Raw genomic sequence first — 57,671 nt, 5'->3', positions numbered from 1 at the left:
GAAAGCGCTAAATGCGCTCTCTCTGGACATGGTGCGTTTGCTGACCGAACAGTTAACAAAATGGAAAAGCGATACTCATATCGCTTTTGTTGTTTTAGATGGTTGTGGAGAAAAAGCATTTTGTGCCGGCGGTGATGTTCGTGCTCTTTATGACGCATCAATTGCCAACAAAGGTCAAGTTGCTGAAGCTGCTAAGACGTTTTTTACTGAAGAGTATCAACTGGATCATTTAATTCACACCTTTGATAAACCTGTTATGGTTTGGGGTAATGGATTTGTAATGGGCGGTGGTGTTGGTCTCATGGCGGGAGCGAGTCATCGAGTGGTTACTGAGACTTCTCGAATTGCCATGCCTGAAGTGACAATTGGTTTATTCCCAGATGTGGGTGGCAGTTATTTCTTGAACCGAACACCGGGTAAGTCTGGTTTGTTTTTAGGTTTTACCGCCTATCAAATGAACGCTGCAGATGCTTGTTATGTTGGCATGGCGAATCATTACCTTAATAATGATGATAAAGAGCCTATGTTTGATGTCTTAGCCACAGTTGACTGGGGCGATGATATTGGAATGAATCATCAATACCTTGATGAGGCATTACATGAAGTTGCATTAAAAAGTGCTCTCCCGAAAGGTGAAAGTGTTATTGCTAATAATCAAGGCTTAATCGACACCCTGATGAGCGGCAGCTTAAACGACATTGTTACACGCATGACCGATCTTGAAACGGATGAAAAATGGCTAAGTCGTGCAAAAGCGGCAATGCTCTCTGGTAGCCCAATCAGTTGTCAGCTGATTTTTGAACAAGCTCAATTAGGCACAGATTTATCGCTTGCAGATGTTTTCCGTTGGGAGTTAGCGGTGAGTGTGAATTGTTTGGCTATTGGCGATTTCAATGAAGGCGTTCGTGCATTATTAATTGATAAAGATCGTAACCCGAAATGGCATCAAAATTCTGTCTCTGAAGTACCAAGTGACTTAATTCAAAAGATCATAACGTCACCTTGGAAAGAGCACCCTTTAGCTGCGCTTTAAAGTAAGGATAACAAACAAAATGAAAAAAATTGCATTTATTGGTTTAGGTAATATGGGCGGCCCAATGGCGGCCAACTTATTGAAAGCTGGGTTTGATGTTAACGTTTTTGATCTTGTTCCAGCAGCCATTGATTCGCTTGTTTCTCAAGGTGCCGTCGCTGCTGCGACAGCATTAGACGCTGCAACAGATGTTGATGCCGTTGTTACTATGTTACCTGCGGGCAAGCATGTGAAGAGCTTGTACATTGGCAGTGCTGGTCAACAAGGTTTACTGGACGTTATTGGCAGAGATACTCTATTGATAGACAGTTCAACGATTGATGCTGAAAGTGCAAAATTTGTTGCAGAAGCGGCAGCGATTAAAGGCGTTGAATTCATGGATGCACCAGTGTCTGGTGGTACAGCAGGCGCAGCGGCAGGAACACTCACCTTTATTTGTGGTGGTTCTGATCACGCCTTTGATAAATCTCAAGCTGTTTTAAATGCAATGGGAGCTAATATTTTCCATGCGGGTTCTGCTGGTGCAGGTCAAGTCGCTAAAATTTGTAATAACATGCTACTAGCAGTGTTAATGGTTGGGACTTCAGAAGCATTACAACTGGGTCGTGACCATGGCTTAGACGCAAAAGTGCTGTCTGACATCATGAAAGTAAGCAGCGGCGGCAACTGGACACTTGAAAAGTACAATCCTTGTCCAAACGTAATGGAATCAGTACCTTCATCTAACGACTACCAAGGTGGTTTTATGGTAGATTTGATGGTTAAAGATTTAGGTTTATCACAAGAAGCGGCACTGTTGACTAATTCAAGTACTCCGCTAGGCGCATTAGCAAGAAGCATGTATGTTAATCATGCTCGTAAAGGTAATGGCCGTCGTGACTTCTCAAGTATTTTTGACGCTTTTGCTAAAGCAAATAACGAATAAGGAACAACCAATGGATTTAAAAGATAAGGTCGTAGTCATTACTGGCGGTGCAGGTGGTTTAGGTTTTGCAATGGCGCAGAACTTTGCTGTACTGGGCGCTAAATTGGCACTTATCGATGTTGACCAAGATAAGCTTGAAAAAGCTTGTGCAGACCTTGGTACTGCAACAGTTCAAGGTTACGCTTTAGACATTACAGATGAAGAAGATGTTGTTGCGGGTTTCCAATATATTCTTGAAGATCTAGGCCAAGTTAATGTGCTGGTGAACTGCGCTGGTATTCTACGTGATGGCATGCTTTTAAAAGCGAAAGAAGGCAAAGTAACCGACAGAATGTCTTTGGCTCAATTCCAATCAGTGATTAACGTTAACCTTACTGGCTCATTCCTTTGTGGCCGTGAAGCTGCAGCAGCAATGATTGAATCACAACAGCAAGGTGTGATCATCAATATTTCAAGTATTGCTAAAGCAGGTAACATTGGTCAAACCAACTACGCTGCTTCAAAAGCTGCTGTTGTTGCAATGAGCACTGGTTGGGCGAAAGAGTTAGCTCGTCATGGTATACGCAGTGCTGCTGTTGCTCCTGGTGTAATTGAAACTGAAATGACTGCAGCAATGAAACCAGAAGCGTTAGAACGTTTAGAGCAAATGGTGCCTGTACGTCGTTTAGGTCAAGCAGATGAGATTTCTTCTACTGTTCAATTTATCATTGAAAATGATTATGTGAATGGTCGTGTGTTTGAGATTGATGGTGGATTGAGATTGTAGTTTTGATGCTGTTGCATCAATTATCTGAAGTTAAACTTCTTCGAAGTTTTTAAAGTCGTGGAGTTGCACTCCACACCGCCAAAAGGGGAAGCCTTCAGCTACTTCCCCTTTTGAGTTTCCAGAACAGCCTAATATTGTCATATCAGCATGTAGTTAGTATCTAGTGACTTTTTGATGCAAAGCGTAATGCTTTGAATCAAAGCTAAAACTTCTGCGAAGTTTAAACACCTTGGGCATTCAGCCCAAACCCGACCAAGAAAGGGTTCTACAGCAAACCCTCTCTTGGATCTCTCCATGCCGCCCAAACGAAGCTAGGCGTTTCAAACATTCTTGAATAAATGCCTAACGCCTCAGATGGTACATCCATGTACCACTGAGACTAGACCGACGTCCATGTCGGTCTTACGCCATTTTATATTCAATAATATTTTCAACAGCTTCGATGGGAAGTATCAGCCCTTAAACGATATCTAACTTTTCTTTAAATTAATCTGATAACTTTGCAGGCTACGAAGGTTCCCATGACAAAGTTGTTATGAGTTATCAGTGAAAATATCGTGAGCGCAGCATGGACGCTGCGCTAGCTTCCGAGGTACATGGATGTACCATCGGAAGCGTTAGAATATTTTTGCTGTAAGACGAATAATGTTTAACTTTGTGGGGCGGCACGGGATGATGCAAGAAGGGATTTGCTGGTGAATCCCTTTTTGCTCCGGTGTGGTTGGAAAGACCACGACCTTATAAAGTGCGTAGCACTTTCAATAAATGCCCCATTCCTTGCTGGCAATGACTATTCACTGCAATACGATTTCTAATGTTACAAGCTAAAAGTCAGTAGGATTTTGTTCTTGGAAAAAGAGGTTGATAGCTTTAAGTAATAGACTTTCAACAACATCAGTAAGGGGCAATTGCTCAAAGTCTTTTCCTAAGCTTATGATACTGTGTTAAACAACTACAATTTGTAGTTAAAATGTGTAGTAAATTGGAACCCAACTAACTGCTCGAGTCGTCCGTTTAAACACTTTAGCACTATGATTCGTATGGTTTTTTCCAGTATTCAGAAACACCACTCATTCCAACACGCTGAAGTCCAATTGTGTGATCACGCCTAATCATCTGATAGAAGTGTGTTTTCTTATTATGGTACCTCAGCAGGTGAGATATTGCAGTTTTAGTTTCAATCGACGTTCGAAGACCAAAAGTAACGCTAGTTATCGCATCAATTTCTAGGTTGTAAACACGCCCACCAATATCGGGACACAAGAAACGCCATTCTTTTTCATAAGCCCAGTCTAATGACTTAACAGATAGCATTTTAAAATAAAGTTCCATAAGGGATTCATGGGTATTTGCCATACCAGATTTTGCGTAGAGCAAGTATGCGTTTCTGATAATCTCACTTTCTTCCATATAGGTAACTTTGCGTAGCCAATCTATAGCTCCATTTGGTGATTGTGGAGATAATTTCTCAGGGTCGTATCCAATGCAAATACCAGTATGATTATCTGCATAGTGAGACCACATGGTAGTGCTTTTGGCATCTTCAGAAAGGGATAAAATACCTACTTTTTCTGATTCTTTTTCCCAAAATTCACAGAATACTTCGACTTTTTTCTTTAAAAAATCATTTGGCTTATTATCTTGGAATAATTTTTCTAAGAAAATTGGAGCATCATCATCTTTCAGATACATTTCTTTAAATTGTGAAAATGCGTCTTCAAATTGCTTTAAGGTTACATCTGTAATGCTAAGTTTTAATTGCGCATCGAAAGGATCATTAAGTTGAGATGGCTTCGGTATCCATAAACCTTTGCTTAATAAACTTAAAATTGAATATTTTTCAAAATCACGATACTTATATAATTCTTTTGGAATATTCAATAGACAACCTTATTGTGCTAGCAAAAGTATTAAGTGGAGAACAAAATTATTCATTACAGTCACTTACTTTTAATTAAAAAAACATAAAATATCATATTGTTACCAACAAATAACTAGTTTCCTTACAATTTTGAGGGAGATAAAATTATGTTTATTATAGCTGCCGTTGTGCGCACTTCTGTCGCAAGCCATAAGTTGTATTTTTAGGACTTATCGTGGTTTTAAGTAATTTGACCTTAGAGGTACTTTTTTACTGTAATCGGAGGATTATGAATTGAAACTGAAACTCGGAATTGTCCAAAAACTCGCTTTACCCAGAATAGACAAATCACTTGATATGGCTATTCTGAAAAGCAAGAATCAAACAAATTGTATTTCAAAAGCCTAAGCTTTTATAATGCCTTATCAGAACAAACAAATATCAATATGAAAGCCTTAGAAAAAGTTTATAGATTATTACTGCTCCTGATTGGTATTACAGGCATTGTGGTCTTGTATGCGGGTAATCTATTTCTGCTGATTGATGGGGCGCATATTGATCCTGCTATGCTATTTTTCTTGCCTTGTCCGATAATCTGTCTTTACTTTGGTCTATCGCCTAAAAAGAGATTAGCTTTGCTAAAGTATTTCAACCGAAAACATACGATAAAAGCCTAAGAAACTTTCTTAGTTTCATTATCTAACTTCTTACTATAAAAACCTTTCTTTCCATCTGGCCTTGTTTTAAAGATTCTTAAAAACCACATGTACTGCTCTGGCGATACTTTAATAACTTCTTCCACTGTCTTATTCAAGACTGTAGCTTCTTCTTCCTTAGACGTTAAAGATTCAAGATGAAGTGGTGTTTGTAGGTTGACGTTAAATCTATGAGTCGAATCACAATAGGTTAAGTTTACTGGGATGACTGTGGCGTTTGTAGCTTTAGCTAAGCGGGCAACAACGGGAAGTGTTGCTTTTGGCGTTGAAAAAAACGGTGCGAATACTGAGTGCTTAATGCCAAGATCTTCATCGGGTAAGTATAAAAAGCATTTTTTATTTCTGAGTTCAGTAATCACACAGCGTAAACCTGCTTCACGCTTATAAATCTTACCACCGTTTCCTGTTCTAATCTTGGCTGCAATCCAGTTATAAATCGGATTCTTATGAGGTTTAGCCATCGAAACCATGGGAATTTCAGCGTTTAGTCTTAAACCTGCAAAGTCTATTCCCCATACATGCGGAAGAATGAAGATTACTGGTTTGTCATTATCTAGACTTTGCTGAATAAACTCTGAGCCTTTGATAGCAACTTTATTTGCAAGTTTTTCATTGTCACAAAGTAGCAATTGAGTTTGCGAAAATATTTCAGTTAAAAAGTTAACCGTATTTTTGTGAAGTAGTTTATCTACCTGCTGTTTGGGAAGATCAGGAAAACAGGTAGTAATGTTTACTCTTGCAATATGAATCGGTTTTTTGGCAAAGAGAATTACTAGACTCGCCAATTTATGAGAGAGTTTTCTTCTTGTAGAGCAGGGTAATAAACCTACTAGAAATACAACAAGTACACCTATCCAAGTACCAATGTATCTTGGGTGTAAAAAAGAAAGCTTAAATGTAGGCTTAAAAAATAAATTTCTCTTAGACAATTTCTTCACCGAATCCATGGTTTTAGGGAATAGCCGGTTATCCTAACCGGCTTGAGTTGCATTATATCTTACTGAGTAAATAATCTAAACCGCCAGTAATGGCCGCAACTTGTGCCAAGTTACATTCTTTGACCGTTACTTTGGGGCTGTCTGGATAAACTTCAGTGGTTGTGCAATATTGACGACTTGTAAAGCCAGCGCATAAACCTAAAGCTTTAGTTGGGTAGTTGATAACCCCATCCTGCTCAACAGGTTTACTTAAAATTTGTCCGTCAGCTTCTGGTGGTGCGATGTGAGTTACTTTTTTAACGGAATCAATGATTGCTTTTTGGAACTCATATTGTGGTAATTCACTGTCGCCGACGAGATAAAACCCATCGGGGATTGTTCCCTCTTTACAAGATTTACCATCACGGGAAGCTAAAGCAGGTCTAAATTCATTTTCATCAGAATCAGTGGTTTCATGAAGGTCAATGTGAACAAAAATAGGTGTAGATAATCCATTCACAAAAGCCATAACCTGAGCAGCTTCTTCTGATGGCGAGCTTTCAACAAATGAACGGTTTGGATCTACGGCGTTCGGGTTCCAACGATTTATGGTTTCATATCCCCAAGGGCTGATACAGGGAGTAATGACTAAATTGAAATGTTCTAAATATTTAGCTGCAAATTCTTTAGCAAAAAGTATAGCACCTTGAACACCACTGGTTTCATAGCCGTGGACGCCACCTGTGATAAGTGCTGTTGGTTTGTTGCTGTTCCAGTTTTTAGACTTTAGAGCGAAAAGAGGGTACTTTTCTGGATTAATTGGAAGAGAACCATATTGAATGATGTCAAAGTTATCACTTACATCTTCAAGCTTCGCTAAAACTTCTTCGTTATAGCTACGCTTTAGCGAGGTAGTGTTATACCACTGTTGTTTTTCACTTGCTCCCCAAGGGGTGTTAGGTGTTCCGACGTGATAAAAATGTGCCATTACTCTGCCTTTTATTTGTTTTTCCGACAGAATAATGGAACTTGAGTTATCAATCAAAGCTTTGCGAGAGCTTTGGCCGCTAAATGTAGTTTTTTGTCATCTGGATTAGATGTGATCGTTTTACCAAGCAGTTTTCCATGTTTATCGATAAAGATGGTTGTTGGTGTGCCTTGTACGCCATACGCTTTAGCTGCTTGCTCTCCATTTAATAGAGTAGGGAAATCAATACCTCTTTGCTTTAGCACTAAAGCGGGTTGTGCACCTTTTTCTTCATCAAACGAAATCCCGATAACTTGAACTTTGTGAACGCCATTTTTGTCAGTAAATTTATGATAGATTTTGTTCAAACCAGGTTGCAGTTTTTTACAGTAAGGGCACCACGTTGCCCAAAACTGAATTATCAATGGCTTACCTGCATAACTCTGTAACGTATGAACTTTACCCGATGCATCTTTTAGAGAAAAATTGGGAGCAGGTTTAAAACTATCGGCTGCATAAACGTTTAGGCTGAAAAGAATCAAAGCCAAGCCAGTAAAACTTTTTATGAGATTTTTCATATTATTACTTCTAGTGCTAAATAGGATGAGTTAACTTAGACCGTTAATAACACAATATTTTTTCATTGATCCAGTAAGGAAAACACATAAGTTATGCTGACAACACATTCAAGGAAGGGAAAATTAGTATTCTTAAGCCAACATGAAAGTGAAAATGGACGCTTAGCCATTCAGCAAGCTCTGGGAAAAAAGTCTAAAAGTATTGGTTATCTAGCATCACAACCTGACTCTGAGCGAATGTATTTCAACGCAACTCAAAGGTTTTATAAAGAGTTAGGTTATAAAATGGGCGTATATCTGGAGCTTGAAAGTGAGTTCAATTCACGTTCGCTTGAAATGCTATTAGCCCAAGATGCAATACATCTTAGTGGCGGAAACACTTTTCGGTTTCTTGAGTTTATCAAAGAACGCAACTTAGATAAGCGATTGATTGAGTTCTATTTAGCTGGTGGAGTACTTATCGGTGTTAGTGCAGGTGCGATGATAATGACATCATCCATTGAGTCAGCTGAGCTTTGTGGAGACGTCAATTCTAACAAATTGCAAAATTTGAGTGGTTTAAGTTTGGTTGATTTTATGATTGTTCCACATGTTAGTGATAAATTTCTTATGATTGAAAAAGGGCGCGTGCCTTCAAACTGTTTTTTAATGGGTGATAATGATGCGCTGATAATTGACGGTAATGGTGAGAGTGTTTTGTTCGGCAATCCGATTCTACAAAACTAAGCTATTTCACCTTCGGTTGTGTCTGTAACAATTAGTTCATCAATAAGTTCAAACTCTTCTAGAGGCTGTATAGCCTCAACTGCGGCTACTTCAATCTCAGTTTTTATTTTCCATAGCACTCTTCTGAAGTCATTTTTATAAGCGAAATCATAAGCATTATCACCGTTACTATCCTTCCAAGACAGTTTCAAGCCTGACTTTATTAATATGTCCATAATATCAAAGTTATTCGATCTAGCTGCAAAATGTGAAAGAGGTTCATTGGAGGAAAAAACATCTAAATTAACGCGTTTTTTGCAAAGCCAATCAACAACACGGCTTCTTTTTGACTCTATTGCAACTAAAATTGGTACATTCGCATCTGAGTTTCCAGAGTCTAAACTCGCACCTTTATCAAAAAGCTTTTGAGCTGTTTTAATGTCTCCAGCTTTTATACAAAGACTCATACAGGTCCAATGCCCTTTTTTTGAAACGGCGTCTATATTTTTAATTGGGCAGTATTGTAATAAGGCATCGATAGCTTTTGTATTTGAACTGATGATCGCTCGCTGAAGTGGAGTATAGCCTTCTTCATCTTCATCAGTATTGGCATCAACTTTTGCTACACCCAATAACTTGATGTTTTTTGTTGCAGAATGAAGCGTAGCATTGTGGAGTGCGGTTGAACCATTTGAATCTTTAAGCTTCAACATTAACGATTCTTTTGATAGTGAAGCTTCGAGTTTATGAGCTGCTTCGTCATTTTTTGCATGTTCTAAAAGCGCAAGCTCTGCTAGCGGTAAGTATGGAAATCTATTCAAGATCAGATATAAAAAGCCAAAAAGTTTTTTTGCTTCACAATACTTAAGTGTTTCATGTAGGTTTTCGCCCATTCCTAGGAGTGAAAAGTTATATTTAAGATGAGGAAAAGGCTTGGCGCCATAACAGAGCAGTAAATTACAGCATTCAATGTGTTTATTTTTATACGCTATTTTAAGAGCAGTCCTGCCTTCAGCATTAACTGATTCTGTATCAACGCCCATTTTGAGGAGAAAAGTCATAACGTCTAATTGTGCATTAGAAGTTGCAATCATCAATGCTGTATTGCGTGAGCCTTTAAATGCAATTTCAAGGTCAACACCTTGATTGTAAAGTAATTTTACTAGCTGTATGCTATTTGTTTGAGTGGCCATACACAACAATGAGTCAGCGCTATTTTCAGTTTGAAAATCAGAATCTTCTAAATGTACTCTTTCTACCAAGAGTTCTACTGCAATTTCGTTTTGGGCAACTATTGCTAATTGAATAGGGGTGAGAGCCTGATTATTTTTTGTCGAATGCACTTTAGCTCCTAGCTCTATAACGCTTTCGATGATTTCAGAATCTCCAATATTTACGGCGCAGTGTAAAATGGTATTTCCATCTCTGTCAGTTAATTCTGTATTAAGTACAGTATCTTCCTTAGGTATAACGTCCTCTATATTTTCTCCTTTTTTTATGCTCTCGAATAACTGTACTTCCAGGATTGGGTAAGTTGGCTTTCTTTTTAGGATAAATTCGACAATAAAATCCAACTTTAGCTGAGTTGCATGTTTAAGTACCTCTAACTCACAACCTCCAATCCCAAGGCTTAATAGTGTATGTTTATGTATCCTAGGGCGAGATGAAGATAGCGCCAATAATGCGTTAAACATAATTGGTGATTGAAGTTTAGAGCAAAGCTCAAATACTGTGCATTGATTATGATCTAAACATTTAAAGTCTGCACCAAATTCAGCGACAAGTTGAATCAGTGGTAGTTTTTCTTGCGACACTGCATATAACAGTAGTGTGGGCTGTTTACCTACGCATGGTGTATTTACATCTGCTCCATTTTCCAGCAAAAATTTCAAGATTGATTTACGGTCATTGGTCATAGCGACTTCTAGGCGACTTGCTTTTTTAGGGGAGGACTCTGAACTGAGGTTGATATCAAAGTGCTTCCTAAAGCTCATCATTATACTAACAGCAGCAGTGTTAGAACTATGAACCGCCAACTCAAGAGCGGTAAAATTATCATTATTTATAACATTATGGATACTTAAACCTCTTAAAATTAACGCCTCCACAGGCTCTGGGTCTAGATGTTCCGCTGCAAGGTGTAGGAATGTATTTTTATTTTCATCTATACAATCAAGACTCAAATTTGGATTGTGATTTAAAATCTGTATAACTTCAGAGGAGTTTTGGTTTTTGATTGCTTTGTACAGTTGGCATTCTGCAATTGGAAATTCAACGACTCTTCTTAGTAAAACGCTTGCGATTGCATCTAATTTCATTTTTTGAATTTGAAAAAGAGTATCAATATGTATTGATTCTTTGTCTTCTGGAAATAACGCTTTAATGATCAGCTCTGCTTGCTCATTTGTCTTATAAGGTTTGAATCTACGTGATGAGAATGTTGCACCCCATTTGATCAAGGTATTACAAGCTAAATAATTCTTTTGCTCTATAGCTATATCTAATACGGTTTTACCTTGTTCATTGATGGAGTCGACATCGATATCATGCTGTATTAACAGCACTGTGCCTTCATGAAAACCTATATTTATTGACAGTAATAAAGCATTGAAGTTAGTGAGGTCATCATTTTTAGATAAACTGTTATTTTGTAACAGGAGCTTAAGTGTTTTTAGGTCTTTTAGTTTCAAAACCATAATGAGTGGAGAGGCGCAACTGGTTGATATTGGAGAGTTGATATCTCCAATATCCGTATATTTTAAGAGCGCCATGACTGCGTGTGCATCACCATTTAGGAATGCAATTTCCAGTGCTGTTTTCCCATTAGAATTCTTTACATTGTTAGAGTGAGTACTGTACTGAGCGATTAATTCAATTAGTTCAATGTTTTTGGTTAATACGGCTAGGTGAAGCAATGTATTTCCATCTTTATCTTGCGAGTCTAAAGTGAAATTGGATGGCGCTAGAATTTTAACTAAATTCAAATTTTCTCTTTTGATTGCACATTCCAATAAAAGTAATTGTTGTTCGGGTGAAAGTAACGAAAGGCTTTCAGGTATGGCTTCAGGCATCTTTTCTGAATTTTTTGAAGCTTTATAATATTTTAAAAGACGTGTGCCAGAGTTAATTGAATTATGCAGATGATTAATAAAAGTTGTTTGGGATACTGTAAAAGAATGAGATAAATCTTTGCCTTTTGGGGTGTGAAAAACAAATTGAGTTGATTGATCTATGTCGCTCAAAGAGCTCTCTTGCTCACAATGACCATGTTCAAATGGAATATGGCTACTATTTGATTCAGAGTGAGGGGAGTCAGTTAATTCAATCCATTTGTATGCGTATTCATCAACCTCTTGGTTGGCTTGTTGTTCAAATGAAGGCTCTCCTAATGAATCTGATTCTTCATCATTGGAACTCTCAGAAATTTGTTTACTATTTCCACCATCTTCATGAAATAGATCCATCTCCATTGCATTATTAGGAGATTCAAAGGTGAGTGTTCTACTTTTTTCAGAAATAGAGCTTTCGTCTTCAGATTGAGGAGCAGTAAATTGTTTAATTTTCTTTTCTACGCTTTCAGACGATGAGAGGAGCATCACTCTGTCTTTAGAAAAGCTGACTTCATATATTTTTTCATGAATATAGTCATCGCTGATAAAGCGAAAAGTGATATATGAAGTCTTCGTTGATAATATCTCTTTAGCCAGTGCAGAGTATGACTCGACGCAAGCGTGATTACGGAGATCAACGATATAAATTGGATGCAAAACTTTCTTCAAAAATTAGGTTGTTTTGATGATTTTACCAAGTTATAAATTTATCAATGGATTTATAAATTAAGATTAATTTTCAATTTAAAACAGGTTAAACCTAAATGAGTTTTTTAGTAACTAATCTAATTAATTCATCTTTAGATACTTTTTTATTTAAGAGTAACTGTAAATTTTCTTGGAAACTTAATTGTTGCTCGTTAATAATTAAATGCTCAAAAAATTGTGTATTCAGACCGTGCTTAAGACTGTATTGATACAGGTAAGAGGCTAAATCTTTTTGCCAGAGAACTGCATAATAATTGGGCCCGGAGTCGATCATCCCCTCAAAACTCAATAGATAGTTATTTTTAATGGGAAATTGAGAGCCAAATGTAGATGTAAGCAATGATGTTAAATCATGCTCTGTGACGCCTTTTTTTGTATAAAGTTTTAATGCTATTCTTGCTCTAAGAATATTAAGCAGTTTTAAATATTGCTTAGCCAAAGCTTGTCGTTGATTCGGTATACTTTGGCTTAATTGATTGGAAATAAAGTACTTTGCCAACCATTGTTCTCCGATATTCGCTGAATCATTGCTCTCAATTGCATTGCTTGTAAGGTAGCTATCTGACGTTTTAGCAAAATCAGCGATCACTTTTGCGAGTTGAGTCAGAAGATATTTTTTCTGGCTTAGTGTCTTTAAGTTTGAGGTTGTGAATACTCTAGCTTGAGCATACTGGTAACCAATAACAGGGTAACGTATGACATCTGAAGGTGCCTGATATTGAGCGTCTGTAATGAGTATCATGTCACCAAGAAGGTGGCCTTTGTACCATAAGCGTATCACTTGATTATCAATAAAATCATGGCGAATCGAAAATTTAGTCAGATTCTTTAAAGCATTCAATATAAGTTTTTTAGCTTCAACTTCTGTTTTGTTTTGAAGAGAGTTAGGAACATTTGCCAAATCAGAACCAATGTTCCATGGGAGGCTTGCTTTTTTATTGGCTTTTATTGTTAAAAACTGTTCGATTAACTCGGGTGTATCTAAAAAATTATTTGCAATGACAAGGTGAGTATAGTCAGCGTAGCCATTATTTTTAGCTTGTTGCGTTCGGATTTCTACTATCTCATTTAGGGACTTAGCAAGATAAGGTCGTTGATAGAACTGGTTCCAAACGAGTTTTCTGCACTCTTGATTTGGTTGGTTAATGAGGTAACTGGAAATAGAGTACTTTTCTTCAAAGCCGAATTGAGTGAAACCATGTAAAGCGCATTTTTTATTTCCCACTGTAATTCGAGCTGTTTTTGTTTTGAGGTTACTTCTGAAAATGGCTTCCATTGTTCTAAGCCGCGCTAAATCATTTTCAGGTATAAGTTTTTGTTTTGAAACTTTTAGCTGTAAACCAAGTAATTTTTGCTTTGGAATCGAAGAGCTATTTAACGCATCTATAAAAGTGTTTGAAGATTTAGAACGAATGAAATTCTCCCAAATTTTAGCAAGTTCCATTTGGCAATTAATAAGCTTTTCAGTAGTACTTGTGCTTAGAGGGAATTGTCTGAGGTAATTTAAACTATCACTAATGTTGTTGATAGCAAGGCTTTGTTGTTCATAACGATGCTGCTGCTCAGCAAGGGGAGTATCTGACAAAATATCAATGCTAGGTAAGCTTTCACACTGAGTATAAAGTAGGTTGATTAACGACTGTTCAGCTTTGACTTGAAGACAAGTGAGCAATAATGGAATGCAAAGGAGATATTTAGTCATTGACGTGCTAAGTGTCGATTATTCATGTGGTTAGGATAGATTGAAAATTCAGAACTGTGGAGTATTTAATTGTAATAAAAAATACTCCATCAGGTGAGCTTACTTTAAGTCGTGATTAGGTTCGTTTTTCGTTGCAACGATGGTTGCACGCATTGGAGCAGGATACCCTTCAACCGTTTTTGTAACGTCATTTGGATCAAGGTAATCGACCAATGATTCGTTTCGCATCCAATCAGTACGTCGTTGCTCAGCTAATGATGTAGTGTCTACATCTACACAACGAACATCAATAAAGTCACACTTTTCTAGCCAACGTATAAGTGCTTTAACTGATGGCAAGAACCAGACGTTGTTCATTTTTCCATAACGATCTTGTGGAACGAGAACAGTACTTTCGTCACCTTCAACAACTAATGTTTCAAGTACTAACTCACCACCTGTTCTAAGCTGATCACGTAATTGCATAATATGATCGATAGGAGAGCGACGATGATACAACACGCCCATCGAAAACACGGTGTCGAATGCATCCAATGGTGGTAACTCTTCTATGCCTAAAGGCAATAAATGAATCGGTAAATCGGGTGCATTTGTTAAACGTTTAATGGCTTCGAATTGACAAAGAAACAAGCTCGATGGATCGATGCCAACGACTCGCTTGGCTTCTTCTCCGAGCATACGCCACATGTGATAACCACTACCGCAACCAACATCAAGTACTGTTCTGTTTTTTAAAGAAGTTATGTGTGGACTCACACGCTCCCATTTCCAATCACTGCGCCATTCAGTATCGATATGAATACCGTGAACGCTATATGGACCTTTGCGCCAAGGGTGAAATAGTTGCAATAAGTTTTCTAGTTTCTCTCTTTCACCTCTGGATAGCTGTTCGCCAGAACCAATGGTGACGCTGCTGGTAAAGTCGACATTATTTGGCGTTGGGTAATTAAGTTTTCTGAGTACTTTTTCCCATTTAGGGAGGGTGCCATGTTTGTGACTACGTTGCCAATCACCCAAAATAGATGGAATGGTTTCTAACCAGTGATTTAAATTTGAGTCAGCAATTTGCTGGTAAAAGGAAGTAAAAGAAATCATTTAATTGCTACCATTGAGGCAAAGTTAAAACACTGGAACCAAACACTGGCTTGTTGAAAACCACATTCATTTAGTCGTGATATATGAGAGTCAGCGGTTTCTGTTCTCATTACGTCTTCAAGCGCTGATCGTTTTTGGCTAATTTCGAGTTCACTGTAGCCATTAGCCCGCTTAAAGTCGAGATGCAGATCATCCAATAAATGCTGTATTTTTGGTTTACTGAATTGCAATTTTTCAGACAAAATTAGAGCACCGCCTTCAACTAATCCATTGTAAATTTTTTCGATTAATTGTTTTCTGGCAGCAGGTTCTAAAAATTGCAAAGTAAAATTCAATACAACAACTGAAGCATTTTCAATATTGATGTTATTGATATCGGCACAAACAAGCTCAACGGGAATGTCACTTCGATAAGCGCTAATATGTTCACTGCAACGCTTTATCATTGATTCACTGTTATCAACGGCAATAATTTTTACGTTTTCAGTCGATATTTTACGACGCATACTAATTGTTGCAGTACCCAATGAACATCCTAAATCATATACATTGGTATTTTTTTGAACAGTTTGAGCTGCAATATCACCTATTGAAGCGATAATTTGCTCATAGTTAGGAATTGAGCGACGAATCATGTCATCGAAAACACCCGCAACGTTATTATCAAATTTAAATTTGTCGATAGTTGAGTGAGGGCGAGCGTAAATCTTGTCCTGTGAATGAGTCATAGATTAAAAAGTGAATAAAAACTGTAGGTATTTTATCTAAGAGTCTGTGATGGCAGCAAGTGGAAGGACTAGTATTTTCATTAAAAATCCTGTCTAATACATTTTATAAACAAATTGTTTACATGTGATCGCGCGCTAAGGAATGGCCTTGAAGACATTTATTCGATTATCCGCTCTTTTCTTTTGTTCTTTCATTTCTTTTTTAAGTGTATGTAAAGAATCTCCGCTGGTTATTGCTGTAGGGGATGACAGTTTTCCTTTCCAGTATCAAAATGATGTGGGAAATGCAGATGGATACCTGGTAGATCTATGGAAAGAGTGGGGTAAGTCAACGAATACACCTATTGAGTTTCGTGTTGCAAATTGGCCTGAAACTCTAGAAATGGTTGAGAATGGTACTGCTGATGTTCACGCTGGTATGGCGAACACTCGCCCCAGAGAATTGATTTTTGAATTCGGTGAGCCACTCGCTCAAGTATCTGCTCATCTCTATGTTCATCGCTTAGCCGATCATGTGTTAACCCTTGAAGATGTCTCTGGCTACGCGATAGGTATTGTAAAAGGATCTGCTCATAAGGCATTACTATCAAAATTAATCCCGGATGCGAGTTTTAAAGTATTTGATTCTCGAACTTCGTTACTCGACGCAGCAACGAAAGGTGATATCTTGGTTTTTGCAGGTTTGAATGGCTACCTTAGAGAGCGTTCAAGGCAGTTTGATATTACTGGATTATTTCCTTATGAAAAAAGAATTAAAATATCTGAAATACCACTGCAAATAGCTACTTCAAAGCGACAAGCGAGTTCGTTATCGAAAATTAATGAAGGTTTCTCTCAACTAACAGATGCTTCAAAAAGAGAAGTGAAGCAACGTTGGATCGGTTTTGATAGTCATCACGTTGCAGGTATTAGCGTTGCACTTTCAAAAAATAATGAGCCATTCTCAGAGCTTGGAATTAACGGCATCCCACATGGATTCTACATTGATTTATGGCGTGCATGGTCTCAAGCAGCTAAAACGAAAGTTAATTTTGTTTTTTATGATAATAACGAGAGTCTTACTGCATTAAAAGAAGGCGATATAGAAGTTGTTATTGCTAACCCAGAAAGCCTAAACGACTCAGAATTAATAGATGCTTGGAAGCTCAATGATGTCAAACATAGATTGTTCATTCATTCTAATAAAAACGAAAAGATAGATAGGTTTGATAATTTAAAAGTCGGTGTTTTAGCGGGTGTTACTTATTATGAAAATTTAAAAAAAGCACTCAATAAATCAAACATCGTTGTGTTTGAAAACGTAACCAATATGATGCAAGCATCAATAGAAGGTAGTTTGGATGGTTTTATTGCGCCAGCTGCTGCAACTCAACATAAATTACTGATTGATGAAATTTGGTCGGAGTTTTATCAAGTTCCTGATGTCGAATATAGTTCGCCTGTCTATGTTGTCATTCAACGGGGTAATGAGGGGCTGCGAAGTAAACTCGTCGAAGGGTTCAATCGTTTACCGTACAGTCAGCTTTCTGAAATGGAAAAAAAGTGGGTTCTTAATCCAGCAGATCAAGTTCACTTAGTTTCTGATACCATTCTTACTCTGTCTGCAAATCAAATCGATTTTTTAGAAAAGTTACCTGCACTCAAGTTGGGATATTTGAAAAGCTGGGCTCCACTCGAGTTTCAAGATGATAATGGTGATTTTAATGGTATTAACGCTGATGTTATAGAACACATCAAGACCCATTTAAAACTGAAAATTCAACCTATTGCATATGATACCTGGCCTCAATTGTTGGATGCACTAAAAACAGGTGACGTTGATATTGTTGGCAGCGTAGCTAAATCTAATGATAGAGAAAAGAGTTTTGAGTTTTCGAGTTCTTATTGGCCAACTTCCTGGGCGATTGTATCTCGGTTTGAACATGCCGGATTGTTCAGTTTGAACCAGCTAAGTAATTTAAAAGTTGCTTTGGTGAACGGTTATGATGTGAAAGATAAACTGCTGTCGATAAGCCCTTCAATTAAAATCATTCCAGTTGATAATACTCAGTCTGGCGTTGAAGCTGTTGCAAATGAAAAAGCGGATATATTCATTAATAAACTCATGACGCTAGCCTCATTAATGAAAAGCGAAGGTTATCATGATTTAAATTTGTCCTTGTTGCCTGAAATATCAATGCAGCAAAGCCACTTTGGTGTAAATCCTAAATATAACGAACTCATACCACTTTTGAATATTGCTTTGAATCAACTCGATCAAACAAAAAAACAGGATATATATTTAAAATGGGTACCTGGTGCAAATTTGAGTGAACATTATAAGTACCGTCGTTGGATGACGTACCTATCAGTTATATTAGCGGTAGTGACGTTAAGCTTTCTCACTTATTGGCGAATGAATAACAAAGTGCAAAGAGAAAGGGTAAAGCGTCATAAAGTTGAGCAAAGAATTCAGTACTTAAATACACATGATAATTTAACAGGTCTTTTAAATCGTCGATTACTTGATGATAGATTGACAAGTGCTGTGCTCACTCACAGCCGTGAACAAACACGTTTTGCAGTAATGTTCATTGGTTTAGATAATTTCAAACTCGTTAATGAAATGAAGGGCTATAGTAATGGTGATGAATTATTGATTGCCGTCGCTAATGCATTAGCAGGAACTATCAGAAAATCGGATACGCTTGCCCGCTTTGGTAGCGATGAGTTCGTTATTGTACTGAATAGAGCCCAAGAGTTTGATGCCGTTTGCCAAGTTGCAGAAAATGCCCTGGTAGCATTAAATCGTGTTACTGAAGCACAAGTGCCTGATGTGCCGGTCACCGTTAGCATTGGTGTTGCATTTTATCCTATGGATGCCGATAACCCTATTGAGCTTTTAAAGCAGGCTGATAAGTTGATGCAGCTTGCTAAAGATACTCCTGAAAACAGTTATATGACGAGCTAGTCATTACCCTAATTAACCTGAGTTTTGCTTAAGTATCGCTTAGGTTAATTAGCCCTTTTACCATTCGATTACTTCAAAAAACACAAACTTGGTTGAACATTAGCCGACCAGTTTGATAATTGCTTTGGTTAACCGAATTCTTTCTCTATAATGAGTCACTTTCTAGAAGTTCCGATCATTTATAAAGGATAAAAATTAAATGCGCAGTCATTATTGTGGGGACGTGAATATTGCTCACGTTGGTGAAGAAGTAACCTTAGTAGGTTGGGTCAACCGTAGTCGCGATCTTGGTGGCGTAGTATTTTTAGACTTAAGAGATCGTGAAGGCTTAATTCAAGTTGTTTACGATCCAGATTTACCTGAAGTATTTGATACAGCAAGCAGCCTACGTGCAGAATTTTGTGTTCAAGTTAAAGGCCTTGTGCGTGATCGTCCAGACAGCCAAGTAAACAAAGGCATGAAAACGGGTGAGATTGAAGTTTTAGGTAAAGAACTTACTATCATCAACAAAGCTGCACCATTGCCATTGAGCATGGATGATCATCAGAATAATAGTGAAGAAGCACGTTTAAAATATCGTTATTTAGATTTACGTCGTCCTGAAATGGCTGACCGATTAATCTTCCGGTCAAAAGTGACAAGTGCAGTTCGTCGCTTCCTTGATGATAGCGGCTTTTTAGATATCGAAACTCCGATTCTAACAAAAGCTACACCGGAAGGCGCACGTGATTATCTAGTACCAAGTCGTACTTATAAAGGTCAATTCTTTGCTTTGCCTCAATCACCACAAATCTTCAAACAATTGTTGATGATGTCTGGCTTTGACCGTTACTATCAAATCGTTAAGTGCTTCCGTGATGAAGATTTACGTGCAGATCGTCAACCAGAATTTACCCAAATCGATATCGAAACTTCATTTATGTCATCTGAACAAGTGATGGCCAAAACTGAAGAAATGGTGCGTAAATTATTCCAAGATTTATTAAACGTGGATTTAGGTGACTTCCCACGCATGAGCTATGAAGAAGCTATGCGTCGTTTTGGTTCAGATAAACCAGATTTGCGTAACCCACTTGAGTTAGTAGACGTTGCGGACTTAGTTAAAGACGTTGAGTTTGCAGTATTTAAAGGACCTGCAAATGATCCTGAAGGACGTGTAACGGCACTTCGTATTCCGACGGGCGCTAAACTTTCGCGTAAAAACATTGATGAATACACAAAATATGTTGGTATCTATGGCGCTAAAGGCTTAGCGTGGATGAAGGTTAACGATTTAGATGCAGGCATGGACGGTATACAGTCGCCAGTACTTAAATTCTTAACCGAAGATATTGTTAAAGCGATTGTTGAGCGCACAGGCGCACAAACTGGCGATATCATTTTGTTTGGTGCTGACAATGCAACAACGGTTGCTGAAGCTATGGGAGCATTACGCTTAAAAGCGGGTGAAGATTTTGAGTTACTTGAGGGTGATTGGAAACCGCTTTGGGTCGTTGACTTCCCTATGTTTGAAAAACATAACGGTAGTTTACATGCAGTGCATCACCCATTTACTGCCCCACGTGGTATTACGCCTGAGCAATTGGAAGCCGACCCAGCAAATCAAATTTCAGATGCTTATGACATGGTATTAAATGGTTGTGAGTTAGGCGGTGGTTCAGTTCGTATTCACGATGCTGAAATGCAAGCAGCGGTCTTCCGTATTCTTGGTATTTCTGATGAAGAAGCGAAAGAGAAGTTTGGCTTCTTATTAGAAGCGCTTCGTTATGGTACACCACCACACGCTGGTTTAGCATTTGGTCTTGACCGTATCATCATGTTAATGACCGGTGCTCAATCTATTCGTGATGTAATGGCATTCCCGAAAACGACTACAGCGGCTTGCCCATTAACGAACGCTCCAGGTTTTGCTAATCCTGACCAATTAAAAGAGTTAGGGATTGAAACAATCGCTAAAGAGCCTGAAGAAAAAGACGCTGAGTAAGCTTTATCAATCTTTAGCTAAATAATTACCGGGGCATTTGCCTCGGTGTTTTTTTGTAGCGAATTATTTTGAATTTAACGTACCCCATCATCAGGAGAATTGTATGGCCGGACATAGCAAATGGGCGAACATTCGACATCGTAAAGCCGCACAAGATGCCAAGCGAGGAAAAATCTTTACTAAGCTGATTAGAGAGTTGAGCGTTGCAGCGCGTGAAGGTGGATCAGATCCTGATTCAAATCCGCGATTACGCTCTGCTATGGATAAAGCGCTTGGTGCTAATATGACTCGTGATACCATGGAGCGCGCAATAAAGCGTGGTGCAGGTGAGCTAGATGGTCAGCAATTAGAAGTTATTCTTTACGAAGGCTATGGTCCGGGTGGTACCGCGGTGATGGTTGAAACTATGACGGACAACCGAAATCGCACTGTAACCGGAGTTCGCCATGCGTTTAACAAGTCTGGTGGTAACTTAGGGACAGACGGCTCCGTTTCTTACTTGTTCACTAAGCAGGGGGTTATTTCATTTGCGCCTGGCGTTGATGAAGATGGGCTTATGGATGCAGCACTTGAGGCTGGTGCTGAAGATGTTGTTACGCATGATGATTCTAGCATGGATGTAATTACGACACCTGCTGATTTTTACGAAGTTAAAGATGCATTAAAAGCTGCAAATTTCGAAGCAGATCATGATGAAATTGCACAAACAGCGTCAACTAAAGCTGAGCTTGATGCAAATACAGCTGCTAAATTTATGCGTTTGATAGATATGCTTGAAGAGCATGATGATGTGCAAGAGGTTTATCATAACGCTGAAATTTCAGATGAAATTATGGAACAGTTAGATTAAACATTAAGGCAAGGTATGCCAATTATTTTAGGCGTTGATCCTGGTTCTCGCATTACCGGATATGGAATTATTGAGTTCACAGGACGTCGACAAACATATATAGGAAGTGGTTGTATTCGCACCAGCGGTGATGATTTAGCCGCTCGGCTTAAAATCATTTTTGATGGTCTGTCTGAAATTATCAGACAATACCAGCCTGATCAATTTGCTATTGAACGTGTTTTTATGGCAAAAAATGCGGATTCAGCACTCAAACTTGGTCAAGCCCGCGGCGCCGCTATTGTTGCTGCAACCAATGCTGATTTATCTGTTGCGGAATATTCAGCAACTCAAATCAAAAATGCGGTAGTTGGCACTGGTCGAGCAAAAAAAGAACAAGTGCAACATATGGTGCAGCACTTGTTAAAGTTACCTGCTGCACCACAAGCTGATGCCGCTGATGCACTTGGTGTGGCTTTATGTCATTATCATACAATACAAAGTCTGGCTGCGATGTCAGGACAAGCAAAATCAAGAACATACGGAAGATATAAATGATTGGTCGAATTGCCGGAACATTAATCGAAAAACAAGCACCTGAAATTTTAATTGATGTCCAAGGCGTGGGTTATGAACTCCAAGTCCCTTTGACCTGTTTTTATGAATTACCGGAGCTTAATGAATCCGTTGCACTATTTACGCACTTTGTCGTTCGTGAAGATGCACAACTGCTTTATGGTTTTACTACTAAGCAAGAGCGTGCTTTATTCCGTTTACTCATAAAAACCAACGGTGTAGGCCCCAAGCTGGCATTGACTATTTTGTCAGGCATGACAGCCTCTGAATTTGTTGCGTGTGTTGAGCGAAATGATATTGCCACGTTAGTAAAGTTACCAGGTGTAGGGAAGAAAACAGCTGAACGCTTATTGGTCGAAATGAGAGATAAACTCAAGAGCCTAATGGAAGCATCACAAGGTAGCGAACGTGAGTTTGTCTTGAAATCTGACTATGCGCCAAAGCCTGAAATTAATACGGCCGAAGAGGATGCTATCGCAGCCTTACTTGCATTAGGGTATAAACCTGCACAAGCAAGTAAAGCGGTTTCAGCGGTTTATCAAGATGGTGTTACCTCAGAAGCCTTGATTAAAGCTGCTTTAAAGTCGATGCTTTGATAAGTAAAAAGGAATTTTGAAGATGATTGAAGCCGATAGACTGATTGCACCGCAAACAGAACCGCAAGAAGAGACCGTCGATCGCGCTATGCGCCCCAAAATGCTGGTGGACTACACGGGGCAGGATGATATATGCGATCAACTTCAAGTTTTTATCCAAGCAGCAAAAAATCGAAAAGAAGCATTAGATCATATGCTGATATACGGCCCTCCAGGGTTAGGTAAAACAACTCTGGCTATGATTGTTGCTAATGAGATGGGTGTAAATATCAAATCAACGTCTGGGCCTGTATTGGAAAAAGCTGGAGATTTAGCTGCTTTACTAACCAACCTTGAAGAAGGTGATGTGCTGTTTATTGATGAGATTCATCGTTTAAGCTCTGTAGTAGAAGAAGTGCTTTACCCTGCAATGGAAGATTATCAATTAGATATTATGATTGGTGAAGGTCCCGCAGCGCGTTCAATCAAATTAGATTTACCTCCGTTTACCTTAGTTGGTGCGACAACCAGGGCAGGGGCATTAACATCGCCTTTACGGGCACGTTTTGGTATCCCTTTACGGTTAGAGTTTTATAACGATCAAGACCTAACTACTATTGTTACAAGAAGTGCTGGTGTAATGGGGCTAGATGTAGATACCGAAGGCGCATTTGAAATTGCTAAACGCTCTCGCGGTACTCCGCGAATTGCTAACCGCTTACTTCGTCGTGTACGTGATTATGCTGAAGTAAAGCATGATGGTCGTATTACTCAATCAACGGCATCAATGGCGCTGGATTTGTTGGATGTTGATGGCGAAGGCTTTGATTACATGGACAGAAAGCTATTACTAGCCATTATTGAAAAATTCGATGGTGGTCCTGTAGGTTTGGATAATTTAGCTGCTGCCATTGGTGAAGAACGTGAAACCATTGAAGACGTGTTAGAGCCTTTCTTAATTCAACAGGGTTTTATTCAACGAACTCACCGTGGCCGTATAGCAACGCCAAGGGCTTATAAGCATTTTGATTATAAAATAGCTGAATAAAATACGAAATATTGCCAATAATTAATTAAAAATTCACCCTTAAATAAGATAGAAACTTGAAGCTTTGATTATACTTTTAGTTAATAAAAAAAGGTTATTCAATGGCGATCACATTTTCGAATTATAGAGGTAAAAGTTCTAGAGACTTTAGTGTCTTAAAACAAAGTCGTCTTGAAAAAATCGAGAATGCATCTACGTATGAAGAAGCAACATACATGGGAGGTATTGATTCCATAAAATGTTGGTTTCATAATTTTGATAAAGCTAAAGTGTGTGGTGCCATTTTTTTATTGACCCATGATAAAGATGGTAATGAAGAAATTCCGGTGTCAAAGAAGATCCAAGCAGCTAGAATATTAAAGAAACTAGCAATTGAATCACCAAGGGACTTTCTTAAACTGTCTTTTGATTATAATAAAACAAGTGAAAGATGCGAAGCAAAGGTCAATCTACCTTACTTAGGCATCAAGAAAGAATTTTCGTACTCACCATTCGATATTCAACCACAATTAGCTATGGTTGAAAAGCGGGATTTGGCAGATGAATTAGTGACATTGCCAACTTTTATGGCGCAGGAACTCCTTTTTTATACCGCTGAATATGCAAAAAAAGGTTCTGCCAAAGCTACAATGGGTATTGTACGAATGATTTTAGAGATGCAAGAGTGGGGAAGACAAGTTAATGGTAAGCCATACAAAGTCAATATTCTTGAAAGTGACGACTCATCTACTGTTTTCATTGAAGTGGAAGGACTGTTTCCACCGACTCCTATTCATGACTGTTTAGTATTTAGTTTAGTAGAGAAAGCCAATGAACTAGAACGACTGATTGATGAAAAGCAATTAACAGATACTAAAGTACTAGAATTTACTAGGCTTTTACACAAAGTATACCTTGAAACACGTGATATTAAATTAGAAACCAGCATCTTGGAGCCGGCCCGACAAGGATCCTGGCAAAAAAGTGTTAAATTTGATGGGGAGGGTTTTACAAACTCTTCTTTAAGAAGGAAGGAAGGGCCTGTAGTTCATCAAATTCGTATTTTACAGGGTGACATGCTTATTTTTCCTGAAATAAATATTCCTTTACATGAATTGAATTTTTCAGAAGATGAAGACTTAGAAGATTTAGAAAATTTTGTTGATACTGGCGAAATCCTTGATATGGATAGATCTTCGAAAAATACTCATTTGGACAAAGAACAAGTACAAAAACACATGGAGGAAAAAGTAAAAATTGCTTTTGAGGGAGGGGAGTATGTAATCAAAGGTATAAAAGCAAGCTTTTTAAATAGTTTTAATAAAAACGGTGCACCACTTACCAAAGAACAATTGAGTTTCTTTTATCGTAACCAAGAAGCTTTTCATGACACAGTGCGTACTTGGAGTCGAACATTGAATGTAAAACAAATATATGATGTTCATTTTGATTACCCAGACCCAGACCCTCAAAAGGTAACGTTTGCCGATCAAGATTTCATTGTTGGACTTAGCTCTATTGCGCTTGAGGTAGTTCAAAGGAAGAATCAATCACAGAAAGAGTCAGCATACAGTCATGCACATCCCCTTTATGTATAGTAACAATGAAAAATAATATGAAATCAATAATAATTACAGGAGCCTCACGAGGCATTGGCCGTGCAATCAGTTTACAATTAAGTAAAGCCTACCATGTTATCGCACTTGCACGTAACTTATCTGAGCTCCAAGAGTTAGCTAAAGAATCTAATAATATCAGTATCTATGATGTTGATATCACCGATTATCATGCTCTTGAAAATATAATTTCTAATATTTTAGAACAGCATAAAGATATTTATGGTTTAGTTAACAATGCTGGTGTTGGAGTATTTAAACCTCTAGAAGAAACAAGCATTGAAGAAATGCAGCAGACTCTAAATGTAAATGTTCTAGGTTCTTTTTATCTCAATAAATTAGTCATTCCAAAACTCAAGTCACAAAAAGAAGGACATATTATTACCATTGAATCAGATGTTTCTAAAAGAACATTTGCTAATGGAAGTAGTTATTGTGCGAGTAAGTATGCCCAAGAAGGGATGTCGGCAAGTATGCGAGCGGAATTACGTCCATTTAATGTTAAGGTTTCAAACTTATACCCAGGGATGACAGATTCTTGTTTTGCGGGTAGTGAAAAGGGTGAACAACATAAAAAAGATTGGTTACAACCCGAGGATATTGCACAAGCTGTCGAATATGTTCTTTCTACGCCAAAAAATGTTGTAATCGATGAGTTGATGATTCATCCGATGTGCCAAGAGTATTAATTGCATTGATTGAAAGAAGGTATGTTGAATGCTAATTAATAAGAGTAGTTAGCATTTTAAAATTTGGTCTCTGTAAGCGATTAGGGTCTGTTGATCTTTCGTGATTTTTTTTGCAGCGATAAATTGTTTTTTTATGCAAGACGGAGCTTGTGCGGTTTGGTTATTACCGACAAACAAAACCGTCGTTACTTCGTTTCCAAATTAGCAAGCGATAACGCAACAGAAATGATCAATTTACGCTGTCTTCGATGTTTTTGAGCGTCTACTGTACTGTGTTGTGATCAGCTCATTTAGATGGCTAAGCTTTACTGTTCACGCCTTGAACAGATATGCGCTCAAATAGCACAAAATTTAATCCTAAAAAATCAACAGACCCTAAACTCTGTAGCTTATGCATACGTATAAAAAGCGTTAAGTTATTTGCCGGAACCATTATGAGATTAAATAATTTTGAAAAGCGAGTAGTCAGTCACCCATTAAGGTATTGGATTCAAGATCACGTTGAGGCACCATTGCTGTTGAATCTTTTTTCAGAGGTACCCAACAATATTGAGTCAGCACTAGAGATTGGATGCGGTTATGGTAATGGTATATCATTAATCAGGAATCATTTCTCGCCAAAGCAGTTAACGGCGATTGATTTCGATAAAGATATGGTTGACTCGGTCAACACAAACTTGATTGATAGAGAAAATATTCACTTGATCAATGCAGATGGCTCCGATTTACCATTTCTGAAAAGTACTTTTGACTTAGTTTTTAATTTTGCAGTGTTCCATCACATTCCTAATTGGCAAAAGGCCATCACAGAAGTTTATCGTGCTTTAAAACCTAATGGCTATTTTGTCATTGAAGATTTATATAGAGCTGCGATATGTAATCCAATTTCTAAGCGAATTTTCGAGCATCCGCAAACCAATAGGTTTAATCACCATGAGCTGGTTGATGAACTTCGTAAAGCAGGTTTTAATATTTGTAAGCAGCATAACTTTTTGAATTTAGCTGGGAGCGTCCTTGCTCAAAAATCCGTTAAATTTTGACTAAATCATTGCTGAATTTGTTATAAACTTTACCTAATACAACAAGAGCAACAGCGCCCAGTAACACTGGTGTTAAAATGAATCCCCAACTTTGTCCTGTAAGCACAGCCAATAATGCAGTGGCCCCAGCAGGAGGGTGCGTTGTTTTACTTAACATCATTAGTGAAATGCTTAATCCCACAGCAATACCTGATGTCACTGCGTTTATTTCAAAAAATTGAACAAATAAGACACCGATAATTGCTGCAATCACATGTCCGATAATCACATTTTTAGGTTGTGCAAGTGGACTGTCTGGTACTCCAAAGACTAACACTGCGGTAGCACCAAAAGGTGCGATTAGCAGCGTAATATCCATACTGAATGTTTCAGCCCAGCTTAATAAGGCAATTGAAATTGATGCGCCTGCGCCAGCAAGCAGACTTAAGATGAGTTTTTTCATACTAAACCTTGTTATTTGAGTAGACTGGCCTGTCTACATTTTTATAATAGACAGATTGGTCTACATGTGTCAATCTAGAATACGAATACTGTGAAAGTGGCCCAATTATGAAACGTGAAATACTTATCGATACGGCAGCAGAGCTTTTCTATCAAAACGGCGTCAATGAAGTTGGTATAAATGAAATCCTTAAAAAATCAGGTATTGCGAAGAAGACGTTATATCATCACTTTAAGAGTAAAGAAGCATTGATCATTGCAACATTACAAAAGCGTGATGAAGTTTTTTGTAATTGGCTCGAGTCACGCTTAGTTCAAGTCAGTAATGATAATGAAGTATTAGAAGTGCTTTTTTCGGCGGTCGAAGACTGGTTTGATAATAAGGTTGATAAGTTAAATGACTTTTATGGATGTTACTTTATCAATACATCTGTAGGGTTATCGCGTCAGAGTGAAGAAATTAAACAGCATTGTATGGAACATAAGCTCAAAATCAAAAGAATCATTTCTGATCATCTAACGTCAACTTCACAAGAATTGATTGATGCTGTTTATTTGCTTATTGAAGGGGCAATAGTAATTGCCTTTATGACAGGCAGCACGGATGAATTCAGAAACAGTAGGGTTATTACCCGTAAATTAATCTCTAATTAATTATTATCATATTCGTAACCATCAACTTAGTAGGTAATAATCAGTCTTGTGCTTCTGTATGATTAGATGGAGTGCTACCAGAAGCTGGGTTACCCGGAGGTACATTCGATGCAGCAGCCGATGGTTGAGATAGATTTGGTTGTGGAAGTGGTACTGTAGGAGTGGTTGCCTGTGCAGAAGGCTGAGTACCATCAGTATCATCAGTACCATCAGTACCATCAGTACCTCCTTCCAAATCTACACTAGGCAAAGTTACAGGCGGCGGGGGTGTTCCTGATTCGGCGGCTTTTCGCTGGTCTGTTTTTTCTTTGTGCATTTTTTTTAGTTTATCCATTTGTGCATCATAATTTGATTTTTCTAAACCTTTAGGTGATTTACTGATGCTAATTGCATCATTTTCGCCAACAGGTTCAGTTAAACCTCCAGTTTTGAATGGGTTACCGAAACCTACTTTATGATCAGGATGAATGTCAATTGGATTTTCCAGTGTAGTTCCTTGTGTCGAACTTGCAGCTTTTTCACGGCTCTCAGCAGCAAATTTAAGTGCTTGTCTAATATTCTCAGCCATTAATGCTGCTCTTACCGCTTCTTGTGCCTTTTCTAAATAAAGTCGCTTATCAACATCTCCATCTGTGCCAAGGACCATAGCGCGGATACCTTTCGATGATGCTCCATCTGTGAGGACTTCAAATTTGCCTTTATCCCCCTGTTTTAGTCCTAAATCATTAAGAATAAATTCGTAATCAGCAGGCTTGAACTTTTCGGGATCCGTCATTTTAAGCAGCTTTTCTAATTTAGTTTTATTGGCAGGAGCATTCATCTGTTCAACCGTGAGACCTTTCTTAATGAAGTGATGGATTTCGTCGACAGTTAATGAAACTTGGCCTTGACGTTTTAAGTTGAAGATAAGTTGTCTAATAGCATAATCGTCGTAACGTTCTGAATTGGCCTTTCTAGCTTTAGTCAACCTTGCATCGTCTTTACCATCTTCATGTTTGAGTAAAGCGTCATCAGGATTATTAGCGTCCTCGAACTCTTTGAGGAACATATCATGGAGTTTACGATAAGGCTGATATTCAGGGGTGCTGACAAGATATTTGCCACTATAAAGAGCGTAAGTTTTTTTGGTTTGGCCATCATCAATGGCTCTATAGACACCACTTTTAAATGGTGTTTTAACATGAAATTCTGCTAGGGCAACACTTGGACCAGATATTTTAACGGTATTATTTGTGAAGTCAGTTTTGACTGTAACTTTATAGTTTGTCCCTTTAACGTTAACTTGAATATCTTTGTCTTGGGGAGTTTTATTTCTAGAATACCAAGCACCACGGAAAGCTACATCGTTACCACTGACAACTACCTTATTTAGTTTCTCACAACTAAACTCAACCTCAGCATCTTTATAATCAGTTACTAAGGTCGGAGTGGTAGTTGTTGTTGAACCTGTATTCGCAGCCATAAGTCAACCTAGTTTAAAGTTTCCCTTGTTAATTTTGTCAAATTGTAAAGGTTTTTCTATACCTATATTTTGGTTCTGAATCAACAACAGTGCAAATTAAGCTTAATTTATGTTTTAGTCATGTTGTTGACTGTTTCTTAACGTTATTTGGAAACAAGTTCCGCCTTCTGTTTTATTTTTAATATGAATTTCTAGATTTAATAGCGCAGATAATTTCTTTACGATTGATAGACCTACACCAAGTTCCGGCAATAACTTTCCGCTATAATGCGTGGTGTTTTTATTCGTTAATGCATGAATGTTGGTGTCTGAAATACCGGGACCGGAATCATTAACTTTTATCAAGGTTTGGTTATTTTCCTCGATTATCATGACTTCAATCATCCCGCCATGGGGCGTGTACCTAAATGCATTATCCAGTAAATTACATAAAATTCTACGAAGCAAGTTGATATCAGTAATCAGTTCAATATTTTCAGGGCAGTGAATGTTTGCTTGAATTTTCCTGCTTTCAGCTTGGTGCTGATACATTAATGCTAATTCTTCGAAAAGTTCAACAGCTTCAAAGTTTACAATGTTGGGCGTTATTAAATTATTTTCGATGGCCGCAAGTTCTAATAGTTGGGTCAGTAATCCTTTCAGCTTCTCACCAGATTGAGCTGAAATTTCAATCCATTTATCTTGTCGCTCTTGTTCAGGTGATGCAAGCCACGTTTCAATGTAGCCTAGTAGAACACTTAACGGTGTTTTTAGATCGTGTGAGAGGTGCAATAAAAATTCGTGTTTAGCTTCATGTGAACTTGTTATCTGCTGGTGTTGTGTATTTATTTTGCTTAATAACAAATTAATATCATTGGTTAATTCTGAAATTTCGATACTGCTCCTAGCTGGTTTATTGAGTTGCAATTGTGTGCCGAGGGAATCAACGTTCAATTGAGATAAATTGTTGGCAAGCTTTTTAGTAGGAGAAATAAAAAATTGAATTAATAGCGCAAATACAGTACTTACTGCAATGACAATAAAAATTAAAACAATGGTAAGTTGTGTAAGGTTTTGAGACGTTGCGGTTAATGATTGCCATGCATCAAACTTCTCTCCACCAATGATGACATAGAGAAAACCTGTGTGGTTATTAGATTTATCGAATAATCGTATGGCTGAAAATATTTTTTCTCCGTGTCCTCTTGGATCTACATTGTAAATTGGAAGAGGGGAGCTATTCAGAAATTGATGAATTGGCCTTAGAGGGATTTTTCTATGCCTGATCACGCTGTCTTTAGCAGCGAAAGAAACAACTATACCATTCTTATCCAGAGTATAAATCTCAAAGCTCGGGCCGAGCAGCATGAAATCATGAAACGCTTCTTTTATTGCCTCATCAGCAGTAACACCTTGTGATAGTAGCGGGTTGATATGTGCCATGTGCTCAGCAAGCTCTTTATGAAGTGATTGCTGTACAAGATTTTGTGAGTGAACTTGTGAGTAATTAAACCATGCCCATAATGCAGAAACTAAGAGTACAATGGTAAAAGTAATTGATAACCATAAGCGGCTGAATAAAGAATTCATTATGCCACCTGAACCTCTGGAGGTGAAAACTTATAACCTACACCCCAAACTGTTTTTACGAGATCTTGATTGCCACAATGGCGAGATAATTTTGAACGTAAGCGATTGATATGGCTATTAACCGTATGTTCATAACCATCATAATTATAACCCCATACTGCTTCCAAAAGCTGTAATCGACTGAAGACTTGTTGAGGGTGTGTGGCAAGGTAATGAAGTAAATCAAATTCAGTGGCTGTTAGGTCAACGCTGCGATTTTCTGCGAACACTTCTCTTGTGTCACCATCAATTCTAATTAGTCCATGCTCTATGTGTTGAGAGGGTACAGCAGAGTTAAGTTGAACTTTTAACGAGCGACGTAGCATCGCTTTAACACGTGCTCTTAGCTCTAATACGCTGAATGGTTTGGCTAAGTAATCATCTGCCCCAGATTCTAATCCTAATACAATATCAGCTTCTTCAGCTTTTGCGGTGAGCATCATAATCGGAATTTGAGAGTTAGCTTTACTTAACTCCATACAAAGCATTAATCCGTCACCATCAGGTAACATTCGATCTAATAAAATAGCATCAAAATGTGCAGAAGAGAGAAGTGTCTTTGCATGACATATTGTAGAGCAATGAACGACATCTAAATCTAATAGCGAAAGATTCAGTAAAACGAGGTTAGCTAACTCTTGTTCATCTTCAACAAGAAGTACTTTCTTTTTGTTTTGCTGGTTTAGTAGTGCACTTTTTCCGTTCATATTTTGAATCTCCCAAAGCCCTCGTTAATCAGACCTTGCAGTGTTTCAAAATATTTCAGAATAAAATGAAAATAATTACAACTTCATAACAATCATGAAGTTGTAATTTAATTTTATCGTAAGCTCAGATTAATTTGTGCGTTCAATAACCACTGACATTGCAGGGTTGTCAAAGCGATGTTTAGCAAATAAAACAGAGTCTGCTAGACCATCTTCTTTACTAATTACACCTGAGTGAATGTATACTCTATTTACATCATCACGCTCGGCATCAAAGCCTTGACCTTGATCCGCAGGTCCCGGAATTGTACCTTTCGCTTCGGTATTCGCTTCAGTACCAGAGTCGTAAACGTTAGCTCTAAAAGATACTTTTTGACCGCTTTCTAGTGAAGAAAGGTTAAAGTTACTCACACCTGTAAATGCATCATTGGTATTCACAAGCATACTTAATACACTTACGTTATTAAGCTGATCTTCATTAAGAGTGATGTCAATTATCTCTCTTTGACCAGGGCCGGTTGGTGCTTCAGCACTAAAGAATTGCGTAACGCCTTCAGCTGTCTCTAAAGCTGAATTGTCACCAGCTTCAGCAAGAAGTTCTAAAGCATCAGATGCTGTTTCACCAGCAACGAATAATGGTGTGTCAGAGTTATGCAACACTACAGCAATTGGGGATAGTGGTTGCTCTGGTGTTAAGTTCGTAATGGTAACTTTATAGTCAAAAGTTACAGCAGGCGTTGGTGCTGGTGGCTCTGGTTGTTCAGGCGTTGACTTCTTGTCGTTGTCAGGGCAACCCGTCAGCAACAATGTACCTACAATACTTGCAGCGAGTACTGCTTTTTTTGAAAATGAATATGGCATAAACCAGTCCTCCGATTACTTAACAGTAACTACAATGCGAGCAACAGGGTTTAACCAGCGGTGAATACGGCTATCTAAATCACTCAAACCACCATTTTCGTCCGTATCACCAACAACACCAGGGTGGATGTGAACATTTTCATTTGAAGCGGTATTAGCAAAACCTGTACCACCCGTTCCAGCATCTCCGCCTGGTGCAACAGGAATACCGGCAGCACCAGGTGCGCCACCTGGCATACCAACAACTAATTCATCATTGGCTTCAGTACCAGCGTCATAAGCATTAACGTTTAAAGTATAAGTTCCTGGTTCAGTTGGGATTTCCCAAGCATCTAAACCAATGAACGCATCATTTGTTGGAAGCATCATTGCAACAAGAGATAAATGTGTATTATCACCAGAATCAAGTACGAAAGTTTCTGTTTTGGTATTTGGAGCCAACAGACCTCCTGCTGGGTCTTCAGCAGTTACGCCAGCAGCAGCTTTTACCGTTGTTGCTAAGCCTGCAATTGCGCCACCTTCGGCCATCGCTTGCAACTCTGCAGTTGCTTTTTCGCCTGATTGGAATAAGTGCAATTCGTTATCATGAGCAGCAGCAAGAATTGGGGTGAAATAGTTACCGTGAGTTAAATTGGTTACTTTAATTTCAAGTTCTGCTGCTGTTGCAGGTAAGGCCATAATTCCAGCCAGTGCAATCGACTTGTATAGGTTGCGTAATTTCATTTTTATCTCCATGTCAGAATATGCTGGATATGATGAATGGTAAAGTTCACGCCAATATCTCGAAATTATCACGAAAGTTTCACGATTTAATTTGTGACCAACAATTAACAAATGGTAAGATCTTAAACTAATAAAAATAAAAGGATTTTTTAACTTGAGTAATATCAACTTTTCTATCAGAACGATTATTTCTGAAGCAATTAGTATCACTATTCGTAAAAAACTTGATGTCTTAATTGCAACTACGCCACTTGTCATCGTGTTTTCACTCATTTTCGCACTTTATTATAAAATTGTTGGAAAAGTAGATGGCTTTACCTTAGATGCTGATCCTCTTTCCGAGGTAATTCCGGATTTGAAATATTTTTTCCTTGTATTCATGATCATGATTTATGGCTTTGTTAAAGCCGCAGTGAATTGCCATCGAATTTATATTAAGCGTTCCAAGTTGTATTTTATCGACGCAATTGTTCCTAAGATGAGAGATTTGAAGTTCTTTGGAATCAGCATTCTATTGGGGCTTCTTATGATCCCTATAGGGTTAGTGATAGGTCTTCTTTTGGCTGGTTTGGGAGCAATTGTTGATAATTTACATGGATACAACGCTCAAACATTAACGTCATTAATTATGATTATAAGCTACGGTATTATTGGGGTGGTAATGTGTCGCTTTATGATAGTCTTACCATCAAGAGCAGTTGATGAATCAATCAGTTTTGGTGATGCATGGGAAGCTACTTCAACGGTAAAATGGAAAGTATTTTTTGTACTTTCGTTAATTCCGATTTTGAGCTCTATAATCACTGAGAGCATTGCTAGTTTTGAAGGATGGTTTTTTATCAGCGTTTCAGTTGTGCTACATGCAATGTTTGCCTTGTTTGAGCTCGCACTACTTTCTCTGTGCTATCAAAAGTTGATTGTTGAACAGAGACAAAAAGAAGAGGAGTCATTATCGCTTCAGCTTTAACTCTTTGAATTGAATCCTGAGATAAGCTCGAGTTTGACGAGCTTATCTTTATTATTCGATTTACTTACACTATGGAGCTGTTGAATGTGACCTTAATGGAAGCTGGTTATGTTTGTAAGTACACTGTTTTAATTGTTATTGTCGAGATCAAGTTTACTTTTTAAGTATCTATGATGAGCAAGATACAAACATCCCAATTAAGAATCGACGTTAACCCATGGAAGCTAAGGGATCTCGAAGGTGTTTCTTTTAACGATAAAACACAAATTACTCAAATTCGCTCTGAACTGAGTCAAGCTGATAATTACAAAAAGCATTTCATTTTCATATTTAGAAACCCAAATGATGACAATCAGTTTTTAACTAGTAAAAAATTTCAGATTAAAGTCGTTAGGTATCAACAGGAAGACAATAAAGTTGATTTTCGGGTCAAGTTAGTGAGTTTTTTGAGGAAGAGAGTAACTAAAGAGTGCAGATCAATAAGTTTAGCGCTGACTAATTATGACCCTACTGGCTACAAAGACATATATTCTGATGATGATAATTTGTGGGCTTTACCTGAGGATTTAATCGGAGGTTGTGCTGATTTGACTTCCAAAGAAAGGAAAGTAATGACGGCTCAAACACTCGCTCTTGACCAGCCTGCAGAACCATCAATGTCTGATACAGATAATGAAACTTCACCATTATGCAAGCATGGCAAAAGCGATAATCGGATATCACTTAAAAAGTGTTTTTGTTGTTTCTGGCGTTAAATTCAAAAATTTATTTCAAAAGATATATCAGGTTTGTAGAGTGAATCTAAGCGGTCTTCAAGTCTTTCAATTTTTTTACGCAACTCTTTTCGTTTTGACTTGTCGGTTTCATTATTGAGCTTATCTTGGAGCTGATTGATTTCATTTCTAATCTCTTGGCGCTTTTGTTCGAGCTGATACTCTTTATTGCCAAGTTTATAGTTTTCGAGAAATTGTCGATTATGACAAACACCATTATAAGCAAGACCTTTACTACCCACAAAGTAGCCATTCTCTGCTGTACAATAGGTTTGTAAACCAAGCTCGTAGCCTCTGCGCCATTCGTCTGAATTTACACTGATACCGGCTTCGGCGCACTCTTGTGTGTAACTTTTCAGTATTGACGTTTTAAGGCCATCTGAGCCGTCATTTATTCCACGATTATACCAATCTGCTGATTTACATTCTTCAGGAGAAATAGTCTGACAGCCAGATAAAATAATACAAACGATTGAAAGTGATAATAAACGTTTCATAGCGCACCCCATTTTTGTTGTAAAATGAGTATACGAGAGAAGCAAGGAAGAAAACAATGATCTACAGGCTGAGATAGCCTGCAGATCCTCAGGGAGAGTATTTAACCTCGTCGATAAGACAGTTTATTTAGCGAAAAAGACAGAATAAGGCGGGAAGTTAACTTCACTTCCAGAAACTTCAGCTTGAGACTTCACAGGACTCTCAATACTCTCTAAGCTTATTGGAAGAGTCGTACTTACCGCTTCATTTGATAAATTAAAACCGCAAACTACTGTTTCACCATCAAAAGTACGCTTAAACATAAGTAGTGGTTCTTCGATCTCAATAAACTCGATATTACCGGCGACTAATGCTTTATGCTGTTTTCTCCAAGCCATAAAACTTCTGAAGTTATTCAATACTGAGTTTTTATCATTATCTTGAACATCAACAGCTAAAGCTTTATGTGCTTCAACCACAGGTAGCCAAGGCTTGTTGAGGCTAAATCCAGCATTTTGTTGAGCTTGATGCCAAGGCATGGGAGTTCTACAACCATCACGACCTTTAAACGTTGGCCAGAAAGTAATGCCGTAAGGATCTTGTAAATCTTCAAAGGCAATATCAGCTTCTGGTAGACCAAGCTCTTCACCTTGATAAAAACAAATGCTACCCCGAAGACTGGCAACCAGTGCAGTTATCATCTTACATTGTTCAGCATTGTTGTCGTTTGTACCCCAACGGGTTGCAACTCTTTGAACATCATGATTGCTCACTGACCAAGAAGGCCAACCCGAAGTTACTTTTTCTTCGAGTGTTTGTACCGTTTCACGAATGTACTTAGCACTGTAATCATTTGTCAGTAGTTCAAAACTGTAACCCATATGAATACGACCTTCTTCGGTGTATTCAGCCATAGTAGCTAATGAGTCTTCAGAAGATATCTCACCCAATGCTGCAGTATTTGGGTATTTGTCCATCAAGGCACGTAAGCGTTCTAAAAAGGCTAAGTTTTCAGGCTGTGTGTTGTTGTAATAGTGATATTGGAATGCGTAAGGGTTATCTTCTGAAAAACCACGACCTTGACGCTTATCAATCGGCTTGGCAGGATTATCTTTTAATTCAGCATCATGGAAGCAAAAGTTAATGGCATCAAGGCGTAAGCCATCGACACCTTTCTTAAGCCAAAACTCAACGTTGTCCAATACCCCTTGTTGTACATCTGGGTTATGAAAGTTGAGATCAGGCTGAGAAGACAAGAAATTATGTAAGTAATACTGTTGACGACGAGGTTCCCACTGCCAAGCAACACCACCAAAAATCGACATCCAATTGTTAGGTGGAGTGCCATCTTGGTTTGCATCAGCCCAAACGTACCAATCTGATTTGTCATTAACTTTTGATGCACGGCTCTCAGTAAACCAAGCGTGCTCATTAGATGTATGACTTAGCACTTGATCAATCATGATTTTTAAATTGCGTTGATGGGCTTGCTCAAGCAATTCATCAAAATCAGCCATATTACCAAAGAGGGGATCGATATCTCGATAGTCAGCAATATCGTATCCAAAGTCTTTCATTGGTGATTTGAAAAAAGGTGAAATCCAAATTGCATCTACACCAAGACTGGCAATGTAATCTAATTTATTGGTGATACCTTTTAGATCACCAATGCCATCACCATTACTATCAGAAAAACTGCGTGGGTAGACTTGGTAAATCATGGCACCTTGCCACCACTTAATTTCAGATTGATTCATCTTTAATGCTCGTCTCTTTGGCCAGAAAATAACATTCAAAAAGTTAGTTTCTAGTATTACATTTTAAAATTATGCAAATAGTAAACAAACACAGTCAATTCGTCATTGTGCATACGAATTCAGAGTTTAACTTACGTATATGAAATATAATTACACAATGTGGTTGGTTATTTGCGATTTAAGGACTAATTAGAGCCTTTTATTCAGTCTTAATAAGTGTTATTTGTAATTTTTGTTAAAAATGTAATTTAAAATAGATCTTGTCGATAATTATGACCGTTTTTCTCTAAACCTAAAAAAATACCCTGTGATGCTTATTATTTAATCTGCAGGAACACCCTGTAAATTCATTGGGTTAAGAATAAAACAAAAACAATAAAAGTCGATTTCAAAGCCTTTTGTTTCAATGACTTAGTCAGGTTTCGTTATATGAAGTTCAAAAGCAATATCAAATATTTATTAAATTTTTGTGACCAAAGTCTTTATAATTCAAAATCTGAATACGTATGTAAAAGTTTGTTTGACATATATGCATTTGATTAACATCGCTCCGTGATGAATTTGTGCCTATAAGTTGCAGTTTAACTGTTAGGTCAGGAACGGCTGAAATTAAGTCGAAGCGGAACGGAAATAAGTCGTTTTCATAATAACTCCCGCTCATTTTAGCCATAAATAATAATAACTATTGACATGGAGATATTATGTCACCGTTTAAGCCAAGCATGCTGACGCTTGCTCTCGCAACAGCAGGTTTAACTTCACCGGCGTTCGCTGCAGACGAAGAAACAAAAGCCGCAGCAGATAACGTTGAAGTAATTCAGATTTCAGGTATCCGTTCAAGCCTATTAACCTCTCAGGCTACAAAGAAAGATTCTAGCTCTGTTGTTGAAGCTATTTCTGCAGAAGAAATTGGTAAACTACCTGACGTAAGTATTGCAGAGTCATTAGCACGTCTTCCAGGTCTTGCTACTCAACGTTTAGATGGTCGTGCAAACGTAGTGTCTATTCGTGGTTTATCACCAGAATTTACTGCAGCAACACTAAATGGTCGTGAGCAAGTTACTATTAGTGATAACCGCGGTATCGAATTTGATCAATATCCTTCAGAGCTTCTAAATAGTGTAGTTGTTTATAAAACACCTGATGCGAGCGTATTAGCTCAAGCTATTGGTGGCACAATTGATCTTCAAACAATTAGTCCTCTTGCACATGGTGAACGCACAGTAGCTATTAATGCTCGTGGCGAGAACAACAGTCTTGGTAAACTAAATTCAGACAGCAAAGACTCTGGGTACAGAGCGAGCATTTCTTATATCGATCAGTTTGCTGATGATACGTTTGGTATTGCATTAGGCTATGCGAGACTGAGCTCTCCGAACCAAGAAGAGCGCTGGAATGCGTGGGGTTACCCTAATTTCGATGATGACACATTAGTCCTTGGTGGTGCAAAACCATATGTTCGTTCTAGCTTACTAGAGCGTGATGGTTTCATGGGTGTTTTTGAATACCAACCAAATGAGCAATTCACTTCTAGTTTAGATGTGTTCTACTCAAAATTTAATGACACACAAACACTTCGTGGTACTGAAATCCCGGGCCAGTGGGGTAATGGCTCAGCTAACGAAGGTACCGTCGTTAACGAACGTGTCGACGGTTTAGCGACTGACGTAACATTCAAGAATGCTAAAATTTTAGTGCGAAATGATGTCAACGAACGTGATGCTGATACTGTATCGCTTGGTTGGAAGAACGAATATGTCATTAATGATAATTGGACTGTGCTTGCAGATCTTTCATATTCAAAAGCAGAGCGTACAGATTTCGGTCTAGAAACATACGCTGGTACAAGCCGTGGCAATGGTTGTACTCCTGGTGGTTGTGAAGATCTTCGCGTTACTATGAACGGCACTACTGGTGCTACTTTCCATCCAACGATTGATTACTCTAATCCTAATTTAGTTAAATTAGGTGGCCCTTTTAACTGGGGTAATGGTGTTGCAACACCAAGTGATGCACAAGATGGATTTTTAAATACATTAGAAATTGAAGACGAACTGAAGTCGCTTCGCTTGACTGCTGAACGCGTATTTGACGATGGAGCAATCAGTTCAATTGAGTTTGGTGTTAACTACTCAGATCGTGAAAAATCAAAAGAAGATGAAGGTGTATATCTAACGCTTAAAGATTACCCTGGTACAACTGCTGTTCCTCAAGAATTCCTACACAGTCCAACTTCGTTAGGCTTCATCGGAATGGGTAACATTCTAAGTTACGACGCTATGGGTTTATATCGCTCAGGTATCTATAACGAAGCATCTCAAGGCGCAACAGAAACAGGCCGAGCAGAAAACACGTGGGATGTTCGCGAGAAAGTATCAACAGGTTACGTAAAGGCTAACATTGAGACAGAAGTGTTAGATCGCTCTCTAACAGGTAACGTTGGTGTTCAAGTTGTTCGTACTACTCAAAGTTCTAACGGCTTAGAAGCACAAATCATCGATGGCAAGACAGCATTACGTCCAACTTATGATGAGTATAGCTTTACTGAAGTATTGCCTAGCTTGAACTTAAACTGGGAAGTGGCAGAAGACAACTTATTACGCTTTGCAACAGCGCGTACATTAGCTCGGCCAAGAATGGATCAAATGAATGCAAGTTCAAGTGTGACATTCGACCAAAGCAAAGTTGATTCAACTGATGTGAACAATTCACCTTGGGGCGGTAACTCTGGTAACGTTAAATTGAAACCATGGTTAGCATGGCAATATGACGTGAGCTATGAGTACTATCTTGATGAGGGTTATTTTGCAGCTGCGTTTTACTACAAAGATCTAGAAAACTATATCTACAAAGAAGGCACGCTAACTGACTTTAGTGGTACACCTTATACTGGTGATACTGCTCCAGCTATTGACCAAGGTTTCTTGTCACAGTGGCAAAATGGTGAAGGTGGTTACATCAAGGGCATAGAGTTATCTACGAACTTAACGGGTTCTCTGATTCATGACTCTCTACATGCATTTGGTTTAAATGCGAGTTACTCATACAACGATTCACGTGTTGTAGAGAAGAAGGGCAGTGAACCAACAGATTTACCAGGTCTGTCTAAGCGTGTTGGTAACGTAACATTCTATTACGAAGATTATGGTTTCCAAGCTCGTATTAGTGCACGTTATCGTAGTGAGTTCTTAGGTGAAGTAAGTGGTCTTTCATTAGTAAGAACACAACGCTTTGTTGATGAGGAAACGGTAGTAGACGCACAAATTGGTTATGACTTTAGCCAGTCAAACATCAAGTCACTTGAAGGACTTTCAGTTCTTTTCCAAGTTACTAACCTAACAGATGAACCGTTTACGACTTATGAAAACGGTGATAAACGCCAAGTTAAAGATTACCAAATCTATGGCCGTAACTATCTATTAGGATTCAGCTACAAGTTGTAATCAAAAATGATGAAACCCCAGGTTTGCTTATGTGAGTCTGGGGTTTTTCTGTTTTAGTGGATTATCAATTGTAATAAGAATTTCAGAGTTGTTATTTCAATTGGTAAATAACCTGAGTCAAAATTAAATGAAAAAAATTACCTCAGTTGTGATTCTAGGTGGTGGCAGTGCAGGCTGGATGAGTGCTGCAATGCTCTCAAAACTTATGCCAAATATTGAAATCACATTAGTTGAATCAAAAGATATTGGAACCATTGGAGTTGGAGAAGCCTCAATTCCTCCATTGACCGTGTTTAATCAAACCTTAGGTATTGAGGAACACGAGTTTATGCGTGAAACGCAAGCAAGTATTAAGCTGGGTATTCAATTTGAAAACTGGAACCAGCAAGGCGACAGTTATATGCATGCTTTTGGTGCGTTAGGTAAAGATCTTGGTTTTACTCAATTTCATCATTATTGGCTGAAAAGTCAGCAAAAACCGGAAACTTTTTGGAATTACTCTTTTAATTATCAAGCGGCTCAAGCAGGTAAATATAATCTGGTTAATCAAATCCCCAATACAAATCTTCCTGGGCTTGTGCACGCTTATCATTTTGATGCAGGTTTATATGCTAACTATCTGAGCAATGTTGCAATACGTACAGGTGTGACACGAGTAGAGGGCTTGGTTAAAGCAGCAACGCTTGAAAACGACTCTGGTAACATCAAGAGTATTCAGTTATCAGATGGAAGCGAAATCGAAGCTGATATATTTATTGATTGTTCTGGTCAGCATGCTTTTTTAATTGAAAAAATATTAGGAACAGGATATGAGGATTGGTCGCACTTTTTGCCTTGCGATAGGGCATTGGCCGTCCCTTCTGAGAAACTGGATTCTACGCTACCTTATACAAAGTCAATTGCCCATGATTCAGGTTGGCAATGGCAAATTCCTCTGCAACATCGAATAGGCAATGGTTTAGTTTACAGTAGCCGTTATCTTGCTGATGAAGATGCTAAGTCACTGCTCCTTGAAAGTTTACCGAGTAAACCAATTGCTGAGCCTAAACTGATTAAATTTAAGGTTGGTAGACGTCTTAAACAGTGGAATAAAAACTGCATTTCTATTGGTTTGTCGAGTGGCTTTCTTGAGCCACTTGAGTCAACCAGTATTCATCTAATTCAGTCTGCGATAATGAGACTGATAAAGCTATTTCCACAAACAGATGCATTTGAATTTGCAAGAAAAGAATTTAATAAACAGTCTGAATACGAATTCAAACATATTCGTGACTTTATTATTTTACACTACTGCTTAAACAATAAGTCAGCGTCATTCTGGAAGCATTGTAGGCATATGGATATCCCTAAAAATCTAAAAGATAAAATTGAATTATTTAAGGAAACCGCAGAAGTAAGTCGTAACCCAGAGGATTTGTTTGCTCATACGGCATGGCAACAAGTCATGATTGGTCAAGGCATTGTTCCCCAAAAATATCACCCCATCGCTGATGCGTTATCAAAACAGCAATTGACTGATTTCTTGAATGACTTATCCAGCATCTACCATAAGTGTTCGAATGCGCTTCCAACACATGATGAATTTTTACAGCACTATTGTTCCAAAGGCTAAATGTGTTCACAGAAAAGAGTAAAGGATTCAACAATGAAAAAAACTAAAACATTTATTTTATCTGCACTTTCTTTATGTATTGCCAGTGGATTGGGGTTAACGGCTTGTTCAAAAAATAATGAAGAACCACAAGCACAAGTTGAATCTCAAGAGAAAAAACAAGGAAAAGTGGTTGTTTACCAGATGTTTACTCGACTGTTCGGTAATACAAAAACCACCAATAAAGAGTGGGGCACCATTGAGGAAAACGGTGTAGGTAAATTTAACGACATCGATGATACCGCTTTAAAAGCTATTAAAGACTTAGGTGCGAATTATGTGTGGTACACAGGCGTACTACACCATGATTTAGTACGTGATTATACCGCTTATGGCATTAGTAATGATGACCCTGAAGTAATTAAAGGGCGTGCTGGCTCACCTTATGCAGTAAAAGATTACTATAATGTGAACCCTGATTTGGCGGTTGATCCTGCTAATCGTCTTCAAGAATTCGAAGCACTCGTGGCACGTACTCACAGTAACGGCTTAAAAGCCGTCATTGATATTGTTCCAAACCACATTGCTCGTAATTATAAGTCGTTGTCTAAACCAGAAGGTGTTGAAGATTTTGGTGAGTCTGATAACCCAGAATTGAGTTACGCTAAGCACAATAACTTTTATTATGTTAAAGGCAAAGATTTTAAGCTCCCTGAATGGTTAGATGGTTATCAAGTTCTTGGTGGTGAAAAGCACCCAATGATTGACGGTGAATTTACTGAAAAACCAGCTAAATGGACTGGTAACGGGTCGCGTAAATCGCAACCACATTTTCACGATTGGTATGAAACCGTCAAAGTGAATTATGGTGTTCGCCCTGATGGCACTTACGATTTCCCGACATTACCAGCAGAATATGCCAATAAAGATGTAAAAGCGCACTTTGAATTCTGGCAAGGTAAAGAAGTACCAAGTTCTTGGGTTAAGTTCAAAGATATTGCATTGTATTGGACTGCAAAAGGTGTTGATGGTTTCCGTTATGATATGGCAGAGATGGTGCCGGTAGAGTTTTGGAGTTACATGAACAGCCACATTAAAATGCAGAACCCTGATGCATTCTTATTGGCTGAAATCTATCAACCAAAAATTTATCGTGACTTCATCCATTTAGGTAAGATGGATTATCTTTACGATAAAGTTGATTTGTATGATCGTCTAAAAGAAATTATTCAAGATAAACGCAATACAGATGTACTAGATGAAGTGGCAAACATGTATGCAGACATCGATGAAAACTTACTGCACTTCCTAGAAAACCATGATGAGCAACGTATCGCTAGCCCTGAATTTGCCGGGAAAGCTGAAAACGCACTGCCTGCGATGGTGGTTTCAGCGACTATGGGTAAAGGGCCAACCATGATCTACTTTGGCCAAACAGTTGGTGAAAAAGGTGAGAAAGATGCTGGCTTTGGTAAAGCAAGCCGTACGTCAATTTTTGATTATTGGGGCGTACCGGCTCACCAACAATGGATGAATGGCGGTAAATTTGATGGTGCTCTATTGTCTGCCGATCAAAAAGCGTTACAAAGCTATTATCGAAAACTACTTAATTTCACTCGTGGTTCAAGTGCACTAATGGGTGAGTTTGTTTCTACGCATAAAGCCAACCAACAATCACAAGGCTATAACGGCGACTTATACAGCTATGTTCGTTTTGACGACAAACAAAAGCTGATTGTTATGTCTAATTTCTCACAATCAGAAGCCGCAGAAGTAAATTATCAGCTACCTGCTTCAGTAGTGAGTAAATTAGGGCTGGAAGATGGCGAATATGTGTTAATTGATCGATTAAATGGTGGTGAATATAGCTTAGTGATCAACGCAGGTGTTGGAACCTCGTCACTACCTATGAGTCCATTAATGTCTCGTATTTTAGAAGTGAACATTTAATCTTTCAGAATAAGAGGGTGAGGGTAAAGGTTTACTTTCATTCTCGTAAGCAATACAAGAATTATAAAATTATGATAAAAAAATTAACGCTCTCAATATCCATAGCTTTAGGTGCCTTCTCAACATCATCACTGGCCGCTGATCTTGAATCAGCTGAATTCAAAGGCAAGCACCTTGTTCTAAAAACAGATGAATACAAAGTCATTGTCGATGCCATCGGCGAAGGAGCGGTCAGCGTTCATTATCAAGTACAAGGAATGAAGCAATTGCCTTCATTTTCGATTGCTGAAGACGTTGAGTACTCAAAAGGTAAGCTATCTAAAACATCAAAAGGTTATCGCTACAAACTGAATGACTTGACCGTTAACATTCAAAAGCAGCCTTTCAAACTGAGTTATTTTCATAACGACAAACAAATTCTTTCAGAAGAATCGGGCTTGATTAATCACGATAACATTCGTGGTTTTCGATTTAAGTTAGAGGAAAATGAAAAGTTAGCTGGTGGTGGACAGCGAGTATTGGGTATGGATCGTCGTGGTCAACGGGTGCCTTTATACAACAAAGCTTCCTACGGCTACACTACGCATGCTGAACAAATGTACTACGGCTTACCAGCGGTAATGTCTAACAATAAATATGCGCTCATTTTTGACAACTCAGCAAACGGCTGGCTTGATTTCGGTAAAACTGAAAAAGATGTTTTAAAGTTTGAAGCTGAAGGTGGTCGAAGTGCCTACATTGTTGCTGCTGGTGAAAACTATCCAGAGCTCATTGAAAACTTAACAGAGGTTACGGGTCGTCAGCCAATGCCTCCTCGTTGGGCGTTTGGTAACTTTGCTTCTCGTTTTGGCTATAAAACTCAGCAACAAACTGAAGAAACAGTAAATGCGTTTATTGATCAGGATATTCCTCTTGATGCTGTTGTTTTAGATTTATTTTGGTTTGGCAAAGAGATCAAAGGCACGATGGGTAACCTAGCCTGGGATAACGATAGCTTCCCTGAGCCAGAAAAAATGATCGCTGATTTCAAAGAAAAAGGCGTGAATACCATTTTGATCACTGAGCCTTTTATTCTTTCAACGTCAAAACGATGGGATGAAGCTGTATCCGCTGAGGCACTTGCTAAGAACTTTGCTGGCGATGTAAAAACGTGGGATTTCTATTTCGGTAACACTGGTTTAGTCGATGTGTTTTCGAAGAAAGGGCAGGAGTGGTTCTGGGATAAATATCAACCACTTTTAGAGCAAGGCGTTGCAGGTTGGTGGGGCGATTTAGGTGAGCCTGAGGTGCATCCTCATGACACCATCCATACCTTAGATGGCATTAACGTGTCAGAAACGGCAGCGGCCAATGAAGTTCATAATGCGTACGGTCATCAGTGGGCGAAAAACCTTTCAGAAAAGTTAAAGCAAGCTCAACCTGAGCAGCGACATATGATCATGATGCGCTCTGGTTTTGTTGGTTCACAACGCTACGGCATGATCCCCTGGACAGGCGATGTTAGTAGAAGTTGGGGCGGGCTAAAGCCTCAGGTTGAGCTTAGCTTGCAAATGGGATTATTAGGTTTAGGGTACACGCACTCAGACTTAGGTGGTTTTGCTGGTGGTGAAAAATTCGATCCTGAACTTTATACTCGCTGGTTACAATATGGTGTTTTCCAACCAGTTTATCGTCCACACGCACAAGACAATATCGCTCCTGAGCCGGTTTTTCATGATGAGAAAACCAAAGACATAGTGCGCAAGTACATTAAATTGAGATATCAGTTGCTGCCATATAACTACACGCTAGCTTTTGAAAACAGTACAACAGGGATGCCGTTAATGCGCCCGTTGATGTTTGCTCAAAACTCAAGTAAGGCGTTTGATAATGCCAAAAGCTATATGTGGGGTGATGCGTTTTTGGTCACTCCAGTGGTAAACCCTGAAATCACAGAGGTGAGCGTAGAACTACCTAATGGTGTTTGGTTTGACTTCTTTAAAGGCACTCGCTATCAAGGTGGTAAAACCATCACTCAACCTACGGATTTAGAAACTTTACCTGTACTTGTAAAAGCGGGCAGTTTTATCCCTATGGTTGAAGCTGTGCAATCTACAAAAGATTATTCAACGAAAAACCTAACGCTGCATTACTATCATGATGATTCGATTAAACATGCAAGCGGTCAAATGTATGATGATGATGGTATTAACCCAAACAGCATCAAAGCTGAAAAATATGACTTTTTTAGTTTTGGCAGTTTAAATGATGAATCTTTGCTTGCCATTAAAGTTAAAGCCGAAAAAAGAAACTTTATTAAAAATAGAAAGCTGGATTTGATTGTTCGCGGATTAAAAAGTACTCCGCAAAAAGTATTAATCAATAACAAACCGATACCATTTGAATTTAAAGATAAGTTACTTTCTTTTTCATCAAAACTTGGGGAAGGACAAACTTTCACCATTGTTAAGACAAAATAGGCTGCTAGTTATTCCACGTTTCATGACGGACCTAACATCTGAAGGAGTTAAAGGGTGAGCGTCTAATGATTCTTTAAGGCGTTGGGATTTTGATTGTTCGAGCAAATAGAACTTTCTTAATCCTTGCCTTGATACTGTTAGCCACTGTTGTTGCTTTGTTTGAGAGTCTGTCACTTTTATTTGTATAGCGGTTTCGGGTGACAGCCTTTCTAAACTAAAAGGGCATACAAATGTTTTGTTGTTAATTGTTGCTCTAGAAGCTGTAGGTCTAGAATATATTGCTTCTTCATGACTTGTATCTAATTCTTTCATAAACTCTGTAGGTTTCTGTACTTTAAAAGTTTTAGATACAATTTTTAGCGCTTCAACTCCTTTCTCAGTGCTAAGAAATTCTTGAAGATTTGACTTATGTTCGCCTGTCGAAATATCCTCGGAAGGTTGAACATCGTTAGTAAGTTCAATAAACTCATTAGCTTCATCATATGCACTTGCACAATTAACTTTTGCTGATTGGAGTGGACTTATCCCTTCTTTATTTAAAGCTGTAGCTAATACGTTGGCAGATATGCGCAAATCTGTAGAACCATGAATCAGGTAATCTATTGGTTCAAAAATTCTGGGTACAAAGTTTATAAACTTGCTAAAATAATATGCGACGGTTTTGTCCTCACGAGATGTTTCTGAAATTACCCATTCAACTCTACCCCTCTTTGTAGATTTTGAATCTAAAGAGAATGTATTGTCTTCCACAGTGATAGAGTTAGGTGACTCTCTAGACCAGAGCTGCTGAGCTACGCTTTCCTCAACGCGCTGCATAGTTAGTTCAGAATGCATAATATATGCCTATAAAATATACATTTATACTGAAGCTAACAGTTCACTACTGTATTTTGACTGAATACGTATGTAATAAGTGTTTAAAGTCACTTAACCCCGATAATATTAGGTAACTAAAAAACCGCTAAGTAGCTGGTGAAATGTTTTGTCAGAACACTTATGGCCAGTTACTTATTATCGGATATAAAAAATAAAATAAGGAAACTCGAATGGCGAACGATAAGCCGCAGTTAACCTTTTGGCAAATCTGGAATATGTGTTTTGGCTTCTTAGGCCTCCAGTTTGGTTTTGCTCTACAAAATGCCAATATGAGCCGTATTTTCCAAACCCTTGGTGCGGAAATGGACGCGATCCCAATTTTATGGATTGCAGGCCCTGTAACAGGGTTATTAGTACAGCCGATCATTGGTCACTTTAGTGATAAAACGTGGGCAGGCTTAGGCAGACGAAGACCTTACTTCCTCTATGGTGCTATTTTCACCAGTTTAGCTCTAGTATTAATGCCTAACGCAAGTTACTTATGGATGGCAGCTGGCTTACTTTGGATTCTCGACGCTTCTATTAACGTGTCAATGGAGCCATTTAGAGCATTTGTCGCTGATAACATGCCAAAAAATCAGCAGGCGAAAGGCTATTCGATGCAGAGTTTCTTTATCGGTATTGGTGCTGTCGTTGCCTCAATGTTACCGTGGGTTTTAGCCCATTTTGGTGTTGATAATCACGCCGTAGAAGGTGTAATCCCTGACACGGTTAAATACTCCTTCTATGCTGGCGCAGTGGTATTACTGGGTGCAATTTGCTGGACGGTGTTTTCCACAAAAGAATATTCACCAGAAGAGTTAGCATCATTTAGTGACTCAAATGTAACTGATGATGATCAAAAGCTTACTGTATCTGCGCAGAGCTTTTTAAGAAATGGCCTTGGTTGGCTTGCAACTGGCTTGTTGTCAACATTCCTGGTGTTTGATAACCAGTGGGATAAACAGCTATATGTCTTAACGATCAGCATCGCATTTTTTGGTTTATTGCAATTACTTGTATCAATGCGTCGTAAAGGTGATTCTAAAATCACTGGTTTTGACACCATTTTTGAAGACTTGTTTACGATGCCAAGTACGATGAAGCAACTGGCTGTTGTTCAGTTCTTCTCATGGTTTGCATTGTTTGCCATGTGGATTTATACCACAGCGACCGTTACATCAGTTCACTTTGGTAGCTCAGACCCATCGTCTGTGGCTTATAACGATGGTGCAAACTGGGTTGGAGTGCTTTTTGCAGCGTATAACGGTTTTGCTGCATTAGCCGCAATTCTTATTCCTTATATGGTTAAAGCGATTGGGTTACGCAAAACGCATTTTATCAATTTACTGCTTGGTGCGATTGGATTAGCCCTCTTCTTAGTTATCAAAAATCCTAATTACCTGATCATCTCAATGATAGGTGTCGGTTTTGCTTGGGCTTCGATTTTATCATTACCATATGCAATGCTTGCTGGTTCATTACCAGCAAACAAGATGGGCATTTATATGGGGATATTTAATTTCTTCATTGTGATCCCTCAGCTATTAGCAGCAAGTGTTTTAGGCCTATTATTAAGACTCGGCTTCGACAGTCAGCCGATTTATGCATTGCTCATTGGTGCAATAAGCTTAGTTATTTCTGGCTTGTTTGCCTTACGAGTTTCAACAGACGTGAGTGAATAGGTTTTATCTATTAAGTACCTGACGATAAAATCTTAAGAAATTTATGGTCAGGTACTGAATGCCTAAGTTTTCGGGCATTCAGAGTCCTTCATTTTATTAGTATCAATAGAATTCAAGCCATAGGGCAATAACAATAATGAAAAAAATAGCACTAGCGTTGGCAGTTTCAGTTTGCTTTACGTCGGCACAAGCAGAAGATTTTTACGGAACCTTGCATCCATTTGCGAAAGAAAATGTTTATTTCGTAATTACTGACCGTTTTGTCGATGGCGATAAAAGTAATAACTTTGAGCAGGACACAGGTTTTGATAAGGCGCTTAATTGGCCAACAGGCGAGCAAGCTAATGTAGGCTATTTAGGAGGGGACTTTAGAGGTCTTCTCGATCATGCTGAATACATCAAAAATCTTGGGTTTACTTCAGTTTGGATGACGCCAATCATTCAAAACCCAGCCGAAGCATTCACCGGTGGTTATGAGATCAAGCCGACCGGATTTGCTATGGATAGAGAAAAGTCTGGTTATCATGGGTATTGGGGGGTAAATTTTTATCAACTTGATAAACACTTACCGTCGAAAAACCTCAACTACAAGCAATTGAATGAAGAATTCGCAAAACACGACATTAAGACGATTTTAGATGTTGTGATAAACCATGGTTCACCGGCTTATACCATGCCTGACATACAGCCTGAGTTTGGCAAGTTGTATGACAAAAGTGGCAAATTGGTGGCCGATCATATGAACTTATCACCTGAAAATTTAAAGCCTGAAACTGAGCCTATGCACAGTTGGTTTTATCCCAAACCTGACTTAGCGCAGCTTGCTGACATCAATGTCGAAAACGATGAAGCCTTAAATTACTTTGTTGACGCTTACCTTCAATGGTTAGGTGACGGTGCGTCAGCATTTCGTATTGATACCGTAAAACATGTACCAGCAGAAGTTTGGGGTAAGTTTACTCAAAAAATTCGTGCACATTATCCAAATCTATTTATGTTTGGTGAAGCATACTCGTACGACGCCAACGATATTGCGCAATACACATACTCTAAGTTTGGCGGTATGAGCGTATTAGATTTTCCATTAAAAAAAGCATTGGATGAAGTGTTTGCGGGTGGCAAAGGTTTTGAACATTTAAGTGAAGCACTGCATTTAGTTGATGGTCCTTATGCGAACCCTTATATGTTAACTACATTTTACGATAACCACGACATGGCTCGTATGAATGCGACTGATAATGGCTTTATTGATGCTCACAATTGGCTATTTACTGCACGCGGTATCCCTGTTGTTTATTACGGTAGTGAAATTGGATTTGAACGAGGGAAGGGCGAACATTTTGGCAACCGAAACTATTACGGTGTCGAGAATATCGCTAAATCCAAGAACAATAAAATTGCTGAACACTTAGCAAAAATTGCGAAAGTACGAAAAGAAAACATTGCATTGCAAAAAGGTCTACAAATTCCTGTAGAGCTGAGCGATGATAAAGCCGTATTTTATCGTATCTATCAATACCAAGGTGTAAACCAAACGGCATTAGTTTTATTGAATAAAGGCGAGAGTTCACAAAAGTTCAAGTTGCCAAATAACTTACCAGTCGGTAAGTGGACTGAAGCGCTCGAAGGTACTCAAAAAGAGTTGAGCTCAGGTAAATCGATTCGTTTGAACCCACATAGTGTTAAGGTGTTTTTACTCAATCAAGAAATAACATCGCCTGACTTACTTAAAGCGCTAAGAAACTCAATGGCGCATCGGCTTGGTCGTCTTTAATTGAGGAAAGCCCCATATTTGGGGCTTTTTTATGTTCTAGACTGGTTTACTTGATGTTCGAGTAATTAACTCTGGGCTCAAAAAGATTTGTTTCTGATCATTACCCTGAATTTTATCAATTAAAATATCAACCAACACCTCACCAGCTTTGACGGTATCTTGTTTAATTGTTGTCAAAGGTGGATTCATAAACTGCGCAATTTGAATGTCGTCAAAACCAACAACACTGATATCAGTTGGAATGTGTTTACCTTTTTCTTTTAATGCCTTAATGGCACCAATAGCAATAAGATCACTGGCAGCAAAAATCGCAGAAAAGCTCTGACGGCTTTCAATTAATTTCAATGTTGCTTCATAACCTGATTGTTCAGTAGAAATTGCGTCTAACTGTAGCTTCGGCTCAATAGGTTGCCCTGACTTTATTAAGGCTTCAGCGTAACCTTGATAGCGGTCAAAGAACTCTGGGCAGTGAACAGATGCATCGCCAATAAAGGCAATTTTTTTATGGCCAAACGCCAGTAAATGGCTCGTAGCTTGTAAACCACCATCTTTATTATCGCAGCAAATTGAAGGATGATTATCTGACTGGGGGCCCCAACGAACGTAATGAGTGCCTTGTTCATCTAATTGCTTTAACTTGGGTTCGAAGTCAACCGCATCACCATAGCCAAGTAAAATGATGCCATCGGCCTTTTGACTATCTTCATAATCTGCGTGCCAATCATCTGAGTGGTGCTGAAAAGAAAGCAATAGATCGTATTCTTTTTTAGCCGTTGCTTGAGTAATTGACCCCAGCATTGATAAGAAAAAAGGATTAATTAATGAATTATCTGATGTTGGATCTGCAAAAATTAAAAGTGCCAGAGTTTTGCTTGTTTGAGTACGTAAACTACTGGCGTGTTTATCGACTTTATAATTGAGCTCTTTAGCTATTCGCTTAACTTCTTCAATAGTTTCTTTTTTTACAAGAGAACTGTTACGTAAAGCTCTAGAAACAGTGGATTGAGAAACCCCTGCGAGATGGGCAATGTCAAACGACGTTGCTTTCCCTTTCATAATTATTTTTCCACGGTAACGATAACGCTACGCTAATATATCAAATTGATACTTGGATCACACCATACTTTGACAAACCGATAAATATTTTAAAGATCGCTTAAAGGACTTCTAACGCCATTTGCTCCTGCTTGTATGACGTGTGTATAAATTTGCGTCGTTCTTAAATCTGTGTGACCCAACTGTTCTTGAACCGTTCTTATGTCAGTACCTCGTTGTAATAAATGGGTTGCAAAAGAGTGCCTTAATGTATGGCAGTTCACTCGTTTTTGTATCCCAGCCTTTTTTGCTGCCATCGCTACTGCTTTTCTAACTGACGTCTCATCGATATGGTGACGTCTGACATCATTTTGAGCATGAGGATCATTACTTAACCTAGAAGAGGGAAATAGGAAATGCCAATTGAACATTTTAGGTGCATGAGGATACTTTTGAGCTAGAGCATACGGTAAATAAACACCACTATAGTCTTCCAGTTCAATATCATGCTGGAACAACGAGCGACACAGTTCAATTTGTAACTTCAAAGGCTCGATTAACTCTTTAGCTAAAGTGACTCGTCGGTGTTTACCGCCTTTACCATTCCAGACCATGATTGAGCAGTAATCGAAATCAATATCTTGAATACGTAACCGTAATGATTCCATGAGCCTGAGCCCACTGCCATATAAGAGCTTAATTACGAGCTGTTTATTTGTATCCACTTGCTTCAGTAATTGAGTGACTTCTTTTTGTGTCAACACAACGGGTAATTTTGTTTGACGGGCAGACTTATTAAATTGTAAATCCAGTGATATTGGTGATTTAAGAATTTCTTTATAAAGGAAACCTATCGCATTCAGTGCTATTCGTTGTGTAGAAGGGGCAACATTTTTCTGATTAGCTAAAAATGATAGATAATTCTCAACGTGTTTATCATCCAACTCGTTAGGATGCTTCTTCCCATTAAATAAGATGTAACCTTTAATCCAATGTTGATAAGTTTCAATGGTACGTTTAGCAAAGTGACGGCTAATCATGTATTCCTTGATGCTGTTCAGAAATGGCGAATTACTCATAATTTTTAATTTTTTCCCATGGATAAATAAACAGTAGTTCAAATATTCCCGCTTTCCACCGCAAAGAAGGGTTTTTTCTTGTTTTAACGTAAGTGATACTTTTGAGTAAAAATTATTAGACATTGAAATCTAAAAGATTAACGTGTAGATTTTACGATAAATTTCTAAAGAGAAAGGTCGAAGTCTGATGTGTAAAAGCGAGACTTTTTCCTTCTAATAAGCTGTTAGCAGTATGTCGGTATCATCATGGTTCAACAAACTAATACAATTCTTGGATTAATAGCTGCTGTTATTATGGCAATTATTACTTGGGCAACAATTTCTTCTCGGCAAAGGCAACTTGACGATCCAAATGATGATAGTGTTGTATATTTTGAGCAACTTCATGATATTTGCTCATTGCAACAAGGTGGTAAATACCTCCTTCGTATTTTAAGGCAAAGTGGTAATTTACAAAAAGACGACCAAATTTTTTCATCATCGGAATCGGCAATAAAGGCAGCAATTTCAACTTTTAAACGTGCAAAAATTGAATGTGCCTATATTACGAAAAATACCGAAGTTGAATTTTTCTTTCGCCGTCCTTATCACCATCATGGCGGGAGTGCCGAGGGTAAAAAAGTCGGAAGCATAGAAATTTATAAAATCGAGTAAACTGCTAACAAGCAGTTCAACAGGACAAATACTGTTTGGCTTTGCTCCTGCGTCGCAAATTATAGCCAAACACTATTTGCCCGTTAACTGGGCGTTATGCATTCATCAAGCAATGGAGTTGTAATGAATATTATTGTAAAAATTTCTTGGGTACTTCTCTTATTTGTTATTGCAAATAAATCGTTTGCGACTGATTGTAAATCGGAGTGCCAACTAGAACAGGTTAAACTGTACTTTACAGCTTTAGATAAAGTCGCAAGGAAAGGTTCGACTCCAACTGATATTGACGCTCTTCTGGATTTAACGCATAAAAATGTAAAATATGTTCACGTTGAATATGAGGCAAACTTCGACAAAAATACTTGGCGAAAAGCGTTTCTTCGAAATTTAGAGCTAGGTAGGTATCAAAATACCGATAAAAACCAGAAACGTATTTTAAAAACTATCTCAGGTAAAAATTATTTAGCTGTTGAGTATTCAAGGGGTATTATTCAAAGTGATGGTAGTTGGAAAGGCTCTGAACCACTTTTAGCTTTATTTGGTTTTACAGACGGCAAAATCTCTCTCATCAAAGAACTTTGGTAAAATGCATAACAAGCGCTTCAACAGGACAAATACTGGTTGGCTCCTACGCTGCGCTCCGGATTATAGCCAACCAGTATTTGCCCGTTAAGCGGGCGTTATATGGCTCGGAAGGTATGGATTATCGAATAGAGTTACATGAATTAGGTGAATTTAGAATGGGAGCATGGGCTTTTGGTGTGACCGTTTTTTCTGGTTCAACAGTTATTTCCTGTTTGAAAAAAATTCATGTATTTTCAAGTAGTATGGAATCACCCGATATCTCTGAATTAGTTGACGAAGATTCTGAGCAAAACATTATTGTTCTAATTGGCACTTTTTCATCATTCGTTATCGATCTTAATAAAGCTAAACTGTCTTTGTTTAAACATACAATACGAGACAGCACGGGGGTTTGGTGTGAAGAAACTCCTATTTACAAAGGTAAACAAGTTCATGTTTCAAGTAAATTTGGAAAACATTATTACTTACAGTTTCCTTTCTATAATCAGGATCAATTTAACGCTAAGGTTAAAGCATATGAGCAATTGCGTTTAACTCAAATCAAAGAAATGAAAAATAAGTGGTTTTAAAGCCATATAACAAGGCATTCAACAGGACGCAAAATCGTTGGCTTTTGCTCCTGCGTCGCAAAGTATAAGCCAACGTTTTGCGCCTGTTAATGCGGCGTTAGTACTTTAATTATGATTGACGATATATCCGTAAGTATTAATTTTTCTGGTGATAAATTTTCTCCGACGAAAGGTGAGAATGCCACAGGCCTTATTTTTTCCAATAAAATTGAATTTGGTGATATTGGAGTTCGAGGAAAATATAAAGGTAAACCTGTACCATATGGTTCAGGTACTCTTAAAGTACCGGAAGAGATAAATATGAATAACCGTATTTTATGGTTAACTGAGGCTTTAAGTGGCAAAATTGATGTTCTCCGCAAACTTGGGGCAGATGAACCACATATTTATATTGGTTACTTCTATAAAGACCAATGCAACTTAACTCTCACTAAATCCGAGATAGCTGCCATTGCAGCTCTTAATTTAGAATTTTGTTTTTCATGTTACGATATTAGCGATGGCGAGTAGAGTACTAACAAGCGCTTCAACAAGGACAAATACTGGTTGGCTCCTACGCTGCGCTTCGGATTATAGCCAAACAGTATTTGCCCGTTAAGCGGGCGTTAGCTAACCAAGGCAGGTGTATGTGTTTTTTAAAAATTCACAGTGAAAACTTCTCGTTTAAGAAGCTCTGCGAAACTACATCAGTTCCTGTTTACAGCGTTTTTGATAAAGGTGAATGTAGAAGTAAAAATAGCAAAAGGAAAAGTAACTCTTTTGTTGTTTCATTTGATGTATCAGATGCAGATTGGGATGACTTCCCAACACAAGTTAATGATGCAATACAATTTTTAACTTTACATTTTGAGGAATTAAATACACTAATTATTGCTATTCCTGATGCTGATGGCTACTTAGATTTTCCAATATATTCAAGATTAAATGAAAAGATAGTTAATCAAAATGACCATCTACCGAAACAATTAATTAATTTGGCAGGCAAATTAAATTTAGGTATTGAAATGGCCATTTACTCTCCTGATACATTTGAGTAAGGTTAGCTAACAAGTGCATCAACAAGGACGCAAAACTGTTTGGCTTTGCTCCTTCGTAGCAAATTATAGCCAAACAATTTGCGCCTGTTATGCAGGCGTTATGCGTTTGCCACGAAATCAATTATTTATTGGTTTTAGTGATTACGGCAAAATTATCGGTTGCAGGTTTAAATTCAGGCAACGTGTTTTCGCCTTTAAATCAGTGGTTGCGCTAATTGGCGTCAACTATCAGCGTAAGATCTAACTTTCATCTTGCGCCATTAGCTTGTCGGCTATTAAAGTAAGGCTCAAAGTTAAGCCTTGCGGTAGCGTGGCAAAAACAAATTCAAGCAGTTTGTTTTGTTCAAAAAATTAAAAGTCAGGCGGTGGTGCTGTTAACAAGTATTGCAGTTCGCCTAACAAGCGCATCAACTGGACAAATACTGGTTGGCTCCTACGCTGCGCTTCGGATTATAGCCAACCAGCATTTGCCCGTTATGCGGGCGTTAGGCTACCTTCACATAATGGAGTAATAATGAAGTCTGGTACTAAATTTGAAAAACTTACGGAAAAAATATTTGCTCAACTAGTAAAGCAGCCAGACTATGAAAAGGTTCAGCATGATATAAAGCTCGAAGGTAAAGATGGTCCAAGGCAAATTGATGTTTTAATTACTTCCGAAATAGCAGGAATGAAAATTAAAACTATTATCGAATGTAAGGACTACAAGGATAAAGTTAGCGTAGGAGTTGTAGACTCGCTTCATTCAGTAATGCAAGATGTTAATGCGAACAAAGGAGTATTAGTATCGTCTAATGGTTTTTCTTCAACGGCTATAAATAAAGCAAAACGATTGGGTATTTCATTATATACCGCACATGAAGCATTAAGTGAAAAATGGAAAATTGATATTGAGATCCCTGTTTTAGTTACCGAGATTTCTTCAGTTAATGCGAATCCAACATTCCAAGCGTTCTTCAATAAAGGTGATCGAATTCATCGAGATGCTATATTTAATGTCAACGATATTAATGTGGTTAAAGCGTTAGAAAGCGATTTACAAAAGCTTTCTCCAGATACATTGGCGCAATATGAAAAATCTGAAAAAGGTTATTGCCCAACCGAAATAACTCCACCTTTTTATATTCGCGATGCAAATGGAAATAAAAAAACAGTTGATAATTTTTTAATCAACTATGAAATAAAAAAGACATATTATTTTGGTTATCTTAATGATCAAAAAGATGTTACTGCTTTGCGTGATGTTATAGAGAATGGTATGCGCATTGTTTTTAAAGCAGATTTTATTATTGACTATAAAAACACTCTAAAAAAAATAAAAAAAGAAGATATTCCATCGGTTGGTGAAATAAATATAGAGTGCATAACTCAACCAGAGTTTAGTGATTATCAAATACAATCTGTTGCTATATCGAAAATAGGTTAGCC

Annotated in this window: 47 protein-coding genes (1 of these 47 running past the window's edge); 28 read left to right on the top strand and 19 right to left on the bottom strand. The window is 38.2% G+C overall.

The features are described 5' to 3' along the window. The 3 genes in view from AC1EU2_RS12540 to AC1EU2_RS12530 are tightly spaced (at most 19 nt apart) and all read left to right on the top strand, a layout consistent with a single transcriptional unit that may run on beyond the window. A protein-coding gene (locus tag AC1EU2_RS12540; protein WP_480298620.1) for an enoyl-CoA hydratase/isomerase family protein crosses the window boundary here: on the top strand, window positions 1–1,033 show its 3' portion. Its footprint begins 83 nt before the window's first position; the window shows 1,033 of its 1,116 coding nt (coding positions 84–1,116); its start codon lies off the left edge, out of view; it ends in the stop codon at window positions 1,031–1,033. A 19-nt stretch (window positions 1,034–1,052) separates the two neighbouring features. Next, entirely contained in the window at window positions 1,053–1,958 is a 906-nt protein-coding gene (mmsB, locus tag AC1EU2_RS12535; RefSeq protein ID WP_480298619.1) for a 3-hydroxyisobutyrate dehydrogenase, read from the top strand. Between the two features lie 10 nt (window positions 1,959–1,968). After that, on the top strand, window positions 1,969–2,724 hold the full coding sequence (locus AC1EU2_RS12530; protein WP_480298618.1) for an SDR family oxidoreductase: 756 nt from the start codon (window positions 1,969–1,971) through the stop codon (window positions 2,722–2,724). Between the two features lie 1,029 nt (window positions 2,725–3,753). Here AC1EU2_RS12530 and AC1EU2_RS12525 read toward each other — a convergent pair. The 4 genes from AC1EU2_RS12525 to AC1EU2_RS12510 all read right to left on the bottom strand — a co-directional run bounded on the left by AC1EU2_RS12525 (window position 3,754) and on the right by AC1EU2_RS12510 (window position 7,763). After that, window positions 3,754–4,605 carry a DUF2971 domain-containing protein gene (locus AC1EU2_RS12525; RefSeq protein WP_480298617.1) on the bottom strand — a complete coding sequence of 284 codons (852 nt, stop codon included), beginning with the start codon at window positions 4,603–4,605 and terminating at the stop codon, window positions 3,754–3,756. A 653-nt stretch (window positions 4,606–5,258) separates the two neighbouring features. Beyond that, entirely contained in the window at window positions 5,259–6,230 is a 972-nt protein-coding gene (lpxM, locus tag AC1EU2_RS12520) for a lauroyl-Kdo(2)-lipid IV(A) myristoyltransferase (RefSeq protein WP_480298616.1), read from the bottom strand. Window positions 6,231–6,291: 61 nt separating this feature from the next. Beyond that, window positions 6,292–7,206: a M14 family metallopeptidase gene (locus tag AC1EU2_RS12515; RefSeq protein ID WP_480298615.1), complete on the bottom strand. Its 915-nt coding sequence runs from the start codon at window positions 7,204–7,206 to the stop codon at window positions 6,292–6,294. 53 nt (window positions 7,207–7,259) lie between these two features. Beyond that, window positions 7,260–7,763, bottom strand: coding sequence for a TlpA family protein disulfide reductase (locus tag AC1EU2_RS12510; RefSeq protein WP_480298614.1), 504 nt, complete (start codon window positions 7,761–7,763; stop codon window positions 7,260–7,262). A gap of 93 nt (window positions 7,764–7,856) precedes the next feature. On the opposite strand from AC1EU2_RS12510, the gene AC1EU2_RS12505 reads away from it, so the two are divergent. Then, window positions 7,857–8,489, top strand: coding sequence for a Type 1 glutamine amidotransferase-like domain-containing protein (locus AC1EU2_RS12505; RefSeq protein ID WP_480298613.1), 633 nt, complete (start codon window positions 7,857–7,859; stop codon window positions 8,487–8,489). On the opposite strand, the gene AC1EU2_RS12500 is transcribed toward AC1EU2_RS12505, so the two are convergent. The 4 genes from AC1EU2_RS12500 to cmoA form a co-directional block, all read right to left on the bottom strand. Beyond that, entirely contained in the window at window positions 8,486–12,247 is a 3,762-nt protein-coding gene (locus AC1EU2_RS12500) for an ankyrin repeat domain-containing protein (protein ID WP_480298612.1), read from the bottom strand. The two genes, AC1EU2_RS12505 and AC1EU2_RS12500, sit on opposite strands and share 4 nt — an antisense overlap. Window positions 12,248–12,338: 91 nt before the next feature. Next, window positions 12,339–13,988 (bottom strand): M3 family metallopeptidase, encoded by a 1,650-nt coding sequence (locus AC1EU2_RS12495; protein ID WP_480298611.1) that lies wholly within the window; start codon window positions 13,986–13,988, stop codon window positions 12,339–12,341. 99 nt (window positions 13,989–14,087) lie between these two features. Continuing rightward, window positions 14,088–15,083, bottom strand: a complete 996-nt coding sequence (gene cmoB / locus AC1EU2_RS12490) for a tRNA 5-methoxyuridine(34)/uridine 5-oxyacetic acid(34) synthase CmoB (RefSeq protein ID WP_480298610.1) — start codon at window positions 15,081–15,083, stop codon at window positions 14,088–14,090. After that, a complete protein-coding gene (gene cmoA / locus AC1EU2_RS12485; protein WP_480298609.1) occupies window positions 15,080–15,811 on the bottom strand; it encodes a carboxy-S-adenosyl-L-methionine synthase CmoA in 732 nt (243 codons plus the stop codon). Before cmoA ends, cmoB begins: the two co-directional genes overlap by 4 nt. A 148-nt stretch (window positions 15,812–15,959) precedes the next feature. On the opposite strand from cmoA, the gene AC1EU2_RS12480 reads away from it, so the two are divergent. From AC1EU2_RS12480 to AC1EU2_RS12440, 9 genes are all read left to right on the top strand, one after another. After that, window positions 15,960–18,761: a transporter substrate-binding domain-containing protein gene (locus AC1EU2_RS12480; RefSeq protein WP_480298608.1), complete on the top strand. Its 2,802-nt coding sequence runs from the start codon at window positions 15,960–15,962 to the stop codon at window positions 18,759–18,761. 199 nt (window positions 18,762–18,960) lie between these two features. Further along, a complete protein-coding gene (gene aspS, locus AC1EU2_RS12475) occupies window positions 18,961–20,745 on the top strand; it encodes an aspartate--tRNA ligase (RefSeq protein ID WP_480298607.1) in 1,785 nt (594 codons plus the stop codon). 103 nt (window positions 20,746–20,848) lie between these two features. Continuing rightward, complete coding sequence (locus AC1EU2_RS12470; RefSeq protein ID WP_480298606.1) at window positions 20,849–21,595, top strand: YebC/PmpR family DNA-binding transcriptional regulator; 747 nt, start codon at window positions 20,849–20,851, stop codon at window positions 21,593–21,595. Between the two features lie 15 nt (window positions 21,596–21,610). Next, the gene (gene ruvC, locus AC1EU2_RS12465) at window positions 21,611–22,132 is read left to right on the top strand and encodes a crossover junction endodeoxyribonuclease RuvC (RefSeq protein ID WP_480298605.1); all 522 of its coding nucleotides are present in this window, start codon (window positions 21,611–21,613) and stop codon (window positions 22,130–22,132) included. Further along, window positions 22,129–22,746, top strand: a complete 618-nt coding sequence (gene ruvA, locus AC1EU2_RS12460; RefSeq protein WP_480298604.1) for a Holliday junction branch migration protein RuvA — start codon at window positions 22,129–22,131, stop codon at window positions 22,744–22,746. Before ruvC ends, ruvA begins: the two co-directional genes overlap by 4 nt. Window positions 22,747–22,768: 22 nt before the next feature. Next, window positions 22,769–23,773 carry a Holliday junction branch migration DNA helicase RuvB gene (gene ruvB / locus AC1EU2_RS12455; protein ID WP_480298603.1) on the top strand — a complete coding sequence of 335 codons (1,005 nt, stop codon included), beginning with the start codon at window positions 22,769–22,771 and terminating at the stop codon, window positions 23,771–23,773. A gap of 101 nt (window positions 23,774–23,874) precedes the next feature. Further along, window positions 23,875–25,350, top strand: coding sequence for a hypothetical protein (locus tag AC1EU2_RS12450; RefSeq protein ID WP_480298602.1), 1,476 nt, complete (start codon window positions 23,875–23,877; stop codon window positions 25,348–25,350). 5 nt (window positions 25,351–25,355) lie between these two features. Further along, on the top strand, window positions 25,356–26,057 hold the full coding sequence (locus tag AC1EU2_RS12445) for an SDR family oxidoreductase (protein WP_480298601.1): 702 nt from the start codon (window positions 25,356–25,358) through the stop codon (window positions 26,055–26,057). 434 nt (window positions 26,058–26,491) lie between these two features. Beyond that, entirely contained in the window at window positions 26,492–27,097 is a 606-nt protein-coding gene (locus AC1EU2_RS12440) for a class I SAM-dependent methyltransferase (RefSeq protein WP_480298600.1), read from the top strand. On the opposite strand, the gene AC1EU2_RS12435 is transcribed toward AC1EU2_RS12440, so the two are convergent. After that, entirely contained in the window at window positions 27,087–27,539 is a 453-nt protein-coding gene (locus tag AC1EU2_RS12435) for an HPP family protein (RefSeq protein ID WP_480298599.1), read from the bottom strand. The genes AC1EU2_RS12440 and AC1EU2_RS12435 overlap by 11 nt on opposite strands. Before the next feature lie 107 nt (window positions 27,540–27,646). On the opposite strand from AC1EU2_RS12435, the gene AC1EU2_RS12430 reads away from it, so the two are divergent. Continuing rightward, the gene (locus AC1EU2_RS12430; protein ID WP_480298598.1) at window positions 27,647–28,192 is read left to right on the top strand and encodes a TetR/AcrR family transcriptional regulator; all 546 of its coding nucleotides are present in this window, start codon (window positions 27,647–27,649) and stop codon (window positions 28,190–28,192) included. Between the two features lie 40 nt (window positions 28,193–28,232). Here AC1EU2_RS12430 and AC1EU2_RS12425 read toward each other — a convergent pair whose 3' ends face one another. From AC1EU2_RS12425 to AC1EU2_RS12405, 5 genes are all read right to left on the bottom strand, one after another. After that, window positions 28,233–29,654, bottom strand: coding sequence for a hypothetical protein (locus AC1EU2_RS12425; RefSeq protein WP_480298597.1), 1,422 nt, complete (start codon window positions 29,652–29,654; stop codon window positions 28,233–28,235). 114 nt (window positions 29,655–29,768) lie between these two features. Then, the gene (locus AC1EU2_RS12420) at window positions 29,769–31,223 is read right to left on the bottom strand and encodes a sensor histidine kinase (RefSeq protein ID WP_480298596.1); all 1,455 of its coding nucleotides are present in this window, start codon (window positions 31,221–31,223) and stop codon (window positions 29,769–29,771) included. Continuing rightward, window positions 31,223–31,969 (bottom strand): response regulator transcription factor, encoded by a 747-nt coding sequence (locus AC1EU2_RS12415; protein ID WP_480298595.1) that lies wholly within the window; start codon window positions 31,967–31,969, stop codon window positions 31,223–31,225. The genes AC1EU2_RS12420 and AC1EU2_RS12415 overlap by 1 nt, the downstream gene beginning before the upstream one ends. A gap of 129 nt (window positions 31,970–32,098) precedes the next feature. Next, complete coding sequence (locus tag AC1EU2_RS12410; protein ID WP_480298594.1) at window positions 32,099–32,830, bottom strand: spondin domain-containing protein; 732 nt, start codon at window positions 32,828–32,830, stop codon at window positions 32,099–32,101. Between the two features lie 15 nt (window positions 32,831–32,845). Continuing rightward, window positions 32,846–33,553 carry a spondin domain-containing protein gene (locus AC1EU2_RS12405; RefSeq protein ID WP_480298593.1) on the bottom strand — a complete coding sequence of 236 codons (708 nt, stop codon included), beginning with the start codon at window positions 33,551–33,553 and terminating at the stop codon, window positions 32,846–32,848. Window positions 33,554–33,707: 154 nt separating this feature from the next. On the opposite strand from AC1EU2_RS12405, the gene AC1EU2_RS12400 reads away from it, so the two are divergent. Together AC1EU2_RS12400 and AC1EU2_RS12395 are read left to right on the top strand one after the other, a co-directional pair. Beyond that, window positions 33,708–34,520: a hypothetical protein gene (locus AC1EU2_RS12400; RefSeq protein ID WP_480298592.1), complete on the top strand. Its 813-nt coding sequence runs from the start codon at window positions 33,708–33,710 to the stop codon at window positions 34,518–34,520. 173 nt (window positions 34,521–34,693) lie between these two features. After that, complete coding sequence (locus AC1EU2_RS12395; RefSeq protein WP_480298591.1) at window positions 34,694–35,275, top strand: hypothetical protein; 582 nt, start codon at window positions 34,694–34,696, stop codon at window positions 35,273–35,275. A gap of 2 nt (window positions 35,276–35,277) precedes the next feature. Here AC1EU2_RS12395 and AC1EU2_RS12390 read toward each other — a convergent pair whose 3' ends face one another. Together AC1EU2_RS12390 and AC1EU2_RS12385 are read right to left on the bottom strand one after the other, a co-directional pair. Continuing rightward, on the bottom strand, window positions 35,278–35,790 hold the full coding sequence (locus AC1EU2_RS12390) for a DUF2799 domain-containing protein (protein ID WP_480298590.1): 513 nt from the start codon (window positions 35,788–35,790) through the stop codon (window positions 35,278–35,280). Window positions 35,791–35,913: 123 nt separating this feature from the next. Further along, the gene (locus AC1EU2_RS12385) at window positions 35,914–37,527 is read right to left on the bottom strand and encodes an alpha-glucosidase (RefSeq protein ID WP_480298589.1); all 1,614 of its coding nucleotides are present in this window, start codon (window positions 37,525–37,527) and stop codon (window positions 35,914–35,916) included. A 701-nt stretch (window positions 37,528–38,228) separates the two neighbouring features. On the opposite strand from AC1EU2_RS12385, the gene AC1EU2_RS12380 reads away from it, so the two are divergent. The 4 genes from AC1EU2_RS12380 to AC1EU2_RS12365 all read left to right on the top strand — a co-directional run bounded on the left by AC1EU2_RS12380 (window position 38,229) and on the right by AC1EU2_RS12365 (window position 46,970). Further along, complete coding sequence (locus AC1EU2_RS12380) at window positions 38,229–40,970, top strand: TonB-dependent receptor (protein WP_480298588.1); 2,742 nt, start codon at window positions 38,229–38,231, stop codon at window positions 40,968–40,970. Between the two features lie 127 nt (window positions 40,971–41,097). Beyond that, a complete protein-coding gene (locus AC1EU2_RS12375; protein ID WP_480298587.1) occupies window positions 41,098–42,582 on the top strand; it encodes a tryptophan halogenase family protein in 1,485 nt (494 codons plus the stop codon). Window positions 42,583–42,615: 33 nt separating this feature from the next. Beyond that, a complete protein-coding gene (locus AC1EU2_RS12370) occupies window positions 42,616–44,511 on the top strand; it encodes an alpha-amylase family protein (RefSeq protein WP_480298586.1) in 1,896 nt (631 codons plus the stop codon). Between the two features lie 71 nt (window positions 44,512–44,582). Then, entirely contained in the window at window positions 44,583–46,970 is a 2,388-nt protein-coding gene (locus AC1EU2_RS12365; protein WP_480298585.1) for a glycoside hydrolase family 31 protein, read from the top strand. On the opposite strand, the gene AC1EU2_RS12360 is transcribed toward AC1EU2_RS12365, so the two are convergent. Further along, complete coding sequence (locus tag AC1EU2_RS12360; protein WP_480298584.1) at window positions 46,923–47,804, bottom strand: hypothetical protein; 882 nt, start codon at window positions 47,802–47,804, stop codon at window positions 46,923–46,925. The genes AC1EU2_RS12365 and AC1EU2_RS12360 overlap by 48 nt on opposite strands. Window positions 47,805–48,016: 212 nt before the next feature. Between AC1EU2_RS12360 and AC1EU2_RS12355 the strand changes: the two genes are divergently transcribed. Beyond that, window positions 48,017–49,510, top strand: a complete 1,494-nt coding sequence (locus AC1EU2_RS12355; RefSeq protein WP_480298583.1) for an MFS transporter — start codon at window positions 48,017–48,019, stop codon at window positions 49,508–49,510. 136 nt (window positions 49,511–49,646) lie between these two features. Continuing rightward, window positions 49,647–51,284 carry an alpha-amylase family glycosyl hydrolase gene (locus tag AC1EU2_RS12350; RefSeq protein ID WP_480298582.1) on the top strand — a complete coding sequence of 546 codons (1,638 nt, stop codon included), beginning with the start codon at window positions 49,647–49,649 and terminating at the stop codon, window positions 51,282–51,284. 36 nt (window positions 51,285–51,320) lie between these two features. Here AC1EU2_RS12350 and AC1EU2_RS12345 read toward each other — a convergent pair whose 3' ends face one another. Then, the gene (locus tag AC1EU2_RS12345; RefSeq protein WP_480298581.1) at window positions 51,321–52,340 is read right to left on the bottom strand and encodes a LacI family DNA-binding transcriptional regulator; all 1,020 of its coding nucleotides are present in this window, start codon (window positions 52,338–52,340) and stop codon (window positions 51,321–51,323) included. A gap of 89 nt (window positions 52,341–52,429) precedes the next feature. Further along, a complete protein-coding gene (locus AC1EU2_RS12340; RefSeq protein WP_480298580.1) occupies window positions 52,430–53,398 on the bottom strand; it encodes an integron integrase in 969 nt (322 codons plus the stop codon). A gap of 246 nt (window positions 53,399–53,644) precedes the next feature. Here AC1EU2_RS12340 and AC1EU2_RS12335 point away from each other — a divergent pair, with 246 nt between their 5' ends. The 6 genes from AC1EU2_RS12335 (at window position 53,645) to AC1EU2_RS12310 (ending at window position 57,669) form a co-directional block, all read left to right on the top strand. After that, complete coding sequence (locus tag AC1EU2_RS12335) at window positions 53,645–54,052, top strand: hypothetical protein (protein ID WP_480298579.1); 408 nt, start codon at window positions 53,645–53,647, stop codon at window positions 54,050–54,052. Between the two features lie 123 nt (window positions 54,053–54,175). Continuing rightward, a complete protein-coding gene (locus AC1EU2_RS12330; RefSeq protein WP_480298578.1) occupies window positions 54,176–54,637 on the top strand; it encodes a hypothetical protein in 462 nt (153 codons plus the stop codon). A gap of 113 nt (window positions 54,638–54,750) precedes the next feature. Further along, entirely contained in the window at window positions 54,751–55,206 is a 456-nt protein-coding gene (locus tag AC1EU2_RS12325) for a hypothetical protein (protein ID WP_480298577.1), read from the top strand. 111 nt (window positions 55,207–55,317) lie between these two features. After that, the gene (locus AC1EU2_RS12320) at window positions 55,318–55,716 is read left to right on the top strand and encodes a hypothetical protein (protein ID WP_480298576.1); all 399 of its coding nucleotides are present in this window, start codon (window positions 55,318–55,320) and stop codon (window positions 55,714–55,716) included. 116 nt (window positions 55,717–55,832) lie between these two features. Continuing rightward, window positions 55,833–56,243 (top strand): hypothetical protein, encoded by a 411-nt coding sequence (locus AC1EU2_RS12315; protein WP_480298575.1) that lies wholly within the window; start codon window positions 55,833–55,835, stop codon window positions 56,241–56,243. Window positions 56,244–56,757: 514 nt separating this feature from the next. Continuing rightward, complete coding sequence (locus AC1EU2_RS12310) at window positions 56,758–57,669, top strand: restriction endonuclease (protein WP_480298574.1); 912 nt, start codon at window positions 56,758–56,760, stop codon at window positions 57,667–57,669. The last annotated feature ends 2 nt before the right edge of the window (window positions 57,670–57,671 follow it).

This window comes from Parashewanella sp. 2304DJ23-3 (assembly GCF_056591695.1).
The sequence above is the reverse complement of the archived record's forward strand: the minus strand, read 5'-3'. Positions and strand labels throughout refer to the sequence as shown.

What these genes read in the sequence shown, in the direction of transcription:
- mmsB (WP_480298619.1), top strand. Translation starts at nt 1,053, where the DNA reads ATGAAAAAAATTGCATTTATTGGTTTAGGTAATATGGGCGGCCCAATG.
- AC1EU2_RS12530 (WP_480298618.1), top strand. Translation starts at nt 1,969, where the DNA reads ATGGATTTAAAAGATAAGGTCGTAGTCATTACTGGCGGTGCAGGTGGT.
- AC1EU2_RS12515 (WP_480298615.1), bottom strand. Translation starts at nt 7,206, where the DNA reads ATGGCACATTTTTATCACGTCGGAACACCTAACACCCCTTGGGGAGCA.
- AC1EU2_RS12510 (WP_480298614.1), bottom strand. Translation starts at nt 7,763, where the DNA reads ATGAAAAATCTCATAAAAAGTTTTACTGGCTTGGCTTTGATTCTTTTC.
- AC1EU2_RS12505 (WP_480298613.1), top strand. Translation starts at nt 7,857, where the DNA reads ATGCTGACAACACATTCAAGGAAGGGAAAATTAGTATTCTTAAGCCAA.
- AC1EU2_RS12495 (WP_480298611.1), bottom strand. Translation starts at nt 13,988, where the DNA reads ATGACTAAATATCTCCTTTGCATTCCATTATTGCTCACTTGTCTTCAA.
- cmoB (WP_480298610.1), bottom strand. Translation starts at nt 15,083, where the DNA reads ATGATTTCTTTTACTTCCTTTTACCAGCAAATTGCTGACTCAAATTTA.
- cmoA (WP_480298609.1), bottom strand. Translation starts at nt 15,811, where the DNA reads ATGACTCATTCACAGGACAAGATTTACGCTCGCCCTCACTCAACTATC.
- aspS (WP_480298607.1), top strand. Translation starts at nt 18,961, where the DNA reads ATGCGCAGTCATTATTGTGGGGACGTGAATATTGCTCACGTTGGTGAA.
- AC1EU2_RS12470 (WP_480298606.1), top strand. Translation starts at nt 20,849, where the DNA reads ATGGCCGGACATAGCAAATGGGCGAACATTCGACATCGTAAAGCCGCA.
- ruvC (WP_480298605.1), top strand. Translation starts at nt 21,611, where the DNA reads ATGCCAATTATTTTAGGCGTTGATCCTGGTTCTCGCATTACCGGATAT.
- ruvA (WP_480298604.1), top strand. Translation starts at nt 22,129, where the DNA reads ATGATTGGTCGAATTGCCGGAACATTAATCGAAAAACAAGCACCTGAA.
- ruvB (WP_480298603.1), top strand. Translation starts at nt 22,769, where the DNA reads ATGATTGAAGCCGATAGACTGATTGCACCGCAAACAGAACCGCAAGAA.
- AC1EU2_RS12450 (WP_480298602.1), top strand. Translation starts at nt 23,875, where the DNA reads ATGGCGATCACATTTTCGAATTATAGAGGTAAAAGTTCTAGAGACTTT.
- AC1EU2_RS12445 (WP_480298601.1), top strand. Translation starts at nt 25,356, where the DNA reads ATGAAAAATAATATGAAATCAATAATAATTACAGGAGCCTCACGAGGC.
- AC1EU2_RS12440 (WP_480298600.1), top strand. Translation starts at nt 26,492, where the DNA reads ATGAGATTAAATAATTTTGAAAAGCGAGTAGTCAGTCACCCATTAAGG.
- AC1EU2_RS12435 (WP_480298599.1), bottom strand. Translation starts at nt 27,539, where the DNA reads ATGAAAAAACTCATCTTAAGTCTGCTTGCTGGCGCAGGCGCATCAATT.
- AC1EU2_RS12430 (WP_480298598.1), top strand. Translation starts at nt 27,647, where the DNA reads ATGAAACGTGAAATACTTATCGATACGGCAGCAGAGCTTTTCTATCAA.
- AC1EU2_RS12425 (WP_480298597.1), bottom strand. Translation starts at nt 29,654, where the DNA reads ATGGCTGCGAATACAGGTTCAACAACAACTACCACTCCGACCTTAGTA.
- AC1EU2_RS12420 (WP_480298596.1), bottom strand. Translation starts at nt 31,223, where the DNA reads ATGAATTCTTTATTCAGCCGCTTATGGTTATCAATTACTTTTACCATT.
- AC1EU2_RS12415 (WP_480298595.1), bottom strand. Translation starts at nt 31,969, where the DNA reads ATGAACGGAAAAAGTGCACTACTAAACCAGCAAAACAAAAAGAAAGTA.
- AC1EU2_RS12410 (WP_480298594.1), bottom strand. Translation starts at nt 32,830, where the DNA reads ATGCCATATTCATTTTCAAAAAAAGCAGTACTCGCTGCAAGTATTGTA.
- AC1EU2_RS12405 (WP_480298593.1), bottom strand. Translation starts at nt 33,553, where the DNA reads ATGAAATTACGCAACCTATACAAGTCGATTGCACTGGCTGGAATTATG.
- AC1EU2_RS12395 (WP_480298591.1), top strand. Translation starts at nt 34,694, where the DNA reads ATGAGCAAGATACAAACATCCCAATTAAGAATCGACGTTAACCCATGG.
- AC1EU2_RS12390 (WP_480298590.1), bottom strand. Translation starts at nt 35,790, where the DNA reads ATGAAACGTTTATTATCACTTTCAATCGTTTGTATTATTTTATCTGGC.
- AC1EU2_RS12385 (WP_480298589.1), bottom strand. Translation starts at nt 37,527, where the DNA reads ATGAATCAATCTGAAATTAAGTGGTGGCAAGGTGCCATGATTTACCAA.
- AC1EU2_RS12380 (WP_480298588.1), top strand. Translation starts at nt 38,229, where the DNA reads ATGTCACCGTTTAAGCCAAGCATGCTGACGCTTGCTCTCGCAACAGCA.
- AC1EU2_RS12375 (WP_480298587.1), top strand. Translation starts at nt 41,098, where the DNA reads ATGAAAAAAATTACCTCAGTTGTGATTCTAGGTGGTGGCAGTGCAGGC.
- AC1EU2_RS12370 (WP_480298586.1), top strand. Translation starts at nt 42,616, where the DNA reads ATGAAAAAAACTAAAACATTTATTTTATCTGCACTTTCTTTATGTATT.
- AC1EU2_RS12365 (WP_480298585.1), top strand. Translation starts at nt 44,583, where the DNA reads ATGATAAAAAAATTAACGCTCTCAATATCCATAGCTTTAGGTGCCTTC.
- AC1EU2_RS12360 (WP_480298584.1), bottom strand. Translation starts at nt 47,804, where the DNA reads ATGCATTCTGAACTAACTATGCAGCGCGTTGAGGAAAGCGTAGCTCAG.
- AC1EU2_RS12355 (WP_480298583.1), top strand. Translation starts at nt 48,017, where the DNA reads ATGGCGAACGATAAGCCGCAGTTAACCTTTTGGCAAATCTGGAATATG.
- AC1EU2_RS12350 (WP_480298582.1), top strand. Translation starts at nt 49,647, where the DNA reads ATGAAAAAAATAGCACTAGCGTTGGCAGTTTCAGTTTGCTTTACGTCG.
- AC1EU2_RS12345 (WP_480298581.1), bottom strand. Translation starts at nt 52,340, where the DNA reads ATGAAAGGGAAAGCAACGTCGTTTGACATTGCCCATCTCGCAGGGGTT.
- AC1EU2_RS12340 (WP_480298580.1), bottom strand. Translation starts at nt 53,398, where the DNA reads ATGAGTAATTCGCCATTTCTGAACAGCATCAAGGAATACATGATTAGC.
- AC1EU2_RS12335 (WP_480298579.1), top strand. Translation starts at nt 53,645, where the DNA reads ATGGTTCAACAAACTAATACAATTCTTGGATTAATAGCTGCTGTTATT.
- AC1EU2_RS12330 (WP_480298578.1), top strand. Translation starts at nt 54,176, where the DNA reads ATGAATATTATTGTAAAAATTTCTTGGGTACTTCTCTTATTTGTTATT.
- AC1EU2_RS12325 (WP_480298577.1), top strand. Translation starts at nt 54,751, where the DNA reads ATGGATTATCGAATAGAGTTACATGAATTAGGTGAATTTAGAATGGGA.
- AC1EU2_RS12320 (WP_480298576.1), top strand. Translation starts at nt 55,318, where the DNA reads ATGATTGACGATATATCCGTAAGTATTAATTTTTCTGGTGATAAATTT.
- AC1EU2_RS12315 (WP_480298575.1), top strand. Translation starts at nt 55,833, where the DNA reads ATGTGTTTTTTAAAAATTCACAGTGAAAACTTCTCGTTTAAGAAGCTC.
- AC1EU2_RS12310 (WP_480298574.1), top strand. Translation starts at nt 56,758, where the DNA reads ATGAAGTCTGGTACTAAATTTGAAAAACTTACGGAAAAAATATTTGCT.